This window comes from Paenibacillus sp. AGC31 (assembly GCF_057334655.1).
The window spans coordinates 1-57,671 of the sequence record NZ_JBHFJH010000049.1 but is presented as its reverse complement, the minus strand read 5'-3'; the positions used below and the strand labels follow the sequence as shown (position 1 = coordinate 57,671).

Genomic DNA, 57,671 nt, shown 5'->3' with positions numbered 1-57,671 from the left:
ATTAATGCCGGAAAAGGAATGTTCTCTCTCGCGGAGGCAATTGTAATGAGCAGATTGGTTGGAATGATCTCGGGATGAAATGTAGTAACTGCTACATATACGGAGGGCAGCAGGAAAGCAATGACGGCAAACAGCAAACGGATAATTCGGATAAATGAAGCCGAATGGAACCGCTGATAATAGTCCTCGGACGACTGCATCAAAGAGAAAAATGTGACTGGAATAAGCAGGGAGAAGGGTGTTCCATCCTGCATGACCCCGATTCGTCCTTCTACGAGAGCAGCTGCAACGGTATCTGGTCTTTCGGTATATTGATACTGTGGAAATGGAGAAAGCGGATGGTCTTCCAGAAACTCTGATAGATAGCTGACCCCGAGACTGCTGTCCATATCAATCTCACCCAGACTGGTTAATACATTTTCCAAAATCTCAGGTTTGCATAATCCTTGAATGTAAATAACAAAAACTTCGGTTTTGGTATATTTGCCGATGGTAAATTTGATCATTTTAAAATCGGAATGTTTGATTTTGTGTCGCAGCAGAGACATATTTACATTAATATCTTCGATAAATGCTTCCTGGGGGCCAACGACGACGACTTCATTTGTTGATTCAGGTACGGAGCGCTTCTGATAATATTGAATTGAAAAAATGATCATGCCAGACATGCCTTCGATATAGAGTGCTGCGTTACCGGTTACGATATCATCTACCAACGTTTCCGCTGAATCCCTGTGCTCGTTTTCAAGAGAAAAAAAGGTTCCGCTCACGACTTGCGTAATGAAATCGGGACCGACCTCGTTCCGTGCAGCCTCCTCAAGCAAAGGCTTGACAATAGCTTCACGCATGATCTGTGTATCGACAATAGATTGAATATAGAGCAAAGTGCAATGGAGCGGACCGATCTGAAGAGGCTGATAGATCATATCTGCCACGCCGATTAGACGTGATTGCACCTGTATCAGAATGCTTTCTTTCATAGATCCCTTCCTCCTAAATCAATGAATGGCTCGGTTGCCTGTCCGCTATGAGCGATACTATAGTGTGCAACGCTTCGACTGAAATATACTCCGAACGATGAATGTTCGGTATCTCTAGAGAAAAGTTCTGGATACTACAAACATTGATACAGATGATGAATGGGGAAAGGGAGGGGACTGTTTTACAATTGAAGAAATACAAACGATGAGACGATGGTCTCCATCCCAGAGGAGTTGAGTGAAATGCAGCATCGAATCAGACAAGCGGGTCTTTCAGATTGTAACGAAGTGGGACAAATGTTCAATGAGTACAGGATGTTCTACAACCAAAATGCTGACATTCAGGCAGCACGTCAGTATATTGGAGAACGAATGGAACGCCATGAATCGGTGATTTTGGTAGCAGAAAAGCCACTCACGAATGGCTTAATTTGTACTGGATTTGTTCAGCTATATCCCAGTTTCAGTTCGGTATCGATGGGGCCTGTCTGGGTGCTAAATGATCTATATGTGCATCCGAATTATCGTCAGCAAGGCATTGCGAGGAAGCTCTTGCAAGCAGCCAAGCAATTGGCATCTGAACGTGGAGTTCTTCGTATATCACTGTCAACTGAGTTAAATAACAAGCAAGCCCAAGCTTTATATGAATCCGAAGGATATGCACAGGATACCAAATTCATGTATTATGAACTTAATGTATAAGAGGTTGCTCAAAAAGACGCACTATATAAATGAATGGCAGACTCGTGTCGTCGGGAACAAGGGAGGGGAGTCGCAAAATGATGCAGTGGATTGCCATGATCACGATGTTAATTGATCATATAGGGGCTGTCTTTTTTCCACATATTATAGAGTTGAGGATCATAGGTCGTATCGCTTTTCCAATCTATGCATTTGCAGTATATATCGGTTATAAACATACACGAGACGTGCAAAAATACATATGGCGGCTGTTCTGGATCGCGATCATATCACAGGTGCCGTTCATGGCTGCGTTTAATCATTATTCTCTGAACGTGGTATGGACATTATGGTCAGCCCTGTTGGTATTATTCGTTATTGATAAATTGCCATCCAAACTATTGGGGATTCCGATTGTAATTGGAGCAGGTTGGTTCATGGAAATTAGCCAAATGGATTACGGGATGTACGGGTTGTTATTGGTTCTGTTATTCCGCTATTTCCAGGGTCCTGTACTTGTCGTGGCACATGTCTTGTTAAATGCACTATATCTTCTGCTGCATAACAGCTCTGTGCAAATGTATAGTGTGCTCGCAACCGCCGGCATTGCTATTGCTCAGTATTACCAAGCGGGATTCCGTATGAAAGGTCCACGTTGGGTGTGGCGCTATTTCTATCCTGCGCATCTCGCCATTATTGCAATTATCCGATGGGTCTAAAAGAATGATCCAAAAATGCGAAGTAAAGAAGCCATCTTATCGTCAGTGAATGACGATAGATGGCTTCTCTTCGTATGACCTTATTTATTAATTAATGCTAATGATTAAGTGAAACTTACTCCATCGCTGTAGAAGTGCCGTTATGGTGCCGGATTGCAGACGGGAAATATCCAATCTGAACGGCGTAGTCCAACATGGCGGAGATGAAGCGATCATCTGTTCTCGCACATGAGATTCCGGCAGGCTCCACATAAGCCGTTGTGACAGGGCAAGCATAGACATATGCTGAATCCTTCGCACCGTCGCCTTCAAGCTGTGCAATAGCCAACTGAAGAGCTTCCGGCTCCTTGCTGATGCTCGCATCGAACAACCAGCGTGTGTAATCCGCGAATGGTAGCGTCTCGACTTCGTAACCAGCCCGATTCACAGAACGGATCAGCTCATCATAGCGGATAGGCTCCGGATTACAGATGTGGAATACACGACCGGCGGTATCCTGACGTAAGGCCAGATGAACGATCGCTTCACTTGCATAGTTAATCGGTGTAAAATCAACCATCCAGTCAGCTGCAGGAGCCTTACCGAGCAATAACATCGCTTTGATCATACGATAGAAGGCGTTGCTATCAATATTGGACTGGAAGCGTCCAGTCTCAGAGTGGCAAGTGAGGTTACCTGCACGATAGATGCTGACAGGTACACCTTGCTCAGCGGCAATCATGAGCACTTTCTCGGCTTCAAGCTTGCTGTCCGAATACAGGTTGTCCACATGCAAGTCAGCCGGGAACCGATCATATTGCAGGGAAGATTCCCATTGTCCGCTGAGTGCCAGATCTTCCGGAATACCCATCGTGGATACATGGTGGAAGGAAGCACCTGGTTTGCTGCGAATCAAGTCTAACAATGCGACCGTTCCTTCCACGTTTGTTTTGGCGAACTGGTCGGCATCTCCGAAATGACGTACGTCTGCAGCGCAGTGGATGACACGGTCAATTCGATCCTGTACATAAGCCGTTTGTTCAGCGGACAGACCAAGATTAGGTTGTTCGAGATCCCCTTCAATAATCTCCACACGAGTGGAGAGCTGGTCAGTCAGTTGTTTGCCGAAATAACCTTCCAGTACGTTAGTCAAACGTTCCATTGCAGTTATTCCATTGGATGGTCGACGAACAAGGGTGTAGATTCGTGTACTGGAATTCAGAATTAACTGTTGCAGCACATGAGAGCCCAGATAACCAGTTGCTCCGGTCAGTAACACATGCTCAGGTTCACGAATGAGCGGATACCCCAACTGGGATGTTAGCTCCACAGGGTGTTCGGATAATTGTGTAATCATACCATCGGTCACCACTGAATCCGTAACTTCTGCTGCACTGAGAGACAATACTTCCACACGACGAGCGAGAGCGCGGACTGTTTTCTCGGCAAAGAAATCGGCAATTTTCAGTTGCGGATAATGTGGCTTCAGAATGACCAGTACATGAATGACCCGGAGTGAATCCCCACCAATATTGAAGAAGCTGTCTTCGACACCGAAGTCATCATGCTGAAGGATTTCTTTCCATGCGTCCAGGATAATGGATTCCGTCTCCGTCTCAGGCATGACTCGGTCAGGACGATCTTCATGTCGTTCCACATGAGGCAGGGATACCATCGCTTTGCGATTGATTTTTCCAGTCGGTGCAATCGGCATTTCATCCAGCTGACAGATCCACTTCGGTACAAAATAAGAAGGAAGTTTCTCCGTCAGTTCTGCCTTGATGTCCGAAACAGAGAGCGTACTGCCATCTTTCGATGTAAAGTAACCAACCAGCATATTTTGTCCGTCGGATTCTTTCTTCGGAATGACGGCAACGTTCTGGATCTGATCAAGCCGTGCAAAGTGATCTTCAATCTCCCCAATCTCAATCCGGTGACCACGAATTTTTAGCTGTGAGTCACTGCGACCAACATATTCAAGCAACCCGGAATCCAGCAATTTGGCAATATCGCCAGATTTGTAGATTTTCTCACCTATGGCAAACGGGTTCTCAATGAATGCTTGCTCTGTACGTTCTGGCTGATTCAGATAACCTTTGGCCAGTGCAGGGGTAGAAATATATACCTCACCAGGTACACCTGCGGGACAGAGCTGTTGTTCTTCATTTACAATGTATACTTTATAGTTATGAATCGGTTTACCGATAGGGATGTTCACCACATGTTCGGGAACCTGCTCACTGATGCGGTGAGTAGTTGTGGCTACTGTACATTCGGTAGGTCCGTACACATTAACAATATCAATCTGGTTTCCAAATTTACGCTGGAAGGCACGAACTTGTTCACCATATAACGCTTCTCCGGCTACAGTAATGATTCTGACTTTGGCCAGCTTGTGGAAACCTTCATCGGATAAGTAGGAAGCAAGCTGATTGAAGAAAATCGTAGGCAGTATCGTAATGATGGTTGTTCCTGTCCGTTCAATTGCACTTGCGAACTCTTCAACGGATACACGTTCTTCCGCAGACAATAGATATAATTCTGCTCCATAGAACAAGGCGCCAATGGTATCCCACACGGATGCATCAAAGCTGTATGTGGCAAACTGGGTTAATACATCACCTGGTTGAATGTCACAATCACGCTGAACCACACTGCCAAGATTGGTTACACCCCGGTGGGCAATCAGTGCACCTTTGGGTTTACCGGTCGACCCTGACGTATAGATAATATACGCAAGATCATCTGGCTGAATATCCAGATTGGGATTACTTGCAGCAAATCCGGCTAAACGACCATCCACAGCGAGAATCTGACGGACCGTAGCTATACTGGAGAACAAGCTGGAAGCTTGGGCATAAGAAGCCTCCGTTGTCAGCACGAATGAGGACGCCGTATCTTCCACGATATAACTGTTACGTTCTTGTGGATGCTCAGGGTCGATCGGAACATATGCACCACCTGCTTTCAGAATACCAAGCAGAGAGATGATGGTCTCCAGACTTCGATCCATAAAGATACTGACGAATTCACCTTTCTGCAATCCATTGGATAACAGAACACGTGCAACCTGATTAGCTCGTTCATTCAATTCCCTGTACGTATAACTTTTGGATGGCGATGTTATCGCCGGTGAATCCGGATATGCCGCTGCCGTTGCTTCGAACCAGCCATGAACCGTTTGGTTCTCTGGTTCGAGAACAGAAGTATCGTTCATTTCACGGTAAAGCAATCGATCTGAGGCGGAAAGAATATCTACCGTACCGATTGCTTTTTCACCGTCACGCACTAGGGCGAGTAGAAGAGTCTGATAATATTCTGCATATCTCAGCACGGTAGACTCTTTCAACAGTGAACTATCATAGAACAGATCGAGAATGAGCATGTTCTGATCATCTCGAACGTTCCAGTTTAATATTTGAGGAGCTTGAGGCAACTGCACACTATTCAGCATAAAAAACGTTTCAGGGTATCCACCGTTTTGCAACGTGTATTCAATCTTGAGCTGCTCTGACACCTCATGACATAGTTGGCTGAAGGTCAATTTTCCCTGAATCTGTAATGAAAGATAGGAAGCTGCCTGATCTGGGGAAAGTATACCTATGGCAAGTTCCTGTTCAGCTGACAATCGGAATAACAAGGCTGCATAAGCTGAGAGGAGTACCGGGTACACCATCTGTTCTCCATACTTCTGTTTAAGTTCACGGCTCAGAGAAGCATGTAATGTGATTTGAGCAGACTGATAAGAGAATGATTGTTGACGTCGCCCAAAATCCAGTGGAATCTGCAGAACTGGCAAGCTAGATTCCGTGGAATGGGAAGAAGATGCTTGGTTTTCAATCACTTCAGTTATTCCTCCTTGGTTCAAACCGAATGTTTTTGGATTTGAATTATTGTTTGCTTACATTGAAATGAGAGATCAATTCTTGGAGTTCCTCAGACATGCTGTTAAGACGTGTGGAGGAGTCTACCAGTGTAATCAAAGATGCTTTTTGCTCATCAACAGATGAGGAAATCTGTTCACTGCTGTTTGCTGTCTTACTTACGCTTGAAGACAAGTCGTCTGCTGTAGCGGTCATTTCCTCCGTACTCGCAGAGATTTCTTCCGTCGCGCTTGATACTTCCTGAATCTGATTAGATACCTTTTTCGCTGCTTCTAAAATATCTTCGAACAGTTGTCCTGTTTGATCGGCTACGCTGAGCCCTGTATCTACTTCTGAAGTACCTTGTTCCATAGCACGTACAGCCTGTTTAATTCCAGCTTGAATCTCTTGGATCAACACGCCAACCTGGCTGGTTGCTTGTTCAGACTGCTCGGCAAGTTTGCGTACTTCACCTGCAACAACTGCAAATCCTCTTCCTTCTTCACCAACACGAGCTGCTTCAATGGATGCATTAAGAGCAAGCAAGTTGGTCTGGCTGGAGATTCCCGAGATAATATTGAGAATATCGCCGATTTCCTGTGAACGACTCTCCAGAACCTCAATGGCAGAAGCGGTATTCTTAACCGATTCCGTAATCAGATTCATCTGTTCAGATACCTGACGGACAACGCTGTTACCTTGTTGCGAACGACGTTCCATCTCATAGGCTTCATCCGCTACACTTGCCGAGCTGCTGGCAATCGTCTGGATTACGGTAGCCATCTCGGACATGGCACGTGCACTATCCCGGGTTGCCTGTTCCTGTGAACGAATGTTGGAAGTAATTTGAGTCACATTATTATTAATAGAATCTGCATTCTCACTGTTGCGCTCGGAAACTTCATATAGCTCTTTGGCAGACTGATTTACTTCTTGAGATGTGATTTGCACTTTTACGATCGTATCGTTGATTTTGCGAACCATGGTGTTGAACTTCTCGTTAACGAGTCCCAGATCGTCTTTGCCTGTCGGAATGTTGACATTCAAATTACCCCGACTGACGTCATCAATTCCTTTGATCAAGTGACGGATAGGGGAAAGTGTGTTTTTAACTACAAGGTATTGGATAATCAGGAATAACAGCAAGAAGGCCACAAGGATGATAATTCCGTTTTTGAGCAAGGAGTTCAGTCCCGCGGGTACGGCTGATGCATCTGCATCAACGGCAAAATATGAGAAAATCTTACCGTTGCTGTCTTTGATAGGATATGCAATGGTTGTCCATGTACCGAAATCATCAGAATAAAATGTTGTGAATGTTGGGCGATCCGTATTAAGCATTTCTTTCAGTGCATTGGCTACAACGACTGGCTGCTCATACATGTCACCAATATTTACGTTCTCACTTTGAAAAGCCTCTCTTAGGTTGGTCGGCATCGCTACAAGGGAAGTTAATCTCTTGTTATCGCCACCGAGCTCAACACCGAAGATGTAGGCTTGTGCAATGTTAGGATAATATTCTTGCATTTCATCGAAATACGCTCGTAATTTCGTTTGTGTTGCTCCATCATAGCTACCTTCCGTAATAGCAGCTTGTACCTCGGCAGGATTGATATCTTCAGCCCACTTCTTGGTAATTTGCTCCACCTGTCCATGCAGTTGATCAACAAGAACTGTTTTTTGAAAATAGTAACTGCTTGCGATAAGTGCTACCCCGATGATAACGATATTAGTAAATGAGAGTAACAAATTTTTGGAGAAAAACGACATGCTTTTCCAACTTAATGATTTCACTAAATTCCACTCCTGATCTTCTTTAAATTAAGAAACTTTAGGTTTGCATTGGTACAGTGAACTAGATCATTCCGTGATCCCCTCCAAAGGAAATTTATGCGACCATGGTCTTGGTTTATCAGTCGCTTTCGTAGAGACTTATGTACCGTATGAACCATAGGTGTCTAATTATTAAAACACATCTATAATTAATATGTCGTATAAAATGTCGTTAAATTGAATAGTATCGTTAAAATTTTTTTAATATTTTACGTATTTATGGACATATCAGATGGTTTATAGGTATTTAGAACTGTTTATTTTAAAATTTCCCATTTTTTAGCTTCATTCTGTATTCTATAACATGGTGGGTAAAAATACATCCTTCAACCAAACAAAAATATGTTGGCAAAGATGCAACAGAAGGCACGGATATACATCGGAAGCGGTTTTATCTATAATAACTACATATGCATTTCTCAAATTATGAGCAGCGGGGGTTTATAGATGAATCTTAAACAGATAGCAGCAGAGCGTGCGGCAGAATATGTTGAGGATGGAATGAAGGTTGGATTGGGTACAGGTTCAACAGCTTATTATGCCATCTGCCGAATCGGTGAGCGGGTACGCGATGGATTGAACATTCAAGCGGTTGCCACTTCAGAGGCTTCGGACAAACTTGCCCGTGAATGGGGGATTCCCATCGTACCATTTGACCAGATTGGGCGTCTGGATCTGACCATTGATGGCGCTGATGAAGTAGATCCCGAATTTAACCTGATTAAAGGGGGGGGCGGGGCTCTTTTGCGTGAGAAAATCGTGGCAGCCAATAGTGACAAATTGATTATTGTGGCGGATGGCAGCAAAGCTGTGCAAAAGTTGGGGAAATTCCCGCTTCCAGTTGAGGTGGTTCCATTTGCTTCTGAGTGGACCTTCCAGGCGCTCGAAAAATTGGGGTGTCAACCACAGTGGCGGATGGATGGACAGCAACGTTATCTGACAGACAACGGAAACCTGATAGCAGATTGCCACTTGGAGGCGATTGATCACGCTGCGGATCTTAATGTTCAATTGAACATGTTACCAGGTGTTGTTGATAACGGACTATTTGTGGATATGGCTAGTACAGTCATTCTTGCCAATGCGGACGGAAGTATCGAAGAGCTTCATCGTTCTTAATATGGAAGAGGGTGCTTTTCATCGTATGAAAGAACTGCCAATCGTTGATGGTGAACTTGTACTCAGGTGTGTGGAGAAACAGGATCTGAAAGAACTCTATGAATTGATCTACAGTGATGACGTACCTGAATGGAAGCAATGGGATGCACCCTATTACCCACTTAAACACGAAAGTTATGAAAGTTTTGAACAAGGTATGCTCAAACGTATGGACGTAGATCCAGGCGATTCCAAACCCGTATCAATCCGTATCATTGAATCCGACAGACAAATTGTGGGTACAATCAGCTATTACATAGAAGATGAGTTATCCATGTGGCTGGAAATGGGGATTGTAATATACAGATCTGTTCAGTGGGGACGTGGGGTTGGCACACGTTCACTTGTCATGTGGTCAAGTCATTTGTTCGAACAGCTGCCTTTGGTTCGGGTTGGATTGACTACTTGGTCTGGTAATGAACGAATGATGCGTGCGGCTGTGAAAGCCGGATTTCAGGTGGAGGGGCGAATGCGGAAGTGTCGTATCGTTCGTGGGCAGTACTATGATTCAATTCGTATGGGGATGCTCCGTGAGGAGTGGGAGCAGAAGCTGGCCCCCCATACGAGCCGAAATGTAAACAACTGATGGAGGATTATTGAAATGCTGAACACGGAGGACAACCGGGAACTGTCTTTACAATTATTCGTGGTTCTTGTTCGGGCCTACAATTCTGTGACCTCACGTTCCAATCGGGACATCCAGAGTCACGGACTGAATACGACAGAATTTGGTGTGCTTGATTTGTTATATCATAAGGGACCGCAGGCATTGCAAAAGATTGGTGAAAAGGTTTTGATGTCCAGTGGTAATATTACGTACGTTGTAGATAAGTTGCAAAATAAAAATCTGCTGTTTCGTCGACCATCCAAGGAAGATCGGCGTGTCATTTACGCTGAGTTAACCGAGGAAGGAAGAGAATTGTTCACACAGATATTTCCTCAACATCATCAGGTCATCATTGATGCTTTGGAAGGACTTGATCCTTCTGAGAAAGTGGATGCGATTAAGATGTTGAAGAAGCTGGGACTGGCTGCAGAAGGGAAAACTGACTTGCGTTCATAACGCAGGTCAGTTTTTTTGTGGAACTCGAAAAGTACAGGCATATACTGGCTGACTGACTTGCAAGGCTCTCCATAATATAGGAAGATTGTTCTATACATCCATCGTGTGTAAAAAATGATTATCGAAAGTTCATGTATAATGGAACAGAACAATTAAGAGCGGAATGGATGGATTGGAATAAGTAGAAGAACCTATCCCGATTGCAAGTTAGCTAACATTGATCTCATTCTGGATTAGCCACAAATGAAGATTGAGTGTGATGCGGGTATGAGGAGGGGGGCATCTATGAGTCATCAAGAAGCAGGAGAACGATTGCTCCAAGAATCTGCAAACTTAGCTGATAAAATAACGGAGAAACAGTATCTCAGACAGCCTGATTTACTTGAGCGATTTGGCGAGAATGGAAAAATGCGAACCAAACAGGATTCGGAGTATAGCTTGAACTATTTGGCAGAAAGTGCGCTCGTACAGAGTCCAGGTCTGTTTACTCATTATATTGCCTGGCTGAAAGTTCTACTTGAGGGTTATAAGGTATCACCAGAAGACCTTATTATTAATCTCAATCTGATCAAAGAGACATTGGAAGAAGAATTTGACCATCCGTCAAAGGCACTTCTGCTCGAGTATCTGGAGATGGGAATATATAGAGCAACACACATGGAGTCACAGGCGGGTTACATCAACGAATCCATGCCATATGCAGATGCCGCGCAATCGTACTTACAGTGTTTGCTGGAGAATAAACGGACAGAAGCCTTCGAGATCATTGAAGCCCAGTTAGAAGCTGGGGTGACGATTCGTGATATTTATCGATATATCTTTCAGCCCACCCAATATGAAATTGGACGATTGTGGCAATGCCATCGTATCAGTGTGGGGCAAGAACACTTTTGTACGGCAGCGACCCAGTCATTCATTTCACGTCTTTATTCCCGCTGGTTGATTCATACAGGTCAGGATAAAAAACTAGTGGCTACCTGTGTAGGCAGTGAACAACATGAGATCGGACTGCGTATGCTCACAGATGTGTTCGAGATGGAAGGTTGGGATACGCACTATCTGGGAGCCAATGTTCCCAATGGAAGTGTAATAGAGGCTATAGTGCGGCATCAGGGCGATGTTGTTGCGATTTCAGTTACGATGACGTATCACCTTCATCTGGCCAAAGAGTTGATTCATCTGATCCGTCATCATCCGGCAACGGCACATGTGAAGATTATGGTTGGGGGATATCCCTTCAATATTGATCAGGAGTTGTGGAAAACGATAGGAGCTGACGGTTATGCTCCAGGAGCCGATGAAGCGGTAGCGGTTGCAGAACAATTACTGGCTCAGCCAGCTGCATGTAATCATCTTGATATGGTTAGGGATTAGGAGAGGGATGATGTGATGTCTAATGAGAGCGGAGAGATACAGAGGCTACGCAGAACGATTGAGCAGTTATCGGATCAGATGATCCGGAGTAAAGAGCAAGAGGAACGGACACTCTCGGAATTCTCGGATATGAATAATGAACTGGTGACACTCCAGCGTCTGCTTGCGAAGAACAATAAAAGTCTTGAAGCTGCACGTCAGCAAGCAGTAGATGCGGGTGATTCAAAAAACGCATTTATTGCAGGCATCAGTCATGATTTTCGCACGCCATTAAATGGAATATTGGGGATGGCTGAGATGCTTAAGTTGTCCCCCTTGTCTGAAGAACAGGAGAATTCCGTTTCCGTTATACAGGATGCTGCCAAACTGCTGCTTAAGCTAATTCAGGATCTTCTGGATCTGTCCAAACTTGAGGCGGGTCAGATGCGACTTGAACTGGGAGAAGTGGATCTGCAAGAGACGATAAACTATATTATTCGTTTGCTCGAACCCCAAGTCAGAAAGAACGGAAATCAGTTATCGATAGACTGTGACCCCAGAATCTCTACTCTTCTTGTAGGGGATTCAACGAGAATCACACAGATACTGATCAATCTAATTCAGAATGCGAACAAATTCACATCAGAAGGTACGGTGCGGATAAGAGTCACCCTTATGAAAGATGATGAGATTACACAAATGATTCGCTTTGAAGTCGAAGATACGGGGATTGGTATCTCGGAAGAAGATCAGAACCAGTTATTTCAACCCTACATGCAGACTGAACGAGGACGCTCAAGTGAATATGGAGGAACGGGCCTTGGATTATCGATCTGCAGGTCGCTCGTTACACTGATGGAAGGTCAGATTGGAGTAGACAGTCAGGAGGGTGAAGGATCAACATTTTGGTTCGAACTTACACTTGGTAAGAAAGACGGTAACCAGTCCACTAACCCGTCCGTTGCTTCCACTCAAGAGCATCAGGGGCAGAATATGGATGATGAAGCTCCTTCTGTATCTGTATTGCTGGCCGATGATAATGTCATCAACCGGCAGCTTGTTATATTGCAGCTCAAAAAACTGGGAATAACCCAAGTGGACGCTGTAGTGAATGGGGAAGAGGCAATAGCTGCTTTTCTCAGCAAAAAATACAGTTTGATTCTCATGGACTATATGATGCCATTAATGGACGGTTTGGAGGCAACACGCAAAATTCGCTCTATAGAAATGGATGAAATGCGCCATACCACACCCATTATTGCAATGACAGGTAATGTGATGCAGGAAGAGAAAGACAAGTGTATGGAAGTCGGGATGAATGACTTTATTGGCAAACCCTTCACGCTGGAAATTCTGAGTAAGATGATCCAGAAGTGGCAGCAATCCTCCGAACCAACCGAGGTACTAAATATGAGCATCGTACATGAGATTGCGGAATTAAACACCGATGGCGATCGTACACTCCTCGGTATATTGTTGGACATGTATCGTACCGAAACACCCGGAAAGATTGAGGTGCTGCGTAGACATATTGTGTCGGGCGACCATGTTGCTGCAACCGAGGTAGCCCATGATTTGAAATCAGGGAGTCTGAGTCTGGGGATTCGTTATTTATCAACTTTGTTTGCCCGGGTAGAGCAGTTCGCGAAGGAAGGTCAATCACGGAAAGCAGAACCTTTGCTGGATGCTTTGTTACCCGCCTATCAAGCAGCATGTGCATCACTGCAACAAATAAGTAAAGATTGAACATATCTTAATGAGGAAAGAGGGTAGGACTCGTTCATGTTATTCTACGTACTTGCAGCACTGGTACTGATCGTTCTTGCTCTTCTGTGGACAGGTGGGCTTTATTTTTTCAAAACGGCCATTCGCCGTACGCCAAAAACATTTTTGGTGGATAATCCGAATCTGATGCCTGAACCGGACAATGAAATCATTAGCAGTGCTTCTGACCTGAAGTGGCTGGATGCTCAGCCTACAGAAGAGATATCTCTTCAATCACATGATGGATTAAAACTGTATGGTACATGGCTCGGTTCCAATAAAGGGTCGGATCAGACGGTTATTCTGGCACATGGTTATTCGGGGAGAGGCAGAGAAATGGCTGGGTTTGCCCGGTTTTATGCGGAAAAGCACGGTTATAACGTACTCATGCCAGATGATCGGGGTCATGGCCGGAGCGAAGGTGATATCATCGGTTTTGGTTGGTTAGATCGGAAGGATTATGTCAAGTGGACCAACTGGGTGCTTGAAAAAGTGGGTACACAAGGGGAAATCCTATTGCACGGCATATCCATGGGAGGAGCAACCGTACTGATGACAGGTGGTGAAGCCCTGCCGACTAAGGTTAAAGCGATTATCTCTGATTGTGCGTATACATCCGTAGAAGAAGAACTGACGTTCCAGTTAAAGCAATTATACAAGCTTCCTGCATTTCCGTTTATACCTGTCACAAGTCTAATCTCCCGATGGAAAGCAGGGTATTCCTTTAGAGAGGCTTCGGCTCTCAAGCAGCTTGCCAAAGTTAACGTTCCCGTGTTATTCATCCACGGTGAGGCTGATACGTTTGTACCAACGGAAATGGTGTACAGGTTGTATGAAGCTTGCCCAACCGAAAAGGAATTGCTGACCGTCCCCCGTGCGGGCCATGGCACAGCGTTTCAAGTCGATCGCACTGGATATGAGGCGGCACTGGAATCCTTTATGAAGAAGAATCTGTCACCTTCGTGCTTCGTACCTGTAAGTTCAGAGGCCAAGTAAAGCGATGGCCTTGTGTTTATAGGTATGCCCATGATTAAGGGGGGCGCCGATTTTGATTGATTTTCTTTTGTGACAATCTGGGTATTAAGTAGAAGGTGCAAATCATTTTCTAAACGATGGGGGTATCTTGATGGGAAACGAACAATTTGAGGCTGCGCGAAAAGCAGAGGCAGGTTATCACTCCAACTTCTATCAGAATAATGAATTATTTGCCTCCGGTACCTGGATGTCGAGGCCCATGCCTATGGTGATGGATATGCTGGAACGTCTACTTGCTCACAAGGAGGAGTTGCGTGTCCTCGATCTGGGATGCGGAGTGGGAAGGCATACGATACCGATTGCACAGCGTCTTGCTAAAACGAACAGTGAAGTCATCGGTGTGGATTTGCTGGATGAGGCAGTAGACGGACTTCGCAAGTATGCGAAAGAATATCAGGTTGATCATATCGTGCAGGCAGTGAGAGCAGATGTTGAACATTATGCTGTGGAACCAAACTATTTTGATTATATCGCTGCTTGTTCTTGTCTGGAGCATGTCTCCAATAAGCAAGCCTTCATGGAAGCGATAGACCGGTTACAGGCCGGAACTCGCACAGGTGGTATTCATTGTATTACCATGAGTACCAATGTGGAGGAAAAAGAAATCAATACAGGCAAGGAGATTGAACCATTAATTGAACTGAACTTGTCGACAGTTGAAGCGATCGCATTGCTGGAGGATGTCTACAAAGGATGGAATATTCTGCTTCAGGAACATGTTACACAGACGATTGAAGAGGAAAAGTATGATGAACCGACACAATTTCGTTGTGAACTGCTTCGTTTCGCTGTACAAAAGCAATGAATTCTCTGCCGGGACCTGACCATGGACCCGGCACTCTTAATGTGTGGTTTGAAGGGAGATCGTTAAGGATGAATACATATGTAATAGGGATCGATGGAGGAGGGAGCCACACGCGTGTGGCTGTCGCAGAGCAGAACGGGAAGATTGTATCCTATGTGCAAAAGAATGGTTGCAACCGTTATCACGATACCAATGCTGAGCAAAATGTGCTGGAGGGTATCGCTGAAGCCATAACTCAGGCTGGACTCCAATCAGATCAGATCGCTGCCATTCAGGCCGGAATGGCGGGTCTGAATCGACCTGAAGATACAGTTTGGGCGGAGGCATTACTCGCTCGTACGGGGATTACAGGCAGGATCAGTGCGGTAAACGATACGCACATCGCACATACAGCGGCCTTCGACGGTGAGCCAGGTATTGTCGCTATTGGAGGAACAGGATCTCTGATCCTTGGCAGAACCGAACAGGGGGCTTGGCTCCGCAATGATCAGTTCGGTCATTATGCGCCGACAGCAGCACGTTTTCTGGCTTACGACACGGTTCATTCCATACTGGCTGGACGTTATGAGTTGCAGGATCAAGAATGGATTGAGCAGGTTTTAACGTATTGGAATGTTGCCTCAATTCGAGAGCTCGCTGCGCTGGGGATAGCCGGTTTTGCCGAAAATAAACAGGCGACCAACCGGAAATTTGGTCAGATGGCGTCTATGGTGACTGAAGCTGCTACTCGCAATATTCCCCTCGCAGTTAGGGTATGCGACTCGGCTGCTGACACGGCTGTTGTCGGTATCCTCATGCTGGCATCCTGTTTCGATCAGCCCACAGTGTCCATGACGCTTACCGGAAGCTGTCTGCGTTCACCATATATGGTGGAGGCTGTTCAGAAAGGGCTGGATGCTGCCTATATGCGCGAAGGAAAAAGAATTCAATACATAACCAGTAACCTGCCGGCAGTTGGGGGCGCACTGCTGGATGCCTATTATTTGGCGCAGATCAACGTATCGGATAACATCTCAACTGTGCTTCAATCGGAGCTGAATCGGCACACGACTTGAACTTTTAGAGGCTAACGACTACAATACGATAACGGAAACAAGCAAGGTATAGGAGGAATCAAGGTGTTAATTAATCTGAAATCACGCATACAGGAACCGGAAGTACAGGAGCTGTTGTCCTACTCGGTCTTTCCTGATCCGGATCACTTGAACCGTGCGTTGCAACAATATGTAGAGAGAGACGAACTGCAAATGGCCGGTTACGAAGATGAGGGACAATTGATCGGTCTGATTGGATATGAGAAGACAGGAACAAGTGAGATTACCATTCATCATATCTCGGTTTTACCTGAAAACCGCTTTAAAAATTATGGACGTGGTATGATCTCACAACTGTTGGCAACATACAATCCTGATAGACTGATTGCGGAGACCGAGCTGGAAGCCGTCGAGTTTTATCGGAATACGGGGTTTGTGGTATATAGTCTGGGTGAATTATACCCAGGTGTGGAGCGATTCCGTTGTGTGCTTGAAAAAGAGGAAGATACGGACGAAGAGTAGCACAGAGACCTTTTATTACTTTAAGAAATATATGGATTATCATCAGTACAGGATGTTGGATTTGGCAATGAGCTGAGTCGGACGTCCTGTTTTTTTGTCGTTTTCATCAAAAAAGCAGGAAAAAAGTATTGCTTTGTGAGATTGTTTCATTATAGAATAGTTTCACAGAAGAATAGTTCGTTAAGTGAACTATATAGATTCGGGAAAGGAGAATGAAGAATGACTACACCGGATGCAAAAAGTTTGGTGAACCGCTATTTGGATGCTTCCTTTATGGTCAATAAGCGGTTTGATACGCGGATACGCGAACAAGTGGGGCAGACCATAACGACCGATCAGTTCTGCGCACTTCGTCTGATTGAAGAGAAACCTTTCTGCACACCCTCTGATCTGGCAGAGCTTCTGTGCATAGGCAAGAGCAGCATTACTGCTTTGGTCAACAAGCTGGTGGATCGCGATCTGGTCCATCGGGCCGGGGATGAACGCGACCGCCGCGTTGTATATCTGACACTGACGGATACCGGACGACAGGTATACAGGGAAACAGAACAGGAAATACAGCAGATTCTGGAGCCGTATCTGGTTCATTTTAAACCGGAAGAGGTTCGAATTTTCATTGAATCTTTTGAGAAGCTTGCAGCTTTGCTAACGCATGAAGGAGGACAGGAGAACAAATGAGAGCGATACTAAAAGCTAGATGGTGGTTAATGGGGCTATGGGTTGTTGTAGCTGCCGTGTTGATGTTTACCGCCCCTAACATGAGTGAACTGATTCGGGAAAAGGGACAGTTTTCGGTTCCGGAAGGGTACTCTTCCACCCAGGCAGCAGCAATTTTGAATGAAGCTGCAGCACAAAAGGGAGAGCAGCAAGGCAGCCAGATCGCCCTTGTATTCTATAATCCCGATGGGCTGGGTACCACGGGGAAACAAGAAGCAGAGAAGGCCGTTAAAAACTTGGAGGCCGACAAGGAGAAGTTGGGCATTCTGTCCATTCTGGAACCTTTCTCTCAGCCTGAATTGTCAGAGAAGATGATCTCAGCTGATGGCAAAACGATTCTAACATCGCTATCCATTGATCAGGGAGATCGCACGGTCAAGGAAATGCGGGAAGACCTGAATGAAGCATTGAAGTCCGTCAATGTGGAGCACTACATAACCGGTAAAGGTCTGATTGATGAGGACACCATTGAAAGTTCACAAGAGGGGCTTAAGAAATCGGAATATATTACCGTTGTCTTTATTTTACTTATTCTGTTCCTGGTGTTCCGTTCGTTTGTAGCTCCGTTTGTACCGCTACTGACGGTAGGGATCAGTTACATTGTATCGCAACAGATTGTTGCATTCCTGGTGGATGGGCTCGACTTCCCGATATCCACATTTACACAGATCTTTATGGTCGCCGTCATGTTCGGGATTGGTACGGATTACTGCATCCTGCTGATCAGTCGGTTCAAGGAAGAACTGGCTCATCATGAGAATACGTGGGATGCCATCATTGCTACCTATCGTACTGCCGGTAAAACGGTACTCTTCTCAGCACTAGCTGTGCTGGTTGGATTCATTGCGATCGGCTTTGCCCAGTTTATGTTGTACCGTTCTGCGGTTGCCGTAGCTGTAGGTATTGCTGTGATGATGCTTGCCTTGGTGACCATCGTGCCATTCTTCATGGCGGTGCTGGGCAAGAAGTTATTCTGGCCGTCGAAGGGTTCACTTGAACATGCCGAGAGCAAGATCTATGGTGCAGCTGGTCGCTTTTCACTTAAACGTCCATGGGCTGCGCTGCTCATCGTTGCAGCTGTCTGTGTGCCTCTTCTGGCAACCTACGATGGCAAACTGTCGTTCAACAGTCTTGATGAGATTGGCGAGAAATATGATTCCGTAAAAGCATTTAACATTATCTCTGACAGCTTTGGTCCGGGTGAATCGCTGCCAGGTCAGATCGTTATTCAGAACGATGAAGCGATGGATAATGCGAAGTATATGGCCGTTGCCGAGAAAATTAGCCGGGAAGTAGAGAAAGTAGCTGGAGTCTCTGGTGTCCGCAGTATGACACGACCTACGGGGGATGAGATTAAAGATTTTGAAGTTACACAGCAAGTGGGAACATTATCGGATGGGCTGGGTGAAGGCAAGACGGGTTTGGACAAAATCCGTGATGGCCTGAGTGAAGCCAGCAGCCAGCTAAGTAAAAATGAACCTCAGTTAAAAGAAGCTGCTGATGGAGCAGGTGAACTTACCAAAGGAACCTCCCAGTTGCAAGCGGGTATCACGCAGCTCAGTGAGGGACTTGGGCAGATTGAAAAAGGCATTCGAGATGGTTCTGCAGGTGCAGGGGATCTGAAAGCAGGGCTCCAGCAAGCCAAAACAAGTGCAAATCAACTTGCGCAGGCGAACAATCAGTTGCTTGAAGCCTATCGTCAGGCGGGAGCAGGGGTCGCAGCACTGGGGGATGGAACCCGCGAACTGGAACAACAGCTGAACGGGGTTTCATCAGCTCTAACCAGTCTGTCCGAATCCTTCACAGCACTTGAAGAGCGTTATCCTGAATTGCAGCAAGATGCTGATTACCAGCGTATCAAAGGTACGATTGGTGAAACAGGTTCTGGCACAGCGCAGCTTGCGCAAGGTCTGGGTCAGATTAAGACCAAACTTGGGGAAGCCGCTGCTGGAATTAATCAGGCCAATGAAGGGTTTGCCTCCGCCGCAGCCGGACAAAAGGCGCTTGCCGATGGCCTGGGTCAAATTGTAACAGGAATCGGTCAGTTGCAATCCGGTCTCAAACAGGCTGCGGATGGTCAAGGAAAAGTCATTAAGGAAATACCTTCCATTCAGAACGGGCTTGGTCAGCTTCAGGGTGGTCAGGAGAAAATTCAGCAAGGCTTCTCGGATCTGAGTGGTCAACTGACACAATTGACAGATGGCTTGAATCAGAGTGTCGATGGTATTAAACAGGTATCCGGGGGACTGGATTCAGCGCAGGACTACCTGACGCAATTGCAAAATTCACCTGATTCGGATCTGGCAGGCTGGTACGTTCCTGAAGAAGCGCTGAACAGCAAAGATTTCACACAGGTATTTGATACGTATCTGTCGGAAGATCGGAAAACGATGACAATTGATGTTATTTTCGCCGAAAATCCATACGGAACAGAAGCCATTGATCGTGTTCCTGACATTGAGGCGGCAGTACATCGCGCGGTACAAGGCAGTACGCTTGAAAAAGCAGACATCGCCATAGGTGGAGTGACCAGTACGTTTGCAGATCTGCAGGAAATCTCGAATAATGACTATACACGTACTGTAATGCTGATGCTGGCAGGCACATTTATTATTCTGGTTGTGCTGCTCCGCTCAGTCATTATGCCGCTGTATCTGATCGTTTCCTTATTACTGGCTTATTTCACATCGATGGCGTTAACCGAAGTGATCTTTGTTAATATCCTCGGATTCGCAGGAATCAGCTGGGTTACTCCGTTCTTCGGATTTGTCATGCTGATTGCACTCGGTGTGGATTATAGCATCTTCCTGATGGACCGTTTCAATGAGAACAAAGGCATGAAAGTACAGGATGCCATGTTGTACGCGATGAAGAACATGGGCACCGTTATTCTATCTGCCGCGGTCATTCTGAGCGGTACATTTGCTGCCATGTATCCATCCGGTGTTCTATCGATGATGCAGATTGCCACAGTAGTCCTTAGCGGACTGATCTTGTACTCTCTGCTGTTCCTGCCATTCTTCGTCCCAGTGATGGTGAAGATGTTTGGCCGGGCCAACTGGTGGCCGTTCCCGAACAAGGAACAATCAGAGTCCGTTGATTCGGATCGGACTATAGGCATGTAATGCATTGCAATGAATCTGGCTCTGCCGCGTTATGCGGCAGGGCTTTTTTATTTTTGCCTCTACAGGAAAGGTGCAACTTGTGCAAAAGAAAGGTGCATGCCTAAGGACACCATCCCGCGCTTTGTCGTCCCACTCATCATAAGATATAGAGCAGTTCATTATTGTTCAGAAAAATCACAGCAGAGAGGGGCGACGGGATGGTATATCGATATGTGGCTATAGGTGATTCATTAACGGTAGGTACAGGAGCGTTACTGGGCACCGGCTTTGTTCCTTTATATCGGCGAATGGCGGAAATGAATGTTCGTACGTTTGTATCCATGGAAAATATGGGCGTGAATGGACTGACGTCGGGGGAAATGTTGCAGATGATCTCTTCGCATCCCCGAGTGCGGCAATCGCTCCGTGAAGCGGATATCATTACCATATCCATTGGCGGGAATGATCTGATTCGTACGTTTAAAGCAAGTAATGGCATTCCAAATGCCAGCAAAATGACACAGGTGCTCGGAGAAACCCGCAGTAATGTATCCCAGATCATGCGGCACATTCGGCAGTTAAAGGGCAACCATGAGTATATGGTCCGATCCATCGGATTGTACAACCCGTATCCACAAGCGACGGAAGCTGCGTACTGGGTGCGCCAATATAATTCGTTTTTGAATGGTGCGGGATCGGGCAACTATGCGTGTGCTCAGGTGTATGACAGGTTTGAAGGTCGTGAGCGTGAACTCTTGTTCTGGGACAGAGTACATCCCAATGCAAGAGGATATCGTGTCATTGCAGAGCAGCTTAATCGGACGGGATACTATCCATTCTCTTGATCACTTTGGAGCAGAACTAGACCAAGCGATGGACTTCCTTTAAGATAAATAGAAGACCGTTCCATTTTGTGAGATAAAGGGGTTAATTTTTGGTGCAAAACATCGATTCCGGTTCCCTCCATCCTTCAGAGCAGCAGCGTATATCCGAAGTGTTGGCCTTATATGGCTTTACATCGGATTGGAAAGGCGAGCGTGGAAAGGGTGGAATGAATAATTCTACTTACATGCTCCAGGTAGACGGGACTAATTACGTCATGAGACAATATGAAACACATAATGATCCGATGAAAATCACCTTTGAACACGAGGTGCTGGCAGCCCTCCAACGTTCGAACTTTAAGCTTGATACACCTTCACCTGTAAGGCGGTTATCTGGTGAGGGAGGTACATTCCTTCCTGTAAAAGATACCCTCACAGGTCATACCAAAATCGTGACTCTGTTTCATTATAGGGAAGGCCTCAATCCCATCTTGCATACACCAGATCAATTGCTAGGGCTCGGTAAAGCGGCGGGGGCGCTGTCTTCTGTTATGGCTACGTTGGATATACCACTTGAACCTGTGTATCCACCATACTATCGAATTCAGGATGCGTATCCGCTCTGTTCACCAGAACGATTATTACAGCTATGCACATCGCCGCCGGAGCAATTGGCCGCATGTGCGAATGAATTGAAGCAGTTGAGAGATGAGCTGCCAGATCTTTTTGAAGCTCTGCGTGGTATGGAACAGTTGCCGCATCAATTGGTTCATGGGGACGTGAATGCCTCGAATGTATTGGTAGATCAGCAGGATGGTGAAATCTGTGCCATTTTGGATTTTGAATTTGCGACATGGGATTTGCGGGTAATGGAGCTGGCTGTTCCGATGTCTGACCTCCTTACCATGGACAAGAGTGAAGATTGGATGTGGCAGGCACAGGAGGGACTGATCATGGGATTTCGTGAACAGGTCAGCCTGAAACCGGAAGAGTTGCTGGCCATACCTCGATTGATTTTGCTGCGTAGTCTGGATGTGGTCATGCATTTCATCAGTCGGATGTTTGAGGGTACAGATGAGCCGGAAGTGGCTGTGGAGCAGATTGTGAAACTCAAACAGCGGATTGACTGGATGCGTCTTCATGAAGAACGACTGCATGAGATATTGGTGTATTAAATATCGTTGTTAAGAATAAAGTGCACTGTTTCTGCTCATACGAGGGCAGAGATCAGTGCACTTTTATTGGTTAGAAAAGTGATATATGAAGATTACAGCGTATAGCGGATGACATTACAATCCACGTTTGCGGAACCAACTGCGGACAGCCCAGCGGCGCTCCTGACGTTTTTTGTATTTGGGCAAGGAACGATAAACGTTCAACGATTGCTCGTATGCCTGCTTCGCGTCTGCATTGCGTCCGAGGGAACGGTGAACCGAGCCGAGCAGATAATAAGCTTCACTGGAAGAGGAATGAATCTCCTGAAACTGATGCACATAATCCAGCGCTTTGTCCTCATGCGTATCTTTGAAGGCTCCAGCAAGGGTTAGGTACGGGCGTCCATACTTGACTCTGGGATTGATCTCGAGAGCTTGTAATATATGACGTTCTCCTTTTTCGATGTTACCCAGGTGAAGCTCAGTCGTCCCTAGTGCCTCCCAGTACTCAGCCGATTGTTCGTATGGGCGCTCCAGTTCAAGCAATAACGCATGTGCCTCACTGTAACGCTTGCGCTCAATTAACAGGCGAGCCAGTTCCAGCTTGGAAGAAACTTCATTGGGACTCATGGCAAGCTGTTGCCGAAGCCGTGAGATGTTACGCATTCGCTTGAGAGGTTTCGAGAAGCTTGGGAACACCCCAACGTAACGACGATCCAGGAAATACAGTATAACGAGTAAAATGAGGATGGCAATGAACGGATTACCTACAATCCGCCATAGAAGTCCAAAGATAAGAAATTTAATAAGCACAGGTTCAACTCCATTTATGATGTAATCGCGTTTCGTACACTTAAAATATATTTCGATTGATCCAGCGGGTTAACTCCTCTGCGTTTGCGAGTATGATTCACATCCGCAGGACAATCCTGGTATCCGGCAAACGAAGTCGTAAGCACCCCGCGGCCGCTTGTCTCGGAACGCAGTTTCACCGGATAATCCATTGAGGTGGCAAGAGGCATAACTCCTTCAATAATACAACGTCCGCTACCAATGACGGGGGCTTCGAAGGTTGCCCGCATATGTACCAGATCGCTAAGGGCCTTACCGCCGTATTCTTCCGGGACCGTCAGCCGGAACTGAAGAAGAGGTTCCAGCAACGTGGTACCTGTTCTCGACAATCCATCCAGGATTCCCATAGGCGTGGCTACGACAAAATCCAGCGGATGTGTATGCCAGACATGATGTTCCCCTTCCACCAGCGTAATGCGCAGATCGGTGACTTCCCAACCGAGCATACCTTGAGACAAGGCTTCCGGAATTCGTCGTTCAACTTCATTCTGATAACGTAACAGCAGATCATCTGTCCTTACGGTTGAGGCATAGATCAGACCGCTTCCGCGAGGCAAAGGTTCAATCTTGAAGCGGAGGATGGCCCAGCAGGGCTTAGGCATCGTATAGGCGATGTAACCTTCTCCGGTTGTACGTGGTGTCTCCTTATAGATGACGGATGGTGGATCAAACACGACATCCAATCCGAAACGACTTAGCAACAGGCTGGATAAAATCTCAAGCTGAATGGTTCCCATGACCTTGAGATGCAGTTCACGTTCCTCCGGCAACCATTGCAGGTCGAGTAAGGGGTCTTCATCCGTCAACTCTTGCAATGCTGCAACAAGATCGGGGTAACGTGCCGGGTCCTTGCCATGTACTTGTACGGTCAGCAAAGGTACAGCCATCTGTGGCAGAGGAGGCACACCCTCAGGATTGCCGATAATGTCACCCACATGTGTGTCACTCAGTCCGTACAGCGCAGCAATCTGCCCCGCGTGAACGGCACCGGTATCCGCCCATTTCCGTCCATCCATGCGGCGAATCTGCGTCACTTTCTCTTCAAGCTCCCGCGTCGAATTATGGATGGTATCCCGATTGTGTAAGCTGCCAGCATACATACGGACGTAAGCCGTGCGACCCATCGTACGGTCACGTTCAATCTTGAATACAACACCCGATACGGGAGAATCCACTGGTTGTGCAGGTGGGGGCAGGAATGCAAGGACCATGTCCAGCAATGCCGTGACACCAATTCCTTTGCCGGAAGCGCCATAACACACAGGGAACATCTCACCCTGATGCACATACCGCAGGAATGCTTCATTCAGATCCCTTTGCGATAACGGAGTCTCCTGGATGTAGGCTTCCATGACCTCTTCGTCCAGCTCGGCAAGGATCTCGACCAGACCTGGAATGGAAGGTGTGCCATCTGACAGAGAATCTTGATTCGGGTTCCATAGGGAGTCGATGCCATGAAATGAATCTTCCTGGAGCCGATACGTTTGGATTTCGCATGCGAAAGGGGACAGGCTGGAACGAATCTGCTCCATTACCGCTGGGGCAGATGCGCCAACCCGATCCATTTTATTAATATAAATGATGGTTGGGATGCGAAGTGAACGAAGGGCATGCCAGATGGCTTCACTTTGGGACTGAATGCCTTCTACTGCCGACAGAATGAGAATAGCGCCATCCATTACCCGTAGCGTTCGCTCTACTTCGGAGCTGAAATCGATGTGACCAGGCGTATCAATGAGGTCAATGATGGTGTTCTTCCAGATCAGAGAGGTCATGGCTGCCTGAACGGATATGCCACGTTCTTTCTCAATGTCCAGGGAGTCTGTGGCTGTTGTTCCGTCATCTACACGTCCCGGACTACGGACGACACCACTCTCAAATAACATATGCTCGGTGGTGGTTGTTTTCCCCGCATCAACATGAGCGAAGATGCCAATATTCCTGCGATTTAATTCGTTTAACATGGAATGCTAAGCTCCTCTGACAACGGAATGCAATGTTTCCGACAAGTAATAATCCAGATTATCATACCACATCTTCCATATGGAAGAATATGTGGATATATATGATTAGACCCAGGAAACTACGTCCAGTCTGGTTCTATTTTAACGAGAACTGTTCATGGTTCTGCGGTAAGCTGCGGGCGTTGTACCGGTTAATTTTTTGAATTGACGGTAAAAGTGGGGCAGGCTGTCGAACCCGCAAGCATCGGCAACGGCTGCCATCGTCTCATCACCTTGCACCAGATGCTCTTTCGCCATAATGACCCTTCGCGCTAATGCGTAATCCGTTAGAGTCATTCCCGTGTATCGTTTGAAGGCACGACTGAAATGGGCAGGGGATACAGAGGCGTACTGCGCCAGTTCAGGGAGGGAAAGGCCATTCCGAAGGTTATCGTCAATATGAGAGATCGTAGAAGAGAGCCATGAGGGACCCGGAGCGGATTTACCCGGATTCGCAGGTCCCGCAGCTTCCAGACGTTCCAGAAAAATGAGCAATAGTTGTAGCCTTAACAGAGCCGCATGTGCGCTTAGATGATGACCGAGCTGGAATTCGGTCTGAATATCATCAATGAGGGCGGCGACCAGTGATTGCTCCTCTGTGTTCAGATGTCTCTTATACACGCGTTGTTTACGACAACGTTCAAACAGGCTTAGCAAAGAAGAAGCAGCACCTCCGGCGGTGGATGCCAGCAAGCCCGGGCTGAAGAACAATGCGGAAGATGTGACAGGATTGCCTGCATCCGGCAAGGCTCGATGAACCGTGCTGCCCGGTATAATGAACAGGTCTCCTTCTTGCATATTCTCAAGTCCCGTATCAATAAAGATGCTTCCCTGCCCCCGATATACATAGATAATTTCATGCCAGTCGTGAAGGTGATCTGGCAATTCGTTCTGAGGGGATTTGGTGTCGCTGTACACCAGGCGGAACGGAATACCAGATTCTGCTTGAATAGTCGTACGAACAGGTGAACGTTCCATAAAGACTCCTTTCCAGACGATCGTCTTCAACGAGATGTTATACCTGGTCATGAGAGAGTATATTTACCGCAATATAAGCAATTTAATTTCCTTTTATTGATGATACAATGAATTTAAAGCGTTTACAATAAAAGGGTGCAGAGCCTTCGAGCTGCATTCCGACAGTACAAATAATCGATGAGGTGAGTGTCCATGTCGGCGAGCACGAAACGGCCAAGGTTGAAGCTGAATTTACTGGGGAGCGATGGTCAGCGCAAGTGCAAGGAGATTATGGAGCGTCCCGTGAAGGTTTTGCAGATCGGAGAAGGTAATTTCTTGCGGGGATTTGCAGACTGGATGCTTCATGAGAGTGCCAGACAAGGCAAATTCCATGGAAGTGTAGCTGTTACCCAACCACGACCGGGAGGCAAGGCCAAGCTGGAGCAGATTCGCGATCAGGATGGGTTATATACAATGATTACGCGTGGTCTGTCCCAAGGAAAGCCGGTTGAGCGGACAGAGTTGATCTCTATTTTCTCACAGTGTATCAATCCGTATGAGGAATGGGATGCCTTTCTGAACTTGGCGGAACTGCCTTCACTTGAGTTCGTTATTTCCAATACAACCGAATCAGGATTGAAATATACGTATGCGGACTATATCGAGGGTGAACCGCTCCAATCATTTCCGGGGAAATTAACGGTTTTCCTGCATCAGCGATATTTGAAATTTGATGGTGATCCATCCAGAGGTTTGATTCATCTGCCATGTGAGCTGCTTGAAGGCAATGGTGATGTGCTGCGCAGTTGTGTCCTCCGTCATAGTGAGGATTATGGGTATTCGGATGGCTTCCGTTCATGGATCGAGAACCATAATCACTTCTTGAACAATCTGGTAGACCGAATTGTCACAGGTGCGCCGACCCAGGAGGAAGCCGATTCCCTGACGAATCGCTGGGGGTATGAGGACCAGTTGATTAATACGGCAGAACCATATCATTTCTGGGCCATTCAGGGTGATGAATCATTGGACAAAAAACTTCCTCTCAAGCAGGCAGGTCTTAATGTACATTGGGTGAAAGATCTGAAGCCTTTTCAGGTACGCAAGGTTCGTATTTTGAATGGGGCGCATACCTTAATGTCATCCCTCGGCATTCTGCAAGGCAAGCAGCATGTGAGAGAAACAATGGAAGATCCACATTTTGGCACATGGATCAGGGAAGCTGTGCATCAGGAGATCGTCCCTGCTCTGGATATGCCCGATCATCAGCTGGATCAGTATGCAGAAGAAGTGTTCGAACGGTTCCTTAACCCGTATATTGATCACAAATTGCAAGATATTGCTTTGAATACGATCGGAAAATTCAAGGTGCGTGTGCTGCCAACACTTTTGTCTTACGAGCAAAATCAGGGAAGTTGGCCAGAACGTTTAATTCAAGGGTTTGCTGGATTATTGTGTCTCTATCGTCCGGTAAATACGCCAGAAGGTTACAAGGCACAACGACTGAATGGAGAGCACATTCTGCTGCGGGATGACCCGGATGTCCTGGCTGCTTTGGCTGCACACTGGGACGGTTATGACACGCTGAACAGGGATCAGAACCAATTGGATGACCGGGTAGCGGCTGTGTTGTCAGATACCCTGATCTGGGGCGAAAATCTGGATGCAAGAGAAGGGCTGCGTGCAGCACTTGTTCGTGAAATCGGATTGTTGGAAGGTGAAGGGAAATGAACACAACAAGTACAATCAATGACTGGATTGCCATTCAACCACAGGATGATGTCATTATAGCGCTTCGGGATTATGCCAAAGGAGAATGTATTACATTGCCAGACGGTGTTTCTTTTACCTTGCTGGATGACGTGCCCAAAGGGCATAAGATTGCTGTGCATACCCTGGCACCGGGTGATGATGTGATGAAGTATGGTTTCTCCATCGGGATTGCCCAAGAGCAGATTGAGCAGGGAAGCTGGATTCATAGTCACAACCTGAAGACGGGTCTGCACGGATTGCTTGAATATGAGTATCAACCTGGAGCCACGGTTCAGACGGACATGCCTCCGGAACATCTGCTCTCATTTGATGGATATTTGCGCCCCAATGGTGACGCAGGTATTCGTAATGAGATATGGATTGTGAATACGGTTGGATGTATCAATAAAGTGTGTGAAGCTTTGGCACGTATGGGTCAGTCCCAGTTTGGAAGCCGGGTAGATGGTGTATTTCACTTTCCACATCCATTCGGGTGTTCACAGCTTGGTGATGATCTGAAGTATACACAACAGTTGCTGGCCTCCTTGGTGGAGCATCCGAATGCAGGAGGCGTGCTCGTCATCGGTCTGGGCTGTGAGAACAACCAAGTAGACGAGTTCCGTGAGTGTATTGCTCCGGAATACCGCGGTAAAGTACGGTTTCTCAAAGCACAGGAAACGGATGACGAGCTTGAGGAAGGGCTTCGACTGATGGAAGAACTTGTGGAGATCGTTGAACATGAACAACGGCAGCCGCTTCCGCTCAGCAAACTCAAAATTGGACTGAAGTGTGGTGGTTCCGATGGTTTATCTGGCATTACAGCCAATCCGCTGGTCGGTGCAGTTGCTGATATGCTGGTTGCTGCCGGGGGTACGGCTATTCTGACGGAAGTTCCGGAGATGTTTGGTGCGGAGACGATCTTAATGAATCGGGCTGCCAATCAGCAGGTATTTCATGATTTGGTGGACCTCGTGAACGGCTTCAAGCAATATTTTGTGAACCATGGGCAGAACATCTATGAGAATCCTTCACCTGGGAATAAGGCTGGTGGCATCACAACGCTAGAGGAAAAGTCACTTGGATGTACGCAAAAGGGAGGACGTTCTTCCGTAGTCGACGTTTTACGTTATGGCAAACGTGTAACTCAAACCGGTCTGAACATTGTAGAAGCACCGGGTAATGACCTGGTATCTGTAACGGCACTGTCTGCGGCGGGTGCACATATTGTGCTCTTCACAACAGGGCGGGGGACTCCCTTCGGAGGTCCGGTACCTACCGTCAAGATTGCGACTCAATCCGATCTGGCGAATCGCAAAAAACACTGGATTGATTTCAACGCAGGCCAGCTGTTGGAGGGGCAGACGATGGATGAGGTGAAAGTGCAGCTGTTCAGCCAGCTGATTGACATTGCTTCAGGACGGTCACACACACTCAGTGAGCAGCATGGATTCCGGGAGATTGCCATATTCAAGGATGGCGTGATTCTCTAAATCCATTGTGGACGGAGGCTGTTAATCGTCTGGTTTGCATTATAGGATGAACCACAGCCAATCCCGGTTGATATCTGCACCACAACCGGGATTGGCTTTATTTAGATTCCACGGATGCCAAGCGCTTTGGAGATGCTTGATAATGCGGCAGGTGAAGCATGTTGTTGTAGTTGCACAATCAATAGTTCACGTGCCTCTTCTATGCTGCCTTCAAATGGCTTAATGCCGTGACGTTCCATCCAGTGACCAGCAGTCTCGTATGCGGAGCTGTTCCAGGCGACTTTGCCTTCTGCGAGCCCTTCTTTTTCTTTGGTGCCACTGATCACAATGGCTGCACAGCCCTGAAGGTCCAGAAGTCCACGGTCAAATGTTTTTTTGTCCTCTTTTGCCCCGAAACCGGCTTGTGATCGCAAGGCACGTCCATCGATGCCTTCTTGTTCTGCAACTAACGCATGGAGTTTGAACGCTTCACGGGAGAGTAGACCCGCTTCATACTGTTCCTTGATGGTTCTGGAGTCGGCAAGCAGTCGGTGTACCCAAGGGAAGTATTCCGATGAGACAAGAAGCGCTTTCTTTTTGACAAATTTTCCATAGGCAGCAATGCCCTCCTCAGCCAGGCGTGAACGCCATAACCAGGGATCGAATTCATCATCTTTGTGCCAATGTTCTTTGGGGGTTAGCGATGACAGAGAAGGATATTCGGCAAATAGTGGTGCCAGAGGCAGCAGCCCTATAGACTGGATACGCTGTACTGCTTCTTCGTACGTTATAACGGCTTCATATGTCATGATATCAGTAGGCTCCTTTTTGTGTGTAGTCCAGGCTACGACTTGGTTGAAGCAAGGTATCTCCGGCTCACTTCCTCGGCATGCTGACGAATCTCACTGCGAAGTTGGAGGGGTTCGATCACTTCAGCTTCACGTCCCAATCGGTAAAAGAATCGTACGGCCCAGTCCCATTCCCCTGGTGGACAAAGGAATGATAATTCCCAGAGATCCGGGGCAATTTCAATCATCTTTTCACCAATATGCTCGTCCTGTTCAGCTTCAATCATTCCCCGATAACTCAGTTGTGCCTTAACCAGGGTTGGCTGCTGTTCTGGAGGGATCGGCTTGCTCTGCTGTTGCTCGGCCTGTTCGTGAAGCACCTGTGCATCCTGTGGTTCGATCGCTTTGACATCGGTAATTCGGTCAACCCGGAACAGACGCTGTTCACCATGTTCGAGGGAATATGCTTCACAGTACCAAAAGCCGGAGGAAGCATATACCCGTGAGGGACAGATATGCAACCATCGCTGACGCGATACGGAGCGATACAGCACACTGAGCCACTCGTGTTCGGGTATGCATGCCAGCAGTGCGTCCAGATGAGGAAGAATGTAATTGCGGTCTGGAATATGATGATACAGCTGTTGGAGCATAGGATCAATTCGCGACATAATATCATCCGGAATGATGGCCTTAACTTTGTTCATCAGGGTCCAGCGTTTCTCATGAAAGGGTGTGTCGGCGTAGCGACTTAGACCTTCAAGAGCGAATAGGAGCGTCGCTGCTTCTACCGGGTCCAGCTGTAGTGGGGGTAATACGTAACCCTCCATAAGTCTGAAACCGCCTCCCGGACCGGAAATGGCAATAATGGGCACATTCATCTCGGAGAGGGACTGAATATCCCGGAGAATTGTGCGACGGGAAACCTCAAATTTCTCGCCTAATGAGTGTGCCGTTTCGTGACCATGCTGTAATGCCATTACAATGGCAGCAAGCCGATTTGTTCTGTTCATGTCAGCCACTCCGTTTCGATCTGCGCCGCCGGAAAGTGATGTCGTAGTTATATTTCTATTGTAACAACGAATAAGTGACATCATGAGTGTCACCAATATATCTCAACTGTTCATTATTTTATAATGGATCAGCATCAGGATTCACAAGTATGTTCCGGCAGGCTTTGTTAAAATGTGTTTCTCGTCCAATTCGCTTTGCATACTGATATTTCCTTCTATCAAAAAGACCACAGATCATGCCAAAAACCCGTATCCGGTGTAGACGGATACGGGAAGTAGCAGCTTTTGGCTTACAGAAGACGATAAAGGTCTGAAATCTATACCAATATCCTCGCTGAAGACAATAACAAGTATAAAAGGAACGAATATGTGACACTTTGTATCACGGGTGTTTTATCACATTATATTATTCCAAATGATTCGAATTAAGCGAAATCGCTTATTTCATTTCGAGTAATTGCACCCCACGGGCTTCAATCTCAACACTTCCCGAAAGCTCACGATTGGTGAGCAGATCATGTGCCTTAGCTGTTCCCAGATCATAGGATTGCGTGGTTGCGTTATGGTTCATGACGAACAGGTAGGGTTTGCCGTCTTTGGTTCGTGCACTTACTTCAACACCTTCTGGAGTCTCAAGCAAGGACTCTACGTTCTTGGCTGCTGCAAGCTGTCCCAGCAAACCATCCAGGAAACGTTCATCCGGGTCGGATGCAACGTACCAGGCTTCACCTTGACCAAAGGTGTTACGTGTCACAACAGGCATGCCTTTATAAAAGTCGTCTCCATATTCTGCGATGACTTCGGCTCCTTCACTGTGCAGCAGGTCACACAGCATGCCGCAGCCATACTCTCCTTGAAGATCGCCGTAGGTTTCTCTGAGGACAATGCGGTTCTTTTGCTCCGGCAGCAGGGCATCAATCTCTTCCACCCAGATTCCGAGCAGTTTACGGAGTTCTCCCGGATATCCACCTGTGGTCACGAGATCGTTCTCGTTGACAATGCCACTGAAGAAGGTCGTCAGGAATGTTCCACCTGCTGCAACATACTTCTCCAGTTTGGCGGCAAATCCTGGTTTAACCATGTAAAGAACAGGGGCGAGGACAATGTCGTATTTGCTCATATCCGTATCCACACTGACGATATCTACCTGTATGTTGCGGCGGAAGAAGGCTGCGTAGTATTTATGGATCTGATCCACATAGTTCAGGGCAACCGTAGGTCCGCTTGATTTTTCGATGGCCCACCAGTTATCCCAGTCGAACACAATCGCTACTTTGGATTCAACAGATGCATCCAGCGTGGTATCTCCAAGGAGCTGCAATTCCTTGCCCAGCTCAGCGACTTCGCGGAATACACGTGTATTCTCATGTCCAGCATGCTCAATAACTGCACCATGATACTTCTCACAGGCACCGATGGAGCGGCGAAGCTGGAAGAACATGATGGTATCGGCCCCGTGCGCAACAGATTGATAACTCCACAGACGCATGACACCTGGACGTTTCAGTGAGTTATATGGCTGCCAGTTCTGCTGACTTGGTGTTTGTTCCATCAGCATGAACGGTTGGCCATCCTTCAGTCCGCGCATGAGGTCATGAGCCATTGCCGTGAAGCTGACAGGAGTGGCGAGACCAGGATAACTGTCCCAGGAGACGATATCCATGTATTTTGCCCATTTGAAATAGTCCAGTTGCTTGAAGAATCCCATCAGATTGGTTGTAACGACAGAGTCCGGAATATGTTTTTTGATCGCATCGTATTCCAGGCGGTAACAATCCAGCATGCTGTCGGAGTTGAATCGGGAGTAGTCCAGCGAGATTCCCTGGAATGTTGAATTATTGTTACCCCAATGTTCGCTCAGGTTGCTTGGTAATACAATCTCGTCCCAATCGTAGAAGGTATGCCCCCAGAAATTCGTGTTCCATGCTTTGTTGACCTGTTCCAGAGTCTGATAGCGTTCTTTCAGATACACGCGGAACGCTTTCTCACAGTTGTCACAGTAGCACTCACCGCCATACTCGTTGGAGATGTGCCATACGAGAACCGCGGGGTGATCCTTGTATCGTTCGGCCAGTTTATCCGCAATCTTCTCAGCGTATTTGCGATAGGTCGGGCTGTTGGGACAGGAATTATGGCGCCCCCCAAATTTGCGTTTGCGTCCATCGGCATCTACACGAAGCACGTCTGGATATTTCTTTGCCATCCAAGCCGGATGTGCAGCCGTGCTTGTTGCAAGGCATATATAGACACCATTTTCATATAAACGATTAATCAGTTGGTCGAGTTCTTCAAAACGGTAAGTAACTTCATCAGGCTGAATTAGTGCCCATGAAAATACGTTGATTGTGGCAATATCAATACCTGCCAATTGGAACATGCGCAGGTCTTCAAGGTGGGTTTCGTGATCCCACTGTTCCGGGTTGTAATCGCCCCCGTAGAACATTTTGGGCAGTTTGTTACTAATCAATGTGTTCACCTCTTGTATAAGAATAATCCTATATTATATGATACATATGACTTTTAAAATATAATAAAAGTAATGACTGATATAAGAATACGGAAGCGTATTTCAGCTTATAACCAAGGAGGCATACCCGTGTTTATCTCCCCCCGACATCAACGATATTTCATGACATCACGTGATCAGCCGCTGCCCCTTTATATTGAGAGCCTGGGTTATAACGGCAATCAGGAGAAGGTGTCCAGACCTGTGGGGTATCCCTGTTACCATTGGCTTCAGACAGTAAAGGGAGCCGGAGAATTCAAGTTTGCCGGGTCCACGGTCGTACTGGGGGAAGCATCCGGTATTTTGCTGCCGCCGAATGAACCGCATGAGTATGTGCGCGCCCAAGGAGAGTGGGAGACACTTTACATAACATTTGGTGGTTCCCAGTGTCCGGCAATCTTGGAGTCACTTAGTCTGGGTGAAGCGGCGTTCTATCAGTGGGAGCAGAGCAGTCCGTTCAATGATTACGGCCAGGAAGTGCTGGATTCGATCAGAAGTGATCAGGATTTGTCGGGACTCGAGGCGTCAGCGGATATATACCGATTTCTGATTTTGCTCAAAAAACATGGCATGACGGGCAATCGTTCTTCCATCTCACATTCTGTGGAGAGACTTGCTCCGCTCATTGCATTCATGGAACAGCATTATGCGAATCCCGAGATTGGGCTCGAACATATGGCTGACCTCACAGGGATCTCATCCAGACATCTGAACACCTTGTTCAAGCAGTCCTTTGGCATGACAGCCTACAGTTATTTTATTTTGCTGCGCATTCGCAAAGCCAAGGAAATCATGACCGCAGACTATAGACCCACGATTAGGGAAACTGCAGTTAGGGTAGGGTTTCGCGATGCAAGCCATTTTGTAGCAACCTTTCGCAGGATTGAGGGGGTGACTCCTGAACAGTTCCGTAATTTGTACTAACATGTACCCAAATAAACAAAAAGTGATGCCAGGAAGGTATTGATGCGTTAGGGTCATTACCGTTATGATGGTATCGATTCCTGAGATTCGAAAACGTTTAAACGGACCCATGTATCCGTTCTACTTGGAGAGGATGATTGAAGATGACAACAACTATACCCTTATGGGATCATGCTGCACCTTATGCAGCCCAGGGCCATGAAGACGAAATGCCACATTTGATTCCATTTATTCAGCCCGGTTCCGAGAGCACTGTCATTGTATGTCCAGGTGGCGGCTATGGATTTTTGGCTGATCATGAGGGTGCTCCAATAGCCGAATTGTTGAACCGTGCAGGTATAAGTGCATTTGTCCTGAAATATCGGGTGGCGCCTCACCAGCATCCTGCACCTATAACAGATGGTCAGCGTGCCATACGTTATGTTCGTGCTCATGCTGAGCAGTATGGCATCAACCCTGCCAAGATTGCAGTGCTTGGTTTCTCCGCAGGCGGACATCTCACAGCAACACTGGGAACGCTGTATGACGAGGGACAACCGGATCATGAGGACCTTATTGAACGCCAAAGTTCACGCCCGGATCGAGTTATTCTCTGTTATCCGGTCATTACGATGGAGTCCTATGGACATGCTGGGTCCCGTGAGAATTTGCTTGGGCCTGATGCGTCAGCCGAGCAGATCAAGGCTTTCAGTGCGGAACAACAGGTGAGAGCGGATGCTCCAGAAGCATTCATCTGGCATACCAGCGATGACCAGGCAGTACCTGTGGAGAATAGCTTGCGTTATGCACTTGCATTGGGCGAGCATGGCATTCCCTATGACTTGCACGTTTTTGAGAAAGGTTCACATGGTCTGGGATTGGCTGAGGATAACCACGCGATTCGGGTATGGTCGGATCTGTGTCTCACATGGCTCAAGAATCAGGGCTGGTAATTTTATTGGCTGATAGCAAGTGAACGGTCCTAACCAATCGAGTAATCCGTATATTAACGCCTTAGAGCGAAGGAGAAAATAACGATGAAATTGCAGAAAAATGACAAGCTTCTGTTTATCGGGGATTCGATTACAGATTGTGGTCGGGAACATCCTGTAGGCGAAGGCAGTTCAGGTCTGGGCCATGGTTACGTAGCGCAAGTCTATGCCCTCTTGCGGTCCATCTATCCGGAATTGATGTTGCGTGTCCAGAATGTGGGTAATGGTGGAAATACGATTCGTGATCTGAAACAGCGCTGGGATCGTGATGTGCTGGACCTTAAACCGGACTGGCTGACGATCATGATCGGCATTAATGATGTATGGCGTCAGTTCGACAACCCATTATCAACAGACTCACATGTGTTTCTTGAAGAATACGAATCCACATTGCGTGAACTGGTGGCTTCGGTTCGTCCCAACCTGAAAGGTCTGGTACTAATGACGCCTTATTATCTTGAAGCCAACCCGGAAGATCCGATGCGGGCAACGATGGATATCTACGGAGAAGCAGTTCGCAGGGTAGCGAGTGAGTATGATGCAGTGTATGTGGATACACAGGCTGCATTTGCTCCATTTTGGGATCATTTCTATACGTCTGTGCTGACTTATGACCGGGTACATCCGGATGCAACGGGCCATATGGTTCTGTCCAAAGCATTCTTGGATGCCATCGGATTCGAATGGTCAGGCGGCGTCAAATCTGAATAAGGACGTGAGGGCATGAGCGACGTAACTGTAGCAGTACAAACCCAGGCATTACTGGGGGAAGGTCCAAGCTGGGATGCGGAGAACAATCGATTGTTATGGGTAGATATTGAAAGCTTCAAGGTGCATGTGTATGATCCGGTTACAGGGCAGGATCAGTCTTATGATGTCGGTGAACATGTCGGGGCTGTTGTTCCCTATCGTGGTGACGAAGTTGTGGTTGCTTTACGCAGTGGATTCCATACGTATCACTTGCTTACGGGTGAGCTGCATGCCATTGAGGACCCTGAACAAGATAAGGATACGAATCGTTTTAATGATGGAAAATGTGATGCGAAGGGCCGCTTCTGGGCAGGCACAATGAGCATGAATAATGAGAGCAAAGCCGGATCATTGTATTGTTTGGAGCAAGGGCAACCCGTTCGCACAATGGTACAAGGTGTGTCTACATCCAACGGTTTGGGCTGGAGTCCGGATCGGCAGACCATGTATTACATTGATACCCCGACACGTTCTATTGACCGGTTTGGTTTTGATCTGACGGCAGGTACGATACAAAATCGGACAAGTATCATTCAAATACCGGAGGAATTCGGTTTTCCGGATGGGATGACGGTTGATGGTGAGGGCATGCTGTGGGTTGCGCACTGGGGCGGAGGAAGAGTCACTCGTTGGAACCCGCATACATCAGAATTGTTGCAACAGATCGAGGTGCCGGCAGATCAGGTAACATCCTGCTGTTTTGGTGGACCGGATCTCGAAGAGTTATACATTACAACAGCACGTATAGGGATTAAGGAAGAACGTTTGAAAGAGACACCGGATGCGGGCTCACTTTTTGTCATCAGACCGGGCGTTAAAGGGCAGGAGACTCACGCTTATGGTAGCCAGCAATAAACAGGTGCCAATTATGTAGTGAACCTTAGTGAACCTCTGCCTGGTTTGCCAGGAAAGAAACGATTCCATTTTTTCACTCTTATATAAAATGTCAAAAGGTGCTGTTCTAACAGCATCTTTTTTTGATGTATAAACGATTTTAAACACTGAAAATATTTTACAAAAATCGGAATTTCGACAGAGGGGTTTGGAGATTGCCAGCGAATGTTATTTATTGAAAGTATTATCCAGATAACCGCGAATCAAGAACAATTATGTAAGCGCTTAACAATATGACTGGAAGGGGGTGAGGCTTCTTGTATCAAGGGATGCATTGATTCGTCTGGCACGCCATCATCAGCACGATGAGACAGCGGGGATAGACCGAAATGCAGTAACGAAGTAGAAGAGGAGGATAAGTTGATATGAGAACGTTTATGGGGAAATTGCGAATGATGAGCCTGACGGTTGCTGTAGTAACCGCCTCGCTGGGAGGACTTGCTGGAACAACAGCGGCGGCACCAAGTGAAGCCTATGAGTGGAAAAATGTGGTGACGGGTGCAGGAGGCGGGTTTGTACCGGGCATTATTTTCAACGAGTCGGAAAAGGATCTGATCTATGCCCGTACGGATATCGGGGGAGCCTATCGCTGGAATGCGGCTGACGAGAGGTGGATACCCTTAACGGATTTTGTCGGCTGGGATGACTGGAACAAGAATGGTGTGGACGCACTGGCTACGGACCCGGTTGATCCCGATCGGGTGTATATGGCAGTTGGAACGTATACAAATTCGTGGGACCAAAATAATGGCTCCATCTTGCGCTCTACGGACCGGGGAGATACATGGCAGACCACAACACTTCCGTTCAAAGTGGGCGGCAACATGCCGGGACGTTCGATGGGAGAACGACTGACCGTGGACCCGAATGATAACAGTATCCTGTATTTCGGTGCACGAAGTGGTAATGGGTTATGGAAAAGTACCGATTACGGTGTGACCTGGAACGAAGTCACAAGCTTCCCGAATCCGGGAAATTATGTACAAGACCCTTCGAATGAATACACAAGTGACATCGTAGGTCTGGCATGGATTACATTTGACAAAACAAGCGGTTCGGCAGGGCAGGCAACCCAGACGATCTATGTAGGCGTTGCGGATAAAGATCAAAGCGTATATCGCAGCACAAATGGCGGCCTGACCTGGTCAGCTGTTGCTGGTCAACCTACAGGTTATATTCCGCATCATGGCGTGTTTGATTCAGACGGAAGCCTCTATATTACGTACAGCGATGGTGTTGGACCGTATGATGGGGAAAAAGGTGACGTGTGGAAACTAGCCACATCGACAGGTGTCTGGACCAACATCAGCCCTGTTCCAAGCAGCAGCACGGATAATTATTTTGGATATGGCGGATTGGCTGTTGATGCACAGAATCCCGGTACATTGATGGTTGCGACATTGAATTCCTGGTGGCCGGATGCCACTTTGTTCCGCAGTACAGATGGCGGAGCGACGTGGACACGCATATGGGAATTTGAAGGATATCCGAACCGGAAGTTACGTTATACACAGGATATTTCGGCAGCGCCATGGCTCACATTTGGCACCAATCCTGCCCCACCCGAAACAAGCCCAAAATTGGGCTGGATGATCGGTGATCTGGAGATTGATCCGTTTGATTCGGATCGCATGATGTATGGAACAGGTGCTACGATCTATGGAACGAAGAACCTGACAGACTGGGATGATGACGAAAAAATCAATATTTCAGTGATGGCGAAGGGGGTTGAGGAGATTGCCGTACTGGATCTGATCAGCCCGCCAAGTGGTGCACATTTGATAAGCGGAGTGGGGGATGTCTCCGGATTCCGTCATAACAATCTGGATCAGGCACCAGACACCATATTTACGAGCCCAAACTATTCTTCCACAGAAAGTCTGGATTTTGCAGAGTTAAGTCCCAATACGATGGTTCGCGTAGGTAAAGCAGATTATGCTGCTGATCCAAATGCAAAATCCATTGGTTTGTCCAGTGACGGAGGTACTACGTGGTATAAGGCCAATGCAGAACCTGCTGGCACAACCGGAGGGGGAACCGTAGCGATCTCTGCGAATGGTAACCGACTCGTATGGAGCACGTCAGATAAAGGCGTACATTATTCGACTGGCGGCAATTCATGGACGGCAAGTACGGGGATACCTGCACAGGCGAAAGTGATTTCGGATCGTGTCAATCCAAACAAATTCTATGGATTTGCAGCGGGTAAAATCTATGTAAGTGTGAATGGTGGTGCTACCTTCACGGCATCACCTGCGACCGGACTCCCGATGGAAGGAAATGCCGATCTGGATGCCGTTCCAGGTGTTGAGGGCGAACTCTGGTTTGCAGGTGGCAGTGAGGAAGAAGGTCCTTACGGATTATGGCATTCCACGGATTCAGGAGCAACATTCACAAAGCTTGCCAATGTAGAGGAAGCAGACAGTATCGGATTTGGTAAAGCCGCCCCTGGGCAGAACGTTGTTGCGTTATACACGGTTGCACAGATCGATGGAACACGTGGATTCTTCCGCTCCGATGACGGTGGTGCCAATTGGGTTCGTATCAATGATGATCAGCACCAGTATGCTCGTGTAACTACAATTACGGGTGATCCGCGTTTGTATGGAAGAGTATATCTTGGAACAAATGGCCGCGGAATTTTGTATGCTGACCGTGTTGGAGGTAACAATGGCGGAGGAGACGGCGGGGGTACACCAGTGACCAACTCTGTGATTACACCGGTTACAGCCGAATTTGATCGCAAAGCAGACAATCAGGTTAATATTCCAGTCACGTTAACACTTAACGGCAATACACTTGCATCCATTCGCAACGGGAATGCAACGCTGGTTTCAGGTACAGATTACACGTTGACAGGCAATGAGGTCGTATTAAGTAAAAACTACCTAGCTTCACTGCCAAATGGCGCAGCGACGCTAACCTTTCAATTCAGCGCAGGCGCTCCTGCGACCTTGAATCTGCTCATTAAAGACACGACAGCTGCACCTGTTGGAACCATACGCATTGAGATGTTTAACAGCAACACTTCAGCAACGGGCAGCTCGATTAGTCCCAAATTCAAACTGACAAATACGAGTACTACAGCCTTGAATCTGTCTGATGTGAAAATCAGATACTATTACACGATAAACGGTGAACAGCCTCAGAACTTCTTCGCTGACTGGGCGACGGCTGGCAGTGTGAATGTAACAGGCACGTTCAGTGCACTCAATCCAGTACGGACGGGTGCTGATCACGTGCTTGAGATCGGATTCACAGCTTCGGCTGGAACACTGAATGCAGGACAAAGTACGGAAATCCATACGCGCATCTCCAAGAACAATTGGACCAACTATACCCAAACAGATGATTATTCTTTTGCAGGTAGTCAGACTTCCTATACGGACTGGTCCAAAGTCACCGGTTATATCGCGGGAAGTCTCCAATGGGGAATTGAACCATAAGTGAGTGATTTAACGAAATAAAGGATTGAAATAGGGGTCCTGATTCGCCAGATGATCAAATGGCGAGTCGGGGCTTCTTATTTTGTCGAAATATAGTGTAAACTATAGATAGTTACCATTGCTTAAAGGATCGTTTTAGGATATAAAAAGATGTACAATCAATTTAAAATTAATGTAACCGCTAACACTGGAAAGTGTTTATAACCGATATATAATAGTTGGTATAGCCTGTACAGATATAGAGGAAAGATTAGACAAGGGGGTCGCGATCATGAACCGGTTGTGCAAGGTGCTGATTGTTGACGATGAGTTCTTGGTAAGGCAGGGCATAAAGCACCATATGAACTGGGAAGCGGAAGGATTTAACATTGTGGGTGAAGCTTCCAACGGTGAAGAAGGATTACAGCAGGTGAACCTGTTAAAACCGGATATTGTGATCACCGATATTGTCATGCCTGTCATGGATGGAGAAACGTTTGTCCGTACACTAAAAGCCAGTAATCCGCAGATTGAAGTTATTGTACTTAGCAGCTTCAGTGAATTCGAGTATGTACGTTCTACGCTTCAGCATGGGGCAGCCGATTATATACTGAAACCAAAGCTGGATACAAATGAATTATTGGAGGTCCTTCAACGCACAGCGGGTAAAATTCCGGAGTTACAGTTCGAGCCGTCGCATGATGGTTGGAGACTTGGGCAACTGATGGAGAAGATGCTGTCCGGATTCACACTGGATGAAGATAGCGAAATGCCGATCATTCGAGATACCTTTCCGTATGAATCCTTTCGCTTGCTGGTGTATAAACCCGTGGGTGCTGGAGGGAATCCACTGAAGATGGATCAGGAACAGATTGAATCCAAGCTCCGCAGTGATCTGCCTGAAGTAGAATGTGCAATGGTTCCCGCAGAGGGTACATTACCTGTGATGCTTCTTAATGTCGATCCTGCGAGAGATGAATGGATGCTTGAACGGATCAGACAGTTGGCCAGTGAAAATGCAGCAGGAGAAGGCAGTCCTGGTTGGGTGCTTAGTGAAAGCTTTACTTCATTTGAAAAGATGGGTGTTGTTTACCGGGAACGCCTGATTAAGCTGATTGAATATCGCTTCTATTATAAGGATCGACCAATCCTGGTGTATGGTGAACTGCCTCCAATGCATCCCGCAGGTTACCAGTTTAATGTAAATATGTTTTTGCAGCATGTGAAGCGTAACCGGGTCGAAGCGGCAAGGGAGTATTTACAGGATCATGCAAAAACACTTGGACGGGATTATATTGCCGATGTGTTTGAGATCAAATCATTTCTCGGTAACTTGATCTTTAACGTGACCATTACCCTCGCGGATATGGATGTCCAGTCTGCGGGGCTGGAAGAGAGCAAATATACGTATTTTAAAAATGTGGATGGTGCTTCGAGTCTGGACGAAGTGATGACTGTGCTTGACCAATTCATGACGGAAGTTCAGGAGTGCACCGTTGGTGCGGGTGCAAAACGAAGTGATCCCAACATGAAGATGCTGCTGGATTACATGCATGAGCACTTTGATCAGCCGCTCGGGCTGGCTGAAGTAGCCAAGCATTTTCATTTTAATCCATCGTATTTATCCAGTTATTTCTCATCTCACAAAAAAGAAGGATTTAATGAATACTTAAATAAAATTCGGATTGAAAAAGCCGAGGAACTGCTACGATCCGATGATGTAACGATCTCTGAGATTAGCAGTATGGTAGGTTATTCCGATCATAGTTACTTTTGCAAAGTGTTCAAAAAATTCACCGGATTATCACCAAGCCGATACCGGCGCAAATTCTGGGCATAAAGTCAGAAGGATAAGATCATGAAGAAATGGATGAACAGATTATCTCGTCTCGGATTGTTTCCCAAGTTGTTTCTGGTTATGGTGGTCAGTATTGTCCTCGTTTCTGTACTCATCTTATGGACGACCATTCACATGTCAACCAATCTGTTTACTGAGACGTTCAGTATCACAAATTCCAAGGTGCTTAATCAGATCAAAACAAATTTTGAATCCTTTAATGAGGCCATTGCTGCCGTATCGAATAATGTGACGCAGAGTGGATCGATCCGAGGATTCCTGTCCGAAGGTGATGCCGATTCCCTCACGATGGCCAAATCCTTCTATAATATGCGGGAAACGATGGACCGCGTTCAATCGATAACGGAATCGTATGAAGTAGGGATAACGATTATCGGGATCAATGGGCGGAGTTATTCCACCAATCGTGCTCACCTTGAGATGTCAGTGGATGAATTGAAAGATGAACCGATCACGGTGGAAGCCGCTGAGACGCCGAGTCGTCTTATCTTTGATGATTACCAAAACGATGCAACGGTCGGAAGTCAGCAGATGATCTCTGCCACGAAAGCACTGACGGATCGGACCCGCAGCCGAATATACGGTACACTTTATGTCACGATGAGAGAAGAGGCGTTCCGTCAGTTCTATGCCAGCTTTACTAGTCGAGGCAATGACGTGGTTATTATGAACGAAAAAGGTGAGATTGTATCTTCGAATCGTGAAGACTGGATTGGGACAACTCAGCTGGATTTGCTGTCCTATGCCCGAGAAATGAACAAAACGTCTCCGAGAAGTATCAATGCTCGTGTGATGGATCAGGATAGCGTTGTTCTATCGGAGTATTTACCGTTCTATCGGTTTTACATTGTCAATGTCGTGGATAAGGATCTGGCGATGGGTCAACTCATCGACATGAAGACGGTTGCCCTAATCTGTGCAGCAATTGTTGTAGGGGCTCTTATTCTCGTATTTCTCATCACCAGCCAGATTACCAAGTCCCTGCGCAGACTTGTGAAGCAGATGTCCAATATTACGAAAAGTGATCTGGACAACTATATTCCAGTGAGTGGAAGCTACGAGAGCAGGCAGCTTGGTCATGCTTACAATTACATGCTTGATGAGTTGCATGATTATGTGGATCAATTAGTGCAGACCCAGCATGAACAACGTAACGCAGAACTTGCAGCTTTACAGAGTCAGATTAATCCGCACTTCTTGTACAACACACTTGCTTCTGTCAAAGTTCTGGTGCAACAAGGTAACAAGGACAGGGCAGCGGAGACCATTAATGCGCTGATCGGATTACTACAGAATACAATTAGTGATGTGAGTCAGACCGTTACAGTGGAACAAGAAGTCGAGAATTTGAAAAATTATGTCTTCATTAATCACGTCAGATATGGAGGCCGGATTAAAGCAGCTTTCTACGTCGCTCCGGATTGTACACATTACCATGTACCGAAGCTGGTCATACAGCCGTTTATTGAGAATGCATTTTTCCATGGATTCATCAAGAAAGAAATGGGTACAATTCATGTCATGGTTTCCAGAGCGGGAGAATCACTCATCTGTGAGATTATGGACAATGGTGATGGAATTGAAGGGCTTGTCATGGGAGAAACGTTGCCCAATCCAAAGAACAATCGTCAACTATTCAGTGGTATTGGTATTCGCAACGTACATGACCGTATTGAGTTATTATATGGTTCACCTTATGGTGTCACCATTATGAGTACGGTTGGGGAAGGAACGAGAGTCACCGTTACACTGCCTTTAATCACGAGTTGAATCGAAACCTGATTCGATTGAATACACTAAAATCGAGATCCCTCGCTTCTGTTTTTTACAGAGGCGGGGGATTTTCGCGTGTCAGAGGTAAAGTAAAATACATATTTGTACTATTTCAAGATCAAGAAATTACAAAATCAAAAGAAATTACAAAAAGCCAAATTTAATGCAAACGGTTTCTGTAAAGGTTTTCATTGTGGCAATAAGATGACAAATCCGTACAAAATTATTACTAACGAATGAAGATATGGGAATGATAAGATGAATACATCGAAAGCAACCGCTTTCAGAAAACGTAAACAAATTACACACAAAGAGGTCGAAGGGGAGTTGAATGTTTTGAAAAAAATGTGGGTATTGATGCTCGTTACAGTACTGCTGTTGTCCGCATGTTCATCCGGTGGCGGAGGTAATTCTGCTAGTGGTGGTGACGAAAAAACAAACGAAATTACAGTCTGGGCTTGGGACAAAGCTTTTAACGTAGCTGCAATGGAAACAGCAAAAGAAGCATATCAAAAAGCAAATCCTGATGTGAAAATCAACATCATTGAATACGCTCAAGCTGATATCATCCAGAAACTGAACACGGGGCTTAACTCCGGAACTGCCAGCGGTCTTCCAAACGTAGTTCTGATTGAAGACTATCGTTCACAAAGCTTCTTGAATGCATATCCGGATGCGTTCAAAGATCTGTCTTCCAACATCACGGCTTCCGACTTTGCAGATTACAAACTCGGACCAACAGCTTTTGATGGCAAACAATATGGAGTACCATTTGACTCCGGCGTTGCTGGTTTGTACTACAGAACAGATCTGCTGGAGCAAGCTGGCTACAAAGCAGCTGATCTGCAAGACATCACTTGGGATGACTACATCCAAATTGGTAAAGACGTAAAAGCTAAAACAGGTAAAGAGCTTCTTTCTCTTGACCCGAATGACCTTGGTTTGATTCGTATGATGATCCAAACTGCAGGTAAATGGTATTCCGCAGAAGATGGTAAAACACCTGACATTGCAACTAATGCCGCTCTGAAAGAAGCGTTTATTACTTACAAAGCAATGATGGATGCCAACATTGTTAAATTGCACTCTGACTGGAGTCAATTCGTTGCCAACGCCAATAACGGTAGCGTAGCAACAATTCCTACAGGTAACTGGTTCTCACCATCTGTACGTCAAGAAGCTTCCCAATCCGGTAAATGGGCTGTAGCTCCAATACCGAAAATGGCTGGTCAAGCAAACTCTGTTCACGCATCCAACTTGGGTGGTAGCTCTTGGTATGTTATGAACAACGTTCCTGGTGCAGATCAAGCAGCTGATTTTGTAGCTAAAACATTTGGTTCTGACAAACAATTGTATCAAGATCTGTTGAACAACATCGGCGCAATTGGTACGTACAAACCAGCAGTTGATGGTGACGCGTATGCCAAAGCAGACGAGTACTTCGGCGGACAAAAAATCTTCACAGACTTTGCGAATTGGACGAAAGAAATTCCAAGCGTAAACTATGGTATCAACACTTATGCCATTGAAGATATTCTGGTTGTAGAAATGCAAGCATTCCTGAACGGTAAATCAATCGATGACGTTCTGGCTGATGCACAAAAACAAGCTGAAGCACAATTAAACTAAGATACCCAAGGTAACTTATAGAACCCTAGGAAACATCGGAGCCGTCTCCCACGTCCGGCGCAAGTCGAACCGGATATGGCGAGAGGCTCCGTGGGTTCTACCCATGTTCCATGGAGAGAGAGGAGCCATACTGTGAAAGCCATGAATACAGGAGACAGTCTCCAAAAGAAAAATAATTTGACTGGATGGGCTTTTGTTTTGCTGGCTGTTGTCGGGATTGTTGCATTTTACTTCTACCCGATGATTCAAGCGCTGCTCTTATCGTTCAAGTCTGGTGTAGGAGCCAATCTTGAATTTTCGGGCCTTTCTAACTACAAAAGATTGTTAGTTGATACAACATTCCGTACAGCATTATCGAATACATTTATCTACTTGATTATTCAAGTGCCTGTAATGATTATTCTTGGTTTGTTTATTTCCGTATTGCTGAATGACAGCACACTACGTTTTCGGAGCTTCTTCCGTACAGCGATTTTCTTGCCTTGTGTAACTTCATTGGTAGCGTACTCTGTTGTATTCAAATATCTGTTCGCACCAGATGGAATGGTAAATCAATTCCTGATGGGCTTGCACATTATTGGGGATCCAATTCAATGGATCACAGACCCGTTCTGGGCTAAAATTACGATCATAATCGCCGTTACTTGGCGTTGGACCGGATATAACATGATTTTCTATCTGTCATCCCTGCAAAACATCGATCAATCGATCTATGAAGCTGCAAGAATTGACGGAGCGAATGCTTTTACACAATTCTTCAAAATCACAGTACCTTTGCTTAAACCGATTATCCTCTTCACGTCCATCACATCAACGATTGGTACATTGCAAATCTTTGATGAGATCATGAATATTACCAAAGGTGGTCCAGGTAATGCGACCATGTCGATTTCACAATACATCTACAACCTTTCGTTCAAATATTCACCGGACTTCGGTTATGCAGCAACAGTGTCGTATTCCATCGTAATCTTGATTATTGTATTGTCCATCATCCAGTTTAAAGTGGCAGGTGATAATAAAAATGGCTAAAGCTAAAGCAAAACGGATTTTCACGTATGTGTTCCTATCCATCGTCGCCTTTGTATCCATTTTCCCTTTCTTCTGGATGCTGGTCAGTTCAACAAATGCATCTGTCGATGTAACGAAAGGCAGATTGTTACCGGGTTCAGCTTTCATTGATAACTTCAACAAACTGATTGATTCGACGAATCTGGTACAGGCTCTCGGAAACTCGGCGATTATCTCTGTGGTCTCCACTCTCTTGGCACTGTTTATTGGTTCCATGGCAGGTTATGGCTTCGAGGTATATCGCACGAAGTCTCGTGACATTGTGTTTAATATCCTGTTGTTATCCATGATGATCCCGTTTGCAGCGATTATGGTACCCCTGTATCGTATGTTTGCAACAATCTCGGGAGTTGCACCGGTTATCGGTATTAACACCATGGCAGCAGTGATCTTGCCAACCATTGCAACAGCGTTCCTGATCTTTTTCTTCCGTCAGAACACTAAAATGTTCCCGAAAGACTTGCTGGAAGCTGGACGTATTGATGGTTTGAGTGAACTTGGGATCTTCCTGAAAATCTATATGCCAACCATGAAAACAACATATGCAGCGGCAGCAATTATTACCTTCATGAGTAGCTGGAACAACTATCTGTGGCCACTCATTGTATTGCAAACACCTGACCAACAAACGATTCCACTGTTGATCTCGAACCTCGGTGCTGGTTATTCTCCGGATTACGGAGTAATCATGACAGCAATCGTTATTGCAACACTACCTACAGCAATCGTTTTCTTCATCATGCAGAAACATTTTGTTGCAGGTATGGTAGGTTCAGTGAAGTAATGAAAACAGCATAATCCGTGCAAATGACGGGTGCAGGAAAGAAGAGAGGGCGCTGTTATGGCGTACCTCTGTCTTTTTTGTTTATGTAAAGCAAAAAGGAAATTCAGAGTAAACCTTGAATAAGTCAAACTATAACGTTTTAAAGGGAGAGAGAGCCGATGAAAGCAACAAAGGCAGATATCAACTGGTTGGGGGACGTAAGTGTATTTGAGGTGAACCGTCTTCATGCCTATTCCGATCACCGTTATTACCAAACGATGGATGAGGCTGTAGGTTCAGGCGCGATGTCCATGCGTTATGATCTGAATGGTACGTGGAAATTCAACTATGCGATTCGTCCAGACAGCCGTTCTGAGTTTTTCTATACATCCGATTTTTCCAGTGAAGGCTGGGATGATATTGAAGTTCCGGGGCATATCCAACTTCAAGGATACGGTCAGATTCAATATGTAAATACACAATATCCTTGGGATGGTTTGAACGACATTCGTCCACCGGCATTACCACAGGATAAAAACCCGGTTGGAAGTTACATTCGCACATTCCACCTGCCGACAGGTTGGGAGTCGAATCCGGTATATATTTCTTTCCAAGGTGTAGAGTCTGCATTTTATGTATGGCTTAACGGACAATTCGTAGGATACGGGGAAGACAGCTTCACGCCATCTGATTTTGACCTGACGCCATTCCTCCAGGATGGAGAGAACAAACTCGCGGTTGAGGTGTATCAACGTAGCACAGGCAGCTGGCTGGAAGATCAGGATTTCTGGCGTTTCTCCGGTATTTTCAGAGATGTGTATCTGTATACCGTCCCAACTGCACACGTTCGTGATGTTCATGTTCGCACAGATCTGGACAAGTCTTACACTAACGGTACGTTGCAAGTGGATCTGAAGCTGGAAGGAAATGCGGTTGCAGGAGCGCGCGTAGAGGCTGAACTTCGTGATCGTGAAGGCAATACCGTTAAAACGTTTGAATCCAAAGTTAACGATGGACAAGTAAGTCTTCGTGAAGATATCGGCATAGTGAACCTGTGGAGCGCAGAGATTCCATACTTGTACCGTCTCTATATTCGTGTATATGATGCTGCGGGTACACTGGTTGAGGTTGTTCCTCAAGCCGTTGGTTTCCGTACATTTGAAATGATCGACAAAGTAATGCACATCAACGGTAAACGTATCGTATTCAAAGGTGTGAATCGCCATGAGTTCAACCCGCGTCGTGGACGTGCGGTTACGAAGGAAGATATGCTGTGGGATGTTCGTACGATTAAACAAAACAATATGAATGCCGTACGTACGTCACACTATCCAAACCAAAGTCTCTGGTATGAGCTGTGTGATGAATACGGACTCTATGTTATTGACGAGATGAACCTGGAGACACACGGATCTTGGCAGAAGCTTGGCGCCGTTGAGCCTTCATGGGTTATTCCAGGGGACAAACCGGAATGGCATGATATCGTTATGGATCGCGCTGTATCCATGGTGGAGCGTGACAAAAACCATCCGTCCATTCTGATCTGGTCATGTGGTAATGAATCACATGGTGGTGAAGTCATCTACAAAGTATCCCAATATTTCAAATCAGCTGATCCAACACGTCTGGTACATTACGAAGGTGTATTCCATGATCGCCGTTTCGATGAGACCAGTGATATGGAGTCTCGCATGTATGCCAAACCGGCAGACATTGAGGAATTCCTGAATGCAAACCCGACCAAACCGTATATCAGCTGTGAGTACATGCATGCCATGGGTAACTCCATTGGTGGTATGCACAAATATACGGAGTTGGAAGACAAATATCCAATGTATCAAGGTGGATTCATCTGGGATTACATCGATCAATCGATTTACAAAAAAGATCGTTACGGCAAAGAATTCCTCGCTTATGGCGGAGATTTTGGTGATCGTCCATCAGACTATTCGTTCTGTGGCAACGGTATCGTCCATGCTGACCGTAAAGTAACTGCGAAAATGCAGGAGGTTAAATTCCTGTACCAGAACATCAAGCTGTTCCCGGATCGTGAAGGTGTTAAAATCGTGAACGGTAATCTGTTCGCAGATACATCTGCGCTGGAACTGGTATACAGCCTGGAGCGGGAGGGACATGAAGTGCTGCGTGGAACATTGGAAGTCAACGTGGATGCCCAAAGCGAGACGGTAGTGAAACTTCCGCTTGGTGCAGAAGCTCTGGTAGGCGGCGAGTACGCTGTGAACACTGCATTTGTGTTAAAAGAAGCTACACTGTGGGCTGACAAAGGCGAAGAAGTGGCATTTGGACAGTTTATTTTCACCCAGGATCAGGTAAATGATGCAGTTGAAGTCGACTTGAACCTTGTAAGTGATGTACAAGTTATCGAAGGTGACGTTAACATCGGTGTTCGTGCCGGCAAGACACATGTGCTGTTCTCCAAACAGTTTGGGACACTGGTTTCCCTGAAATTGTCTGGTCGCGAGACGATTGCTGTACCACCTGCACCACTCTTCTGGCGTGCAATGACGGATAATGACAAAGGTATGGCGATGGGCTTTGAACTGGGCGCCTGGTATGCAGCGAGCCTGATGCCACGTTCTGTAGAGTGGAAAGCGGATCAGAAACCGGATCAATACCGGATCGAGTTCACGTACAAGCTCAACATCTCGGAGGATGTACAAGTAAAAGTGGTATATACCGTTCATGCAGATGGAAGTGTACGTGTTCATAATACGTACAAAGGTACAGCCGGATTGCCAAATCTGCCAATTCATGCATTGTCCTTCAGAACATCACCTGACTTCGAAAACGTGGAATGGCTTGCGATGGGACCCGAAGAAAACTATGCAGACCGCGCATTTGGCGCACGTCTCGGTATCCACGGCAGCAAGGTAGCTGATACCATGGCTCCATATCTGGTACCACAGGAATCAGGCAACCGTACGGGCGTACGTTGGGCCAAATTGACAGACAACGTGGGACGTGGCTTCAAAATTGAAGCATCCGGAACTCCGGTTGAGCTGAATGTTTCACCATATACGGCATTTGAGCTGGAGAACGCACAACATGCGTACGAATTGCCTCCTGTGCACTATACGGTCGTGACTGTAGCAGGTAAACAAATGGGTGTTGGCGGTGATGATAGCTGGGGTGCTCCGGTTCATCCGGAATACCTGATCCCTTCAGACGGCGAACTGACATTTGAATTTGTCATTCGTGCACTGTAAGTAAAAGAATCGTACAGAATAAAGAATGTATTCTATAAAGAACAGAGGTCTTCGCTCATCGGAGGCCTCTGTTTTGTTATGTCAACGAACAGCTTGAGAGGCTTTGTATGAAACCGTTCTCTCTCCAACCTCGTAATGTACGAGACAGGAAACATAAGAGGGGGTTCAAGATGAGTAAAAAAGCAAAGACAGGTATATGGGTGACGGTGTTAGTCTTCTTGGGTATCATTGTTGGATGTTTCATATGGTATTTCAATACCGCTTCAGGTGAACGTGCACTCAAAACGATGAGGTCCAATAACTCGGGTGGCCTGGAGAGGGTTGTTAAAGTGTACAGCAATAACGGTGAATTGATTCAGACCTATGATGGCAAAATTGACGTGGAAGATACGGAATACGGGAATAAAGTATTATTTGATCTCAATGGGAAACGTGTTGTGATCTATAATGCAACGATTGTTGTTGAAGAGAAGTAAACGTAGATTGCCAGCTTGAAGAAGCGCTGGTTCGGAATTAGGAATGACACCCTATTGCTTATATGGTAAAATTAAGGAAATGATATAAGGGTCGGGTGAGATTTTTTATGGTGGATATGTACCTCATAATCCTTGTTGCAATTTTGGGAATGATCCTGTTTTATAGCTTGATCGCTTATTTCTTGATTCGTTTCATTTCGAAAAAAGCTTTCAAGCTGACGTTAACCAAATATGAAATGATGGAGATTATAACTTGGCTCGCCGTGCTGTTTATTACCTTCATGATGATTAAGACGGGTTCGATCAATCTGCTCTTGCCGGTTGTTGTACTCATCATTCCATTGATTAATTTGCGACTCTCCAATCGAAAACATCGAGAGCTGAACTCGTAAGGTCTTGCTACGTTGGGATGAGGGACAAGAAGGATGAACATAGGAAAGGTTGACGGAGATTACATCACTAGTCAACCTTTTTCAGTTTCATTATGAATGGTGAAAATGAACAAGGAGGAGTTTAGTGATGATTCTGGGCCAATCAACTGACACTTCAGGTTTAACGCAAGTTGCCAATCTTTCGGATGAGTTGCAGCCTGTTTTTGATAAAGCAGAAAGCAAATATAAAATAGTCGATATTGAACTCTTCTTTGTTTTCAGGTGTCTTCCTGAAGAATATGAGCGGAAGTCGACGGTCAGACATGTGAAGAAGGAGAATGTCATCTATTTTGATCTGGTGGTCAGCGAGGATCGGTATAAGACATTAAGCAAAAGCAAACAACGGTATGTGTTAAGCCATGAGTTTTATGTTTTTTTAAGTGAAAAGATACAGAAATACAAGATTGAACATCTAAACACAAATGAATTTATTGCAGATATGGGCATGTGTCTGAGGGAGATTGGATGGTTGCAGACCGAAGAGGAAGCCGAAATAAGTGAATTTGAAGAAAAGTATAACTAGCAAAATAAATGAAAACATAAACAACAAAAAGAAGCTCTCTTTCGAGAGCTTCTTTTTCATGGGAGAGGAGAAACCGGACGAAGAGCTTATGGGGAAACGTAAGTCTTCTCCGCGGTTGTCTACGACACTTGTGATGTCGATAATTATAGAATCGCCCGATTGTTTCCTTTTTATACATATGCGTCAACAATTCGTCAACAATTTTCCAAGGGAAATGAAGACCGCACATTTTTCAAACTGAACCCGAATGTGGTACGATAGTCGTATCAATAAACTTACATAGAGAAAAGGTGACTCGTCAAGTGAGAGTGGTATCTGGGAGTGCAAAAGGCAGGCCGCTGAAGGCTGTTCCTGGCACGGGTACGCGGCCAACCACCGACAAGGTGAAGGAAGCGTTATTTAGCATGGTTGGTCCTTATTTTGAGGGCGGCACAGCATTGGATCTGTTTGCAGGCAGTGGAGGTCTCGGTATTGAGGCGCTGAGCCGCGGCATGGACAAGGCTGTTTTTGTTGATTTGGAATCAAAAAGTATTGAAGTTATCCGCATGAATCTGAAGGCGACCAAGCTGGAAGACCAGGCGGCCGTATATCGTAATGATGCAGGTCGTGCGTTGAAGGCACTCGCAAAACGAGGCACAACGTTTGATCTGGTGTTTCTCGACCCTCCATATCGCATGAAGAATGGGCACGAGTTAATGCTGACCATGCACGAACTGGAGCTTCTGGAACCCGAAGCAACCATCGTGCTTGAATATGAATCCAAACATGATTACCCTGAGCAATTCGGCCCGTTTGAACAAACGCGCAAGGCTTTGTATGGGGAGACGGCAGTATCCATCTATTATTATGCGCCTGAAGCAGTTGAAGATGGAGAATCCATTACACCGGAAGAGGAGGCTCCTCATGACTGAAATGATACATCGACAGGAACGGATCGCCGTATATCCTGGAAGTTTTGATCCCGTAACGATGGGACATCTGGATATTATCGCCAGAGCGTCGAAGCAATTTGATCGCGTCATTGTGGCTGTGTTGAACAATATGAGCAAAAATCCGCTGTTTACGGTGGAGGAACGCAAAGAACTGATTACGGAAGTAACCCGCCATCTACCCAATGTGGAGGTGGACAGTTTCCGCGATCTGACAGCCAATTACGTCCGGCAAAAGGAAGCTCAGGTCATCGTCCGCGGTATACGCTCGGTAACTGATTTTGAATATGAGTTGCAATTGGCATCGACCAATAGCAAGTTGAACCCAGATGCGGAAACCATATTTATGATGACAAATCCCAAATATTCCTATTTAAGTTCCAGCATCGTCAAAGAAATTGCTCATTATCATGGAGATGTTACAGATCTTGTCTCACCTGAAGTGGAAGCTGCGCTCCGTCAGAAAATCAGCGAGAAAACCGGCGGTTAAACCAGAAGGTAAGACCGGATAGACTAACCATGACTGCAAGAAGTAACGCAAGACCCATGCATGCAACAGGGAAGACACTCCAAATGGTGTTGATCGTGTATGTGTTACCTGGACTATGTATGAATAGCCAACCGAATGGTGTCGTGAGGTTCTGCTCTGCATTCGTCTGTAATGTGGTCCAGACTTCTGTGCTATAACGGCTGAACGGCATCCATAGGAACAGACTGATGAAAAAGGCGATTAAGCCATGAGTCAGGCGAACTCCAGCAAAGTACAACATCGATTTGGTGCCCGGACCAGTTGTTTTCAGGACAGCAGAGACTTGCAGATGGGAACATAAACCACCCCATCCCAGAACGGCTGCAAGTAGAGACATGAGCAGCATGGGTGTAAGTGAAGTCTGGCTCAAATGATAGGTGCCCAGATGAAGCTCAAAGAAAGCTGGCCACAGCGCAGCAGAGGACCCGGGCGTCAGATAAAGGGAGACCAGCCGGATAAACACGGCAAAACCGATCATGTATCCTCCAGTCATCATCAAGGTCTGCACAGCTTGGGATACGGTGTCACCTAACAGTTTGCCAAATCCCCTTCCATCACGACGATGGGCTTCCCTGGCTGCAATCATCATATCGGACCATATACTGCGTCGTTTGAACGTTGCGTGGTTCGGTGCAGATGAGCGACTTGTGGAATTTGCAGGCTGAGAATCAAGAGAGCTGTTATCTGCTTGTACGGCTGTTGAGCCAACCTTGTTTGTCTGGTTACCAGGTGCAGGCAGGAGACGTGTGGCAAGAATGACAGCAATCCAGCCGCTGATCCAGTGGACCACGAGTAGAAAATATCCGGCCGCTGGCTGGTGGAGAAAAGCAGCACCAACGACCAAAATGATCATCATTGGATTGGCAAAATGAGATGCCGCCGCAAGGACAACCGCCTGCTTGGCGGTAATTTGTCTATCCTGAAATAAACGGGATACCGCATCTGCTCCTGCGGGAAATCCGCCGCACATGCCTACGGCAATCGCCAGACCTGCGTTGCCTGGAAGTCTGAACCAGCGTTGCATTAACGGTCCAAGCAAGGCGCCGATCGCGTGGGTGAAGCCAAACGCAGTGAGCATTTGGGATAACATGAGGAACGGGAGCATGGCAGGGAAGATGATTTTCCACCATATATCCAGACCTTGAATAGAGGCATCAAACGCTTCTTTGGGGGAAGCAACTACCGCAATGACCAACATTAAAGCGCCAGTACTTAGGATTATCGTTCGCAACGGGCCAGAATCTCTAACCTCGCTCTGTAATGTCATCGTTTCACCTCATATCAGATAACGCCGATTCGGCATCTTAATCATTATGGACGGCCGAATAACGCCCGAAGGGCGGTTCGGCCTTGACCGGACAGGATTTTGTATACAGCGGCCTATCCGGCCTGTACCATTGTATGCACAAGGACCAGAGTGTTAGACTTGAAAAAAATGATTAAACAGGATGGAATTACGATCGCTTATTATAGAGATACAAAGAACGGAGGCTCATGCGATGAATCGGATTCGGAAATCTGGCGGATTCAGAGCTTCGATCTTTGTGATCGTGGTGGCTCTGGTCGTCTATGTTGCCGTGTACATGCCAACGCCGTATATCATATATATGCCTGGCAGTGCAGATGAAGTAAAACCAATGGTAACCGTTAAGGGTGGAGACCAGGAAGAACGCGGTGTGTTCATGATGACAACCGTGTCGGCAACATATGCCAATGTGTTTTTGCTAGGAACCTCTCTGTTCAATAAAAATGCTCAAGTGGATAAAAAGGAAGACCGACTGCGCGGCAAAAGCGAAGCGGAATACTCTGCCGAACAGGTGTGGTTCATGAGTGACTCACAATCCTCCGCAATGGAGGCTGCATATGAGCAGGCTGGTGTGACGTACTCTATTGTACCTGAACATATCTTCGTATTTGGACTGTCCGAAGACCCAAAACCGGAAGGAGATATTGCTCCGGGCGATATTATTCTGGGAGTGAATGGAACAGCTACGCCGGATAATACGGTGCTTTCTGCCCAGTTAAAAGATAAAAAAGTCGGAGATACGGTCGAAATGCAACTGGAACGTGGTGGGGAGACCATTAGCCGGGACGTGAAACTGATTCAGGTAAAAGACAGTAAAACGGGTGAAGCCCGCTCGGGACTCGGAGTAATGATCGGTGCGGTTCAGAAGGTGAAAGCTGAAGACCCGAACAAACAGATCTCTTTCACAGATACTCAGGTTGGTGGTCCGTCTGCCGGCTTGATGTTTACGTTGGAGATCTATAACCAGTTAACACCTGGAGATCTGACCAAGGGTCATCGAATTGCGGGTACAGGCACCATTACCAAGGACGGTGTGGTGGGTGCCATTGGTGGTGTAGTGCACAAGATTGTAGCCGCTGACCGAAAAGAAGCCGAGATCTTCTTTGTGCCGAAGGATAACTATAAGGAAGCAGCAGCCAAGGCTGAACAGATTGGCACCAAAATGAAACTTGTGCCTGTGAGCACGGTGGATGATGCGCTGGCTTATTTGAAAACCTTGTCCGTGAAATCATAGGTTATCATCGGGCGGGAAGAGATCGAGCCAACGTTGAACGGGATGGATAAAGTACGGATGAATTCGAATAATTGATTACAGTGGAATGAAGTGTGATCAAGAGATTTGAGAAGATCAACAGAAGTTAATAAGGAAATCCCCTTGTTGCGAGGTGCCTGAGTGGCGTGCAGCAAGGGGATTTTTTAAAATTGTATAGTTGAGTAACGAATAGTGGATATCAATGATCTGTTTGATGATGGATTAAAAAGCTCCATAGAGATGAAGCCTTATGGTCAAAAGCGGATCACAGTCTCACAGGCGACTCATAGTAGTCACTGAACATCTTGCGTGTGTCCTTATGCTCGCAAGCGAGCCCATACGCAACCTGAGCTTGTATATCCAGTTCAAGTTGATTGTGTGTGAACGTCGACGGTTTCAGCACAACAGGAAGCGATGCCGTCTTCTTCATTTGTTTAAGCAGGCTCTGTCCTTGAGTATTAAATCCGAGGACTCGAAGATATCCGGGTCCGGCAGCCAATTGCTCTGGTGAACACTCGGCTTTGGTGTGATTCAGGAGCAGGTGGGCGAGCATACGCTGGAGTTTGGTGCGTGTGTATCGTTTGGTCTTCATTGCATTCAGGAGTGCTTCGACTGAAGGCTCCGGGAGCTGAGCGAGTGAACGGCTCACCCGGTGTTCCAGGCCTTCCGTGACTTCGGCGATGCGTTCCAGCTCGGAGGCACGGCGGGTGGCCGCAAGGTGCAACAGCGGCTGTGCAAAGCGCTCCCAGTGTATGGGAGCGCGCCCTTCCTGCCATTCGCGATGCAGAATGGCAAGGGTTGTCGCCGGCACGTATGGTGCGGCGGCATCGGGTCCGTCCGCCATCAGCAGGCGGCGGACGGCTGTAGCACTGGCGATCGCCCCCGGCCCGGGCGTCGCCTCATGATACGCGGCACCGGTACGCGCCGCCGTAAAGGGCTGGATCGCGCTGCCAAGTCGTTGCAGCGCGATCAGGTAGTGCAGCCCAAGCGAATTGTTGGGCTGCTCCAGCAG

The 57,671-nt window shown here is 46.6% G+C and carries 45 protein-coding genes (1 of these 45 running past the window's edge); 34 read left to right on the top strand and 11 right to left on the bottom strand.

Annotated features, from left to right (window positions below; genetic code table 11):
• A protein-coding gene (locus tag ACE04G_RS28835; RefSeq protein ID WP_221824268.1) for a spore germination protein crosses the window boundary here: on the bottom strand, window positions 1-980 show its 5' portion. 466 nt of this gene lie to the left of the window's left edge; only the first 980 of its 1,446 coding nucleotides appear in the window; its start codon is at window positions 978-980; its stop codon lies off the left edge, out of view.
• Window positions 981-1,223: 243 nt separating this feature from the next.
• Here ACE04G_RS28835 and ACE04G_RS28830 point away from each other — a divergent pair, with 243 nt between their 5' ends.
• Both ACE04G_RS28830 and ACE04G_RS28825 read left to right on the top strand, forming a co-directional pair.
• Window positions 1,224-1,682: a GNAT family N-acetyltransferase gene (locus ACE04G_RS28830; protein WP_260632960.1), complete on the top strand. Its 459-nt coding sequence runs from the start codon at window positions 1,224-1,226 to the stop codon at window positions 1,680-1,682.
• Window positions 1,683-1,759: 77 nt separating this feature from the next.
• Window positions 1,760-2,380 (top strand): TraX family protein, encoded by a 621-nt coding sequence (locus tag ACE04G_RS28825; RefSeq protein WP_237176010.1) that lies wholly within the window; start codon window positions 1,760-1,762, stop codon window positions 2,378-2,380.
• A 115-nt stretch (window positions 2,381-2,495) separates the two neighbouring features.
• Here ACE04G_RS28825 and ACE04G_RS28820 read toward each other — a convergent pair whose 3' ends face one another.
• Complete coding sequence (locus tag ACE04G_RS28820) at window positions 2,496-6,203, bottom strand: non-ribosomal peptide synthetase family protein (RefSeq protein WP_339307851.1); 3,708 nt, start codon at window positions 6,201-6,203, stop codon at window positions 2,496-2,498.
• Between the two features lie 46 nt (window positions 6,204-6,249).
• Complete coding sequence (locus ACE04G_RS28815) at window positions 6,250-7,992, bottom strand: methyl-accepting chemotaxis protein (protein ID WP_339301755.1); 1,743 nt, start codon at window positions 7,990-7,992, stop codon at window positions 6,250-6,252.
• 510 nt (window positions 7,993-8,502) lie between these two features.
• On the opposite strand from ACE04G_RS28815, the gene rpiA reads away from it, so the two are divergent.
• The 13 genes from rpiA (at window position 8,503) to ACE04G_RS28750 (ending at window position 22,609) form a co-directional block, all read left to right on the top strand.
• Window positions 8,503-9,174 carry a ribose-5-phosphate isomerase RpiA gene (gene rpiA, locus ACE04G_RS28810; RefSeq protein ID WP_047842431.1) on the top strand — a complete coding sequence of 224 codons (672 nt, stop codon included), beginning with the start codon at window positions 8,503-8,505 and terminating at the stop codon, window positions 9,172-9,174.
• 25 nt (window positions 9,175-9,199) lie between these two features.
• The gene (locus ACE04G_RS28805) at window positions 9,200-9,799 is read left to right on the top strand and encodes a GNAT family N-acetyltransferase (RefSeq protein ID WP_486095334.1); all 600 of its coding nucleotides are present in this window, start codon (window positions 9,200-9,202) and stop codon (window positions 9,797-9,799) included.
• 15 nt (window positions 9,800-9,814) lie between these two features.
• A complete protein-coding gene (locus ACE04G_RS28800) occupies window positions 9,815-10,276 on the top strand; it encodes a MarR family winged helix-turn-helix transcriptional regulator (RefSeq protein WP_017689273.1) in 462 nt (153 codons plus the stop codon).
• 285 nt (window positions 10,277-10,561) lie between these two features.
• Window positions 10,562-11,650: a cobalamin B12-binding domain-containing protein gene (locus ACE04G_RS28795; protein ID WP_339307855.1), complete on the top strand. Its 1,089-nt coding sequence runs from the start codon at window positions 10,562-10,564 to the stop codon at window positions 11,648-11,650.
• A gap of 15 nt (window positions 11,651-11,665) precedes the next feature.
• Entirely contained in the window at window positions 11,666-13,375 is a 1,710-nt protein-coding gene (locus ACE04G_RS28790) for an ATP-binding protein (protein WP_339308667.1), read from the top strand.
• A gap of 36 nt (window positions 13,376-13,411) precedes the next feature.
• On the top strand, window positions 13,412-14,389 hold the full coding sequence (locus tag ACE04G_RS28785; RefSeq protein WP_449003871.1) for an alpha/beta hydrolase: 978 nt from the start codon (window positions 13,412-13,414) through the stop codon (window positions 14,387-14,389).
• Window positions 14,390-14,519: 130 nt separating this feature from the next.
• A complete protein-coding gene (locus tag ACE04G_RS28780) occupies window positions 14,520-15,233 on the top strand; it encodes a class I SAM-dependent methyltransferase (RefSeq protein ID WP_405132007.1) in 714 nt (237 codons plus the stop codon).
• Between the two features lie 68 nt (window positions 15,234-15,301).
• A complete protein-coding gene (locus ACE04G_RS28775; RefSeq protein WP_449003870.1) occupies window positions 15,302-16,288 on the top strand; it encodes a BadF/BadG/BcrA/BcrD ATPase family protein in 987 nt (328 codons plus the stop codon).
• A gap of 63 nt (window positions 16,289-16,351) precedes the next feature.
• Window positions 16,352-16,789, top strand: coding sequence for a GNAT family N-acetyltransferase (locus ACE04G_RS28770; RefSeq protein ID WP_221824250.1), 438 nt, complete (start codon window positions 16,352-16,354; stop codon window positions 16,787-16,789).
• A 219-nt stretch (window positions 16,790-17,008) separates the two neighbouring features.
• On the top strand, window positions 17,009-17,467 hold the full coding sequence (locus ACE04G_RS28765) for a MarR family winged helix-turn-helix transcriptional regulator (protein ID WP_449003869.1): 459 nt from the start codon (window positions 17,009-17,011) through the stop codon (window positions 17,465-17,467).
• The gene (locus ACE04G_RS28760; protein ID WP_449003868.1) at window positions 17,464-20,631 is read left to right on the top strand and encodes an MMPL/RND family transporter; all 3,168 of its coding nucleotides are present in this window, start codon (window positions 17,464-17,466) and stop codon (window positions 20,629-20,631) included. The genes ACE04G_RS28765 and ACE04G_RS28760 overlap by 4 nt, the downstream gene beginning before the upstream one ends.
• 197 nt (window positions 20,632-20,828) lie before the next feature.
• Complete coding sequence (locus ACE04G_RS28755; protein ID WP_017689264.1) at window positions 20,829-21,455, top strand: GDSL-type esterase/lipase family protein; 627 nt, start codon at window positions 20,829-20,831, stop codon at window positions 21,453-21,455.
• Window positions 21,456-21,547: 92 nt separating this feature from the next.
• A complete protein-coding gene (locus tag ACE04G_RS28750) occupies window positions 21,548-22,609 on the top strand; it encodes a phosphotransferase (protein ID WP_449003867.1) in 1,062 nt (353 codons plus the stop codon).
• Between the two features lie 114 nt (window positions 22,610-22,723).
• Here ACE04G_RS28750 and ACE04G_RS28745 read toward each other — a convergent pair whose 3' ends face one another.
• The 3 genes from ACE04G_RS28745 to ACE04G_RS28735 form a co-directional block, all read right to left on the bottom strand.
• A complete protein-coding gene (locus ACE04G_RS28745; RefSeq protein ID WP_449003866.1) occupies window positions 22,724-23,401 on the bottom strand; it encodes a tetratricopeptide repeat protein in 678 nt (225 codons plus the stop codon).
• Between the two features lie 14 nt (window positions 23,402-23,415).
• Window positions 23,416-25,404 (bottom strand): GTP-binding protein, encoded by a 1,989-nt coding sequence (locus ACE04G_RS28740; protein ID WP_449003865.1) that lies wholly within the window; start codon window positions 25,402-25,404, stop codon window positions 23,416-23,418.
• Window positions 25,405-25,545: 141 nt separating this feature from the next.
• Window positions 25,546-26,421 (bottom strand): helix-turn-helix domain-containing protein, encoded by an 876-nt coding sequence (locus ACE04G_RS28735; RefSeq protein ID WP_405132015.1) that lies wholly within the window; start codon window positions 26,419-26,421, stop codon window positions 25,546-25,548.
• 192 nt (window positions 26,422-26,613) lie between these two features.
• On the opposite strand from ACE04G_RS28735, the gene ACE04G_RS28730 reads away from it, so the two are divergent.
• The gene (locus ACE04G_RS28730) at window positions 26,614-28,131 is read left to right on the top strand and encodes a tagaturonate reductase (protein ID WP_449003864.1); all 1,518 of its coding nucleotides are present in this window, start codon (window positions 26,614-26,616) and stop codon (window positions 28,129-28,131) included.
• Window positions 28,128-29,642: a UxaA family hydrolase gene (locus tag ACE04G_RS28725; protein ID WP_449003863.1), complete on the top strand. Its 1,515-nt coding sequence runs from the start codon at window positions 28,128-28,130 to the stop codon at window positions 29,640-29,642. Before ACE04G_RS28730 ends, ACE04G_RS28725 begins: the two co-directional genes overlap by 4 nt.
• 101 nt (window positions 29,643-29,743) lie before the next feature.
• Here ACE04G_RS28725 and ACE04G_RS28720 read toward each other — a convergent pair whose 3' ends face one another.
• The 3 genes from ACE04G_RS28720 to ACE04G_RS28710 all read right to left on the bottom strand — a co-directional run bounded on the left by ACE04G_RS28720 (window position 29,744) and on the right by ACE04G_RS28710 (window position 33,889).
• A complete protein-coding gene (locus ACE04G_RS28720) occupies window positions 29,744-30,430 on the bottom strand; it encodes an AlkZ-related protein (protein ID WP_339183987.1) in 687 nt (228 codons plus the stop codon).
• A gap of 35 nt (window positions 30,431-30,465) precedes the next feature.
• Window positions 30,466-31,422 carry a helix-turn-helix transcriptional regulator gene (locus tag ACE04G_RS28715; protein ID WP_339183989.1) on the bottom strand — a complete coding sequence of 319 codons (957 nt, stop codon included), beginning with the start codon at window positions 31,420-31,422 and terminating at the stop codon, window positions 30,466-30,468.
• A gap of 439 nt (window positions 31,423-31,861) precedes the next feature.
• Window positions 31,862-33,889 carry a beta-galactosidase gene (locus tag ACE04G_RS28710; protein ID WP_339183992.1) on the bottom strand — a complete coding sequence of 676 codons (2,028 nt, stop codon included), beginning with the start codon at window positions 33,887-33,889 and terminating at the stop codon, window positions 31,862-31,864.
• A gap of 129 nt (window positions 33,890-34,018) precedes the next feature.
• On the opposite strand from ACE04G_RS28710, the gene ACE04G_RS28705 reads away from it, so the two are divergent.
• The 16 genes from ACE04G_RS28705 to coaD all read left to right on the top strand — a co-directional run bounded on the left by ACE04G_RS28705 (window position 34,019) and on the right by coaD (window position 54,062).
• Complete coding sequence (locus ACE04G_RS28705) at window positions 34,019-34,852, top strand: AraC family transcriptional regulator (protein ID WP_339183994.1); 834 nt, start codon at window positions 34,019-34,021, stop codon at window positions 34,850-34,852.
• A gap of 143 nt (window positions 34,853-34,995) precedes the next feature.
• Entirely contained in the window at window positions 34,996-35,784 is a 789-nt protein-coding gene (locus ACE04G_RS28700; RefSeq protein WP_449003862.1) for an alpha/beta hydrolase, read from the top strand.
• Window positions 35,785-35,868: 84 nt separating this feature from the next.
• Window positions 35,869-36,534, top strand: coding sequence for an SGNH/GDSL hydrolase family protein (locus ACE04G_RS28695; RefSeq protein WP_047842445.1), 666 nt, complete (start codon window positions 35,869-35,871; stop codon window positions 36,532-36,534).
• A gap of 12 nt (window positions 36,535-36,546) precedes the next feature.
• Window positions 36,547-37,428 carry an SMP-30/gluconolactonase/LRE family protein gene (locus ACE04G_RS28690; RefSeq protein ID WP_405132020.1) on the top strand — a complete coding sequence of 294 codons (882 nt, stop codon included), beginning with the start codon at window positions 36,547-36,549 and terminating at the stop codon, window positions 37,426-37,428.
• Window positions 37,429-37,832: 404 nt separating this feature from the next.
• Complete coding sequence (locus ACE04G_RS28685) at window positions 37,833-40,913, top strand: X2-like carbohydrate binding domain-containing protein (protein ID WP_445252495.1); 3,081 nt, start codon at window positions 37,833-37,835, stop codon at window positions 40,911-40,913.
• 271 nt (window positions 40,914-41,184) lie between these two features.
• Entirely contained in the window at window positions 41,185-42,732 is a 1,548-nt protein-coding gene (locus ACE04G_RS28680; protein ID WP_221824214.1) for a response regulator transcription factor, read from the top strand.
• Window positions 42,733-42,750: 18 nt separating this feature from the next.
• Window positions 42,751-44,520, top strand: coding sequence for a cache domain-containing sensor histidine kinase (locus ACE04G_RS28675; RefSeq protein ID WP_339184005.1), 1,770 nt, complete (start codon window positions 42,751-42,753; stop codon window positions 44,518-44,520).
• Window positions 44,521-44,868: 348 nt separating this feature from the next.
• Window positions 44,869-46,152 carry an extracellular solute-binding protein gene (locus ACE04G_RS28670; RefSeq protein WP_397376294.1) on the top strand — a complete coding sequence of 428 codons (1,284 nt, stop codon included), beginning with the start codon at window positions 44,869-44,871 and terminating at the stop codon, window positions 46,150-46,152.
• 141 nt (window positions 46,153-46,293) lie between these two features.
• The gene (locus ACE04G_RS28665) at window positions 46,294-47,184 is read left to right on the top strand and encodes a carbohydrate ABC transporter permease (RefSeq protein ID WP_036610887.1); all 891 of its coding nucleotides are present in this window, start codon (window positions 46,294-46,296) and stop codon (window positions 47,182-47,184) included.
• Window positions 47,177-48,007, top strand: a complete 831-nt coding sequence (locus ACE04G_RS28660) for a carbohydrate ABC transporter permease (RefSeq protein ID WP_036609483.1) — start codon at window positions 47,177-47,179, stop codon at window positions 48,005-48,007. The genes ACE04G_RS28665 and ACE04G_RS28660 overlap by 8 nt, the downstream gene beginning before the upstream one ends.
• 158 nt (window positions 48,008-48,165) lie before the next feature.
• Window positions 48,166-51,213 (top strand): beta-galactosidase, LacZ type, encoded by a 3,048-nt coding sequence (lacZ, locus tag ACE04G_RS28655; RefSeq protein WP_449003861.1) that lies wholly within the window; start codon window positions 48,166-48,168, stop codon window positions 51,211-51,213.
• 170 nt (window positions 51,214-51,383) lie between these two features.
• Entirely contained in the window at window positions 51,384-51,689 is a 306-nt protein-coding gene (locus ACE04G_RS28650; protein ID WP_017689244.1) for a hypothetical protein, read from the top strand.
• A 107-nt stretch (window positions 51,690-51,796) separates the two neighbouring features.
• Entirely contained in the window at window positions 51,797-52,081 is a 285-nt protein-coding gene (locus ACE04G_RS28645) for a hypothetical protein (RefSeq protein ID WP_486095321.1), read from the top strand.
• A gap of 127 nt (window positions 52,082-52,208) precedes the next feature.
• A complete protein-coding gene (locus ACE04G_RS28640) occupies window positions 52,209-52,643 on the top strand; it encodes a hypothetical protein (protein ID WP_449003859.1) in 435 nt (144 codons plus the stop codon).
• 302 nt (window positions 52,644-52,945) lie between these two features.
• Window positions 52,946-53,554, top strand: a complete 609-nt coding sequence (gene rsmD, locus ACE04G_RS28635; RefSeq protein WP_036609474.1) for a 16S rRNA (guanine(966)-N(2))-methyltransferase RsmD — start codon at window positions 52,946-52,948, stop codon at window positions 53,552-53,554.
• 1 nt (window position 53,555) lies between these two features.
• The gene (gene coaD / locus ACE04G_RS28630) at window positions 53,556-54,062 is read left to right on the top strand and encodes a pantetheine-phosphate adenylyltransferase (RefSeq protein WP_085981453.1); all 507 of its coding nucleotides are present in this window, start codon (window positions 53,556-53,558) and stop codon (window positions 54,060-54,062) included.
• Here the strand turns inward: coaD and ACE04G_RS28625 are convergent.
• Window positions 54,040-55,368, bottom strand: coding sequence for a nucleoside recognition domain-containing protein (locus tag ACE04G_RS28625; RefSeq protein ID WP_221824207.1), 1,329 nt, complete (start codon window positions 55,366-55,368; stop codon window positions 54,040-54,042). The genes coaD and ACE04G_RS28625 overlap by 23 nt on opposite strands.
• A gap of 232 nt (window positions 55,369-55,600) precedes the next feature.
• Here ACE04G_RS28625 and ACE04G_RS28620 point away from each other — a divergent pair, with 232 nt between their 5' ends.
• Window positions 55,601-56,641: a SepM family pheromone-processing serine protease gene (locus ACE04G_RS28620; RefSeq protein WP_449003858.1), complete on the top strand. Its 1,041-nt coding sequence runs from the start codon at window positions 55,601-55,603 to the stop codon at window positions 56,639-56,641.
• A 283-nt stretch (window positions 56,642-56,924) separates the two neighbouring features.
• Here ACE04G_RS28620 and ACE04G_RS28615 read toward each other — a convergent pair whose 3' ends face one another.
• Entirely contained in the window at window positions 56,925-57,668 is a 744-nt protein-coding gene (locus tag ACE04G_RS28615; protein ID WP_486095426.1) for a nucleotidyltransferase family protein, read from the bottom strand.
• Window positions 57,669-57,671: the final 3 nt, after the last annotated feature.

Coding starts and splice junctions, on each gene's coding strand:
- ACE04G_RS28830 (WP_260632960.1), top strand. CDS start 1,224: ATGCAGCATCGAATCAGACAAGCGGGTCTTTCAGATTGTAACGAAGTG.
- ACE04G_RS28825 (WP_237176010.1), top strand. CDS start 1,760: ATGATGCAGTGGATTGCCATGATCACGATGTTAATTGATCATATAGGG.
- ACE04G_RS28815 (WP_339301755.1), bottom strand. CDS start 7,992: ATGTCGTTTTTCTCCAAAAATTTGTTACTCTCATTTACTAATATCGTT.
- rpiA (WP_047842431.1), top strand. CDS start 8,503: ATGAATCTTAAACAGATAGCAGCAGAGCGTGCGGCAGAATATGTTGAG.
- ACE04G_RS28805 (WP_486095334.1), top strand. CDS start 9,200: ATGAAAGAACTGCCAATCGTTGATGGTGAACTTGTACTCAGGTGTGTG.
- ACE04G_RS28800 (WP_017689273.1), top strand. CDS start 9,815: ATGCTGAACACGGAGGACAACCGGGAACTGTCTTTACAATTATTCGTG.
- ACE04G_RS28795 (WP_339307855.1), top strand. CDS start 10,562: ATGAGTCATCAAGAAGCAGGAGAACGATTGCTCCAAGAATCTGCAAAC.
- ACE04G_RS28790 (WP_339308667.1), top strand. CDS start 11,666: ATGTCTAATGAGAGCGGAGAGATACAGAGGCTACGCAGAACGATTGAG.
- ACE04G_RS28785 (WP_449003871.1), top strand. CDS start 13,412: ATGTTATTCTACGTACTTGCAGCACTGGTACTGATCGTTCTTGCTCTT.
- ACE04G_RS28780 (WP_405132007.1), top strand. CDS start 14,520: ATGGGAAACGAACAATTTGAGGCTGCGCGAAAAGCAGAGGCAGGTTAT.
- ACE04G_RS28775 (WP_449003870.1), top strand. CDS start 15,302: ATGAATACATATGTAATAGGGATCGATGGAGGAGGGAGCCACACGCGT.
- ACE04G_RS28765 (WP_449003869.1), top strand. CDS start 17,009: ATGACTACACCGGATGCAAAAAGTTTGGTGAACCGCTATTTGGATGCT.
- ACE04G_RS28760 (WP_449003868.1), top strand. CDS start 17,464: ATGAGAGCGATACTAAAAGCTAGATGGTGGTTAATGGGGCTATGGGTT.
- ACE04G_RS28755 (WP_017689264.1), top strand. CDS start 20,829: ATGGTATATCGATATGTGGCTATAGGTGATTCATTAACGGTAGGTACA.
- ACE04G_RS28740 (WP_449003865.1), bottom strand. CDS start 25,404: ATGTTAAACGAATTAAATCGCAGGAATATTGGCATCTTCGCTCATGTT.
- ACE04G_RS28735 (WP_405132015.1), bottom strand. CDS start 26,421: ATGGAACGTTCACCTGTTCGTACGACTATTCAAGCAGAATCTGGTATT.
- ACE04G_RS28730 (WP_449003864.1), top strand. CDS start 26,614: ATGTCGGCGAGCACGAAACGGCCAAGGTTGAAGCTGAATTTACTGGGG.
- ACE04G_RS28725 (WP_449003863.1), top strand. CDS start 28,128: ATGAACACAACAAGTACAATCAATGACTGGATTGCCATTCAACCACAG.
- ACE04G_RS28720 (WP_339183987.1), bottom strand. CDS start 30,430: ATGACATATGAAGCCGTTATAACGTACGAAGAAGCAGTACAGCGTATC.
- ACE04G_RS28715 (WP_339183989.1), bottom strand. CDS start 31,422: ATGAACAGAACAAATCGGCTTGCTGCCATTGTAATGGCATTACAGCAT.
- ACE04G_RS28700 (WP_449003862.1), top strand. CDS start 34,996: ATGACAACAACTATACCCTTATGGGATCATGCTGCACCTTATGCAGCC.
- ACE04G_RS28695 (WP_047842445.1), top strand. CDS start 35,869: ATGAAATTGCAGAAAAATGACAAGCTTCTGTTTATCGGGGATTCGATT.
- ACE04G_RS28690 (WP_405132020.1), top strand. CDS start 36,547: ATGAGCGACGTAACTGTAGCAGTACAAACCCAGGCATTACTGGGGGAA.
- ACE04G_RS28685 (WP_445252495.1), top strand. CDS start 37,833: ATGAGAACGTTTATGGGGAAATTGCGAATGATGAGCCTGACGGTTGCT.
- ACE04G_RS28680 (WP_221824214.1), top strand. CDS start 41,185: ATGAACCGGTTGTGCAAGGTGCTGATTGTTGACGATGAGTTCTTGGTA.
- ACE04G_RS28675 (WP_339184005.1), top strand. CDS start 42,751: ATGAAGAAATGGATGAACAGATTATCTCGTCTCGGATTGTTTCCCAAG.
- ACE04G_RS28670 (WP_397376294.1), top strand. CDS start 44,869: ATGTGGGTATTGATGCTCGTTACAGTACTGCTGTTGTCCGCATGTTCA.
- ACE04G_RS28665 (WP_036610887.1), top strand. CDS start 46,294: ATGAATACAGGAGACAGTCTCCAAAAGAAAAATAATTTGACTGGATGG.
- ACE04G_RS28660 (WP_036609483.1), top strand. CDS start 47,177: ATGGCTAAAGCTAAAGCAAAACGGATTTTCACGTATGTGTTCCTATCC.
- lacZ (WP_449003861.1), top strand. CDS start 48,166: ATGAAAGCAACAAAGGCAGATATCAACTGGTTGGGGGACGTAAGTGTA.
- ACE04G_RS28650 (WP_017689244.1), top strand. CDS start 51,384: ATGAGTAAAAAAGCAAAGACAGGTATATGGGTGACGGTGTTAGTCTTC.
- ACE04G_RS28645 (WP_486095321.1), top strand. CDS start 51,797: ATGGTGGATATGTACCTCATAATCCTTGTTGCAATTTTGGGAATGATC.
- ACE04G_RS28640 (WP_449003859.1), top strand. CDS start 52,209: ATGATTCTGGGCCAATCAACTGACACTTCAGGTTTAACGCAAGTTGCC.
- coaD (WP_085981453.1), top strand. CDS start 53,556: ATGATACATCGACAGGAACGGATCGCCGTATATCCTGGAAGTTTTGAT.
- ACE04G_RS28625 (WP_221824207.1), bottom strand. CDS start 55,368: ATGACATTACAGAGCGAGGTTAGAGATTCTGGCCCGTTGCGAACGATA.
- ACE04G_RS28620 (WP_449003858.1), top strand. CDS start 55,601: ATGAATCGGATTCGGAAATCTGGCGGATTCAGAGCTTCGATCTTTGTG.